Genomic DNA, 56313 nt, shown 5'->3' with positions numbered 1-56313 from the left:
TCGTGGTGCTGGAGGCGCTGCACAGCTTCGGCGGCACCTGGCTCACGCACAAATATCCCGGCATCCGGTCGGACAGTGACCTCTACACCTTCGGCTACCGCTTCAAGCCCTGGGTGGGGCCGCCCATCGCCGCCGCCTCCGAGATCCTGAACTACATGGGCGAGGTGATCGCGGAAAACGGCCTCGCGCCGCATATCCGCTACAACCACGCCATCCACAGCGCCGCCTGGGACAGCGACGCCAAGCTCTGGACGCTGGAGGCGACCGACACCGCCACCGGCCAGCGCCGGCGCTTCACCTGCAACTTCCTCTGGATGTGCCAGGGCTATTACCGCCACGCGGAGGGCTACACGCCGGAATGGCCCGGCATGGAGAAGTTCCAGGGTCAGGTGGTGCACCCGCAGACCTGGCCCAAGGGGCTGGACTATGCTGGCAAGCGCGTCATCGTCATCGGCTCCGGCGCCTCGGCCGCCACCATCGTGCCGGCCATGGCGGGGCGGGCGGGGCATGTGACGCTGCTCCAGCGCTCGCCCACCTGGTTCCGCATCGGGCGCAACGGGATTGATATCGCGGACCAGCTGCGTGAGTTGAACGTGGACGAGAGCTGGGTGCACGAGATCGTCCGCCGAAAAATCCTGTTCGAGCAGGCGAAGTTCACCGCCCGCAGCTTCAGCGAACCGGAGAAGGTGGCCGAGGAACTGCTCGCCAATGTCCGCGCCATCGTGGGCGAGGATTACGACATCGGCACCCATTTCACCCCGCGCTACCGCCCCTGGCACCAGCGCCTCGCTTATGTGCCCGATGGCGACCTGTTCCAGGCCGTGGCCGCCGGCACGGCCAGCGTGGTGACGGATGAGATCGAGTGCTTCACCCCCGCCGGCATCAAGCTGAAGTCAGGCCAGGAGCTGGAGGCGGACCTCATCGTCACCGCCACGGGCTTCGAGCTGAACGTGCTGGGTGACATCGCCTTCACCATTGATGGCCGGCCGCTCGCCTTCCACGAGACCGTGACCTATCGCGGCATGATGTTCACGGGCGTGCCCAACATGGCCTGGGTCTTCGGCTATTTCCGCGCCTCCTGGACGCTGCGGGCCGACCTGGTGGGGGATTTCGTCTGCCGCCTGCTGGCCGAGATGGAGCAACGGGGTGCGAGGCAGGTGGAGGTGGCGCTGCGGCCCGAGGACCACAACATGCCCCTCCTGCCCTGGATCGACCCCGAGAACTTCAACCCGGGCTACCTCATGCGCGGCATGCACCTGCTGCCCAAGCGCGGCGACAAGCCCGAATGGCAGCACAACCAGGACTATTGGCGCGAGAAGGACGAGTTCCCGGCCATTGACCTGAAGGACGCGGCCTTCGTGTATTCATGAATCTCCGCGTCGAGGAGCGGCCCTCGCCCAACCATGACGCCCGCCCCGAGGGGGCGGCGGTGGACATGCTGATCCTGCACTACACCGGCATGAAGACGGGCGCCGAGGCGCTGGCGCGGCTGCGCGACCCGGAGGCGGGCGTCTCCTCGCACTACCTGGTGGAGGAGGATGGGCGCATCTTCCGCCTGGTGGACGAGGCCCGCCGCGCGCGCCATGCGGGCGTGTCGCATTGGGGCGGGCGGAGCGCGCTGAACGCCGTCTCCATCGGCATCGAGATCGTGAACCCCGGCCATGAATGGGGCTACCGCCCCTTCCCCGCGCTGCAGATGGCCGCGGTGGCGGACCTCTGCCTCGACATATTGGCCCGCCACCCCATCCCCGCCCGCCATGTGCTGGCCCACAGCGACGTGGCGCCCGACCGCAAGGAGGACCCGGGCGAGCTGTTCGACTGGGAGGGGCTGGCGAAGTGCGGCGTCGGGCTTTGGCCGAAGGAGGACGCCGCGCCGGAGGCCGATGCGCTGACCCTGCTCGGCCGCATCGGCTACCGCACCGACCTTCCCCTGCCCGTGCTGGTCACGGCCTTCCAGCGCCATTGGCGGCCCGACCGGGTGGATGGCGTGGCGGATGCGGTGACGCTGGCGCGCATGGCCGGGCTGCTGCGCGCCATCGCATGACCGAAGCGGAGTTCGCCCACCGCGTCCTGGCCCATGGGCGGATGGCGGCGCTGCTGCGCGCCGCGGCCCGGCATGGGCCGCCCGGCGGCTGGCTCGGCGCCGGCTTCCTGCGGAACGCGGCCTGGGACTGGCTGCATGGCCGCGAGCCCGATCCGGACGCGGCCGACCTGGATCTCGTCTTCCACGCGCCGGGGCTGGACACCGCGCCCTTCGCCGCGGGCCTGGCCCAGGCCGAGCCAGGCCCGCGCTGGGAGGTGGTGAACCAGGCGGGGCTGATGCCGGCCGATGACCTGGCCGGCGCCATCGCCCTCTGGCCCGAGACCGCGACCGCCATCGCCGCCCGCTGGGAGGGCGGGCGGCTGGCGTTGCTGGCGCCGCATGGCTGGGCGGACCTCTTCGCGCTGCGCCTGCGCCCCACCCCGGCCTTCGCCCAGCGCCGCGCGGTGGTGGAGGCGCGCGCCGCCGCGCGTGGCTGGTTCGCGCGCTGGCCCGGGCTGGCCTGGGCCTGACCTGCCCACCCCAGGCTTGACCCCTCCCGCCCCCGGGCGCAACAGAAGCGCGGTGCCGGGGGGCCGGGCGACCGCTGGCGGGCGAGAGATCGCGCGCTGGAGGAAAGTCCGGGCTCCACGGAAGGACGGTGCCGGCTAACGGCCGGCGGGGGCGCAAGCCCTCAGGGAAAGTGCCACAGAGAACAGACCGCCACGCCCGAGAAATCCGGCGCGGCAAGGGTGAAACGGTGGGGCAAGAGCCCACCGCGCTTCCAGCAATGGCGGCGGCACGGCAAACCCCACCGGGAGCAAGGCCGAATAGGGAGGGCCGCGGTAACGCAGGGGTTTTCCGCCCCGCCCTCCGGGTTGGCCGCGCGAAGCGGGTGGTGACACCCGCTCCAGAGGAATGGTCGCCCAGGCGCGCAAGCGCCGGACAGAACCCGGCTTACAGGCCCCTCGGCACCACCATACCACAGCCAAAGCCAGTGTGGCCGTGCTGCCACACCCCCGCGCGAAACCCACACCGGGCTACAACCGGCTTGTCACGCTCAAGCTGAATGCATTGATTTTATTGTGTTTCTCAAAATGCCCTCTCAGCGCCGTCCCATAATATCCCTTGATTAGGGGCATCCACCCAGATACAACACACCCAGCCCAGACGGGGTGAGCAAGCTCGGGGGGGCGAGCCATCACCGGAAGGGTTTGGTCGGGCGAGCCGGCGGGGTCGGGGGGCCTCGTCGGCCGCTGTTCCACCCCGGAGCCGGGGCGGGGCGGCGACGCCGAACCCCCCAGGGCGCAACGGGGGGTCACCGACGGTCGCGATGGTCGAATTCGTCGGATCCCTCGATGGCACGCTGGACAAGAAGGGGCGTTGCTCCGTTCCCGCCGATTTCCGTCGCCAGCTCAACAGCCAACCCCTCTACCTTCGCCCTTCCGTGCGCGGCACCTTCCTCGAAGCCTGGCCCTCCATGGACTTCGCCGCCACCGATGCGCCGCGCCTCGGCCCGCTCGACATCCCGAGCGAGGAGGAGGATGACCGCCTCTACGCCCTCATCGCCGTGGTCGTGCCGGTCCAGCCGGACGCGGAAGGGCGCATCATCGTCCCGCCGCACCTGATCCGTCACGCGGAACTCGGCAACGAATTGTATTTCGTGGGCCGCCGCAGCTTCTTCGAGATCTGGTCGCGCCAGGCCTTCGACGCGCGCCTGGCGCGGGCCCTCGCCGCCACCCGCCCGATGCCGAGGGCGTCATGACCCATATCCCCGTCATGCTCACCGAGGTGCTGGACACGCTGGCCCCCCGCGCCGGCGAAGTGATCCTGGACGGCACCTTCGGCGGCGGCGGCTATGCGTCCGCCTTCCTCGATGCCGCCCCCTGCACCCTCTGGGCCATGGACCGCGACCCGGACGCCATCGCGCGCGGCGCCGCACTCGCCGCGCGCCATCCGGGAAGGCTGCACCTCATCGAGGGACGCTTCGGCGACATGGTGGCGCATCTCGCCGCGCGCGGCGTTTCGGCACTCGACGGCGTGGTGCTCGATCTCGGCGTCTCCTCCTTCCAGCTCGACACGCCGGACCGCGGATTCTCCTTCCGCGCGGACGGGCCGCTCGACATGCGGATGGGCCGCGACGGGCCTTCCGCCGCCGACCTCGTGAACACGCTGGACGAGCGCGAGCTGGCCGAGCTGATCTGGGAATTCGGCGAGGAACGCCATTCGCGCCGCGTGGCCCGCGCCATCATCCGCGCGCGCGCGGAGGCCCCCTTCACCACCACCGCGCAGCTCGCCGAAGTGATCCGCCGCGCCGTCCCGCGCGACCCCTCGGGCCTCGATGGCGCGACGCGCAGCTTCCAGGCGCTGCGCATTCGCGTGAATGACGAGCTGGGGGAGGTCACGCGCGGGCTGGAAGCTGCGATGAGTCTGCTTTCACCCGGTGGGCGAATCGTTGTGGTGTCTTTTCACTCGCTGGAAGATCGCATCGTGAAGCGCGCCTTCCAGAAGGCCTCCGGCCGCATGCCCGCCGCCTCCCGCCATGATCCGGGCGCGCTGATGGCCGCCCACGCCCCCACGCGCTTCGAGCTGCTGACGCCGCGCTCGCTCCGCCCTTCCGCCGCCGAGATCGCCGCCAACCCACGTTCCCGCAGCGCGCATCTGCGCGCGCTGCGCCGCAAGCCCGAGGCCGTGCCATGCTGATCCGACCCCTCGCCTTCCTGGGCTGCCTCGCCTTCCTGGGCACGGGCTTCCACGTCTACTCCATCAAGGCGGAGGTGGACGCGGTGGAGGCGGAGCTGCGCCGCACCCTGCAGGCGACCGAGGCCGAGCGCGTGCAGACGCGCACCCTCTCCGCCGAATGGGCGCGACTGACCGACCAGGACCGGCTGCAGGCCTTGGCCGCGGCGCACCTGCCGGACCTGGTGCCCACCACGCCGCAGCAATTCCTGCGCGTGGCCGATGCCGGGCGGCGGCTGCCCGCGCCCGCCGAATTCGCCGGCGGCCCCGGCGCCTTCCGCCCGCGCACCGATGTGGCGGCCGCGCCGGGCGAGGTGCTGGTCTTCTCCGCGCGCACGATGCTGGCTGAAGCGCGGCCCGCCGCGACATTGGCCGATGCGCGGCCTGCCGCGAGGTTCACCGACGCGCGGCCCGCTTCCGTGTCCGATGCGCCGGCGCCCGCGCCGCTGGTGGCCGCGCAGGTCGCGGCCGCGGTGGCGCCCGTGGTGACGCCGGCCCCCGCGCCGCAGGCCGTGGCGGTGGCGGTGGCGCCCACGCCCGTCGCCACGCCCGCCCCGCGCGCCACCCCCGTGGCCGCACGCGCGCCCGAACCCCGCCGCGCGCCCGAGCCCCGCCCCGCCCCGCGCCTCGCGGAGGCCCCGGCCCGCCCGGCCCCGGCCCCGCGTGAGGTCGTCGCCGCCCGCCCCGCCGCCGACCCCGCGCTGCGGACCGCGATGCATGTGCGCGCCGCCCCCATGGCGCCGCCCATGCCGCAGGCGGGTTCCATGCTCGGCGGCGGCGTCTCCCTGCCACCCCCCGTGCCCTTCGGCCGATGAACCTGCCCCCCGCCCCTCCGCCGCTCCCTCCAGAGGCCTCGCCCGTCCGGCCCGCGCCCCGCGCCGCGCTGCGCCGCCCCGCCCCGCGCCAGCCCGACCATCACCGCCAGATGCGCGCGCGGCTGGGCTTCGCCACCTTCGGCTTCGCCATGCTGTTCGGCGCCGTCGCGGTCACGCTGGCGGACCGCACGGTGATCAACCCGGCTTCCTCGGCCATCGCCCAGCCGCGCCCCCTCCCCCGCGCCGAGCCGCCCGTGACGCGCGCCGAGATCGTGGACCGCAACAACGAGGTGCTGGCGGTGACGGTGCGCGGCCGCGCCCTCTACGCGCGGCCCGCCCATATCCAGGACCCCGAGGCGGTGGCGGCGCTGCTGCACCCCATCCTGCCGCACCTGGACCGCGAGCGCCTGGTGGCGCGCCTCTCGCCGCCCTACGTCTTCGCCTACATTGATCGCTTCATCACGCCCCGCCAGGAAGAGGCGATCAACGCGCTCGGCATCGTCGGCCTGAACTTCGAGACGGCCGAGCGCCGCACCTACCCCCGAGGGCGCGACGCGGCGCATGTGCTGGGCCTGGTGGACGTGGACAACCAGGGCCTCTTCGGCGCCGAGCGCTGGTTCGATGAGCGCCTGCGGGTGGACCGCAACGCGCTGCGCCTCTCCCTCGACATCCGGGTGCAGCGCGAGCTGCGCGAGACGCTGGCCCACACCATCGAGCGCTTCAGCGGCATCGGCGGCGTCGCCATGGTGATGGACGTGAACACGGGCGAGATGCTGGGCATGGCCTCGCTGCCCGATTTCAGCGGCGCGGACCCGGCCGGCTCGCCGCCCGGCAACCGCTTCCACCGCGCGGTGGAGGGCGTCTATGAGCCCGGCTCCACCATGAAGCTGCTGACGGCGGCCATGGCGCTGGAACTGGGCACGGTGCAGATGCATTCGGGCTTCGACGCCTCCCGCCCCATCCGCTTCGGCCGGCACTCCATCAGCGATTTCCGCGGCAAGAACCGCTGGCTCGCGCTGCCCGAGATCATCGCGTACTCGTCCAACATCGCCTCCGCGCACATGGCGATGACGGTGGGCACGGCGCGGCACCGGGAGTTCCTCTCGCGCTTCGGCATCGCGCGGCACCAGCGCCTGTCCATCGAGCTGCCGGAATCGGCGGCCATCCTGCTGCCCGGCGAGCGCGACTGGCGCGACATCCACACCATGACCATCGGCTTCGGCCATGGCGTCTCCATCACGCCGCTGCACGTCATCAACGCCGCCGCCACGCTGGCCAATGGCGGGCTGTTCCGCACCCCCACCATCCTGGCCCAGCCCGACGGGGCGCAGCGCGAGGGCACGCGCGTCATCAGCGAGCGCACCTCGCACCAGATGCGCCGGCTGATGCGGATCGCGGTGACCGAAGGCTCGGCGCGCGGCGCCAATGCGCCCGGCTATTTCGTCGGCGGCAAGACGGGCACGGCGCTGAAGCCCAACGCCAATGGGCGCGGCTATTCGACCGACCGCCGCGTCTCGGCCTTCGTGGGCGTCTTCCCGATGCACGCGCCGCGCTATGCCGTCTATCTCATGGTGGATGAGCCGCGGCCGCGCGCCGACACGGGCCCGTTCGCGACCGCGGGCGTGGTCGCCGCGCCTGCGGCCGGCCGCGTGATCCAGCGCGTGGCCCCCATCCTGGGCCTGGTGCCCGAGACGGAGCGCCTGGCCGAGATCGAGCAATCCCTGCACGTGCCGCTGCAGCCGGCCCGGCCGCGCGCGCCCGCCACGGCGCCCATGGCGGCACCCCGCCAGCCCGCCGCGCGCCCCGCCCCCGCCATCGCGCCCACCCTGCCCGAGGTGGCGCCCATCCGGCGCACCGGCTTGCCCCAGGGCGCCATCCAGACGGCCGAGGGCCGCCATGCGGCTCCATGACCTACTGGCCCGCGCGGGTCTGACCGCCGAAGGTCCTGACGCCGAGATCACGGGGCTGACGGCCGACAGCCGGGCGGTGCGGCCGGGCTTCCTCTTTGCCGCCCTGCCCGGCGTGAAGGCCGATGGCGCGCGCTTCATCGCCGATGCCCGCGCGCGCGGCGCGGTGGCCGTGCTGGCGGGGGCCGGCGTGGCGGCGGAAGCGGGGCTGGCCTGGATCACGGCGGCCGACCCGCGCCTGGCATTGGCCCGCCTCGCCGCCGCCTTCCATGGCGCGCAGCCCGCGCATGTGGTCGCCGTCACGGGCACCAATGGCAAGACCAGCACCGTGGAGTTCACGCGGCAATTGCTGGCGGCGGAGGGGTGGGCGGCGGCCTCGCTCGGCACGCTCGGCCTGCGGGCGCCCGGACTGCCGGAGGAGGAGAGCCTCACCACCCCCGACCCCGTGGCGCTGCACGCGACATTGGCGAAGCTGCACGCGGCGGGAGTGACGCATCTCGCCATGGAGGCGAGTTCGCACGGGCTGGACCAGCGGCGGCTGGATGGCGTGGCACTGGCGGGTGCCGGCTTCACCAACCTGACGCGCGACCACCTGGATTACCACGGCGGCATGGCCGCATACCGCGCGGCCAAGCTGCGGCTGTTCGACACGCTGCTGCCCGCCGGCGCGCCCGCCGTGCTGCATGCGGGCATGGAGGCGGAGACGCTGGCGGCCCTGCGCGCGGTGGCCGCGGCGCGCGGGCTGCGGGCCATCGAGGTGGGCGACGGCGCGGGCGAGGTGGCGTTGCTCGACCACGCGCCGCTGCCGCGCGGGCAGCGCCTCGACCTCGACGTGGCGGGCGTGCGGGGCGAGGTGGAAATCCCCCTGCCCGGCCGCTTCCAGGCCGACAACCTGCTGGTGGGGCTGGGCCTCGGGCTGGGGCTGGGCGTGGCGCCCGCCGCCCTGCTGGCCGCGCTGCCGGGGCTGTCCGGCGTGCGCGGACGGATGGAGCTGGCCGCCACCCTGCCCAATGGCGCCGCCATCTATGTGGACTACGCCCACACGCCCGATGCGCTGGCGCGGCTGCTGGCCGCACTCCGGCCTCATGTCGCGCCGGGGGCGCGGCTGCATGTGCTGTTCGGCGCGGGCGGCGACCGGGACCCGGGCAAGCGGCCCCTGATGGGCGCCGCCGCCGCCCAGGGCGCCGACAGGGTCTGGGTGACGGATGACAACCCCCGCTCCGAAGACCCCGCCGCCATCCGCGCCGCCGTGCGCCTGGGCGCGCCGGGGGCGGTGGATGCGGGGGGGCGCGAGGACGCCATCGGCGCCGCGCTGGCCGCCCTCGGCCCCGGCGACGTGCTGGCCGTGGCCGGCAAGGGGCATGAGCGGGGGCAGAGCATCGCGGGCGTGACCCACCCCTTCGACGATGTGGAGGTGGTGCGCCGCCTGGCGGGACGGGTGGCGGCATGAGCGCGCTCTGGACCGCCGAGGAACTGCGCGCGGCGACCGGCGGCGCCTGCGGCGACGGCCTGGCCGTGACCGGCGTCACCATTGACACCCGCGCGACCGGCGCGGGCGACCTCTTCGTGGCGCTGCGCGCCGCGCGCGACGGGCATGACTTCGTGGCCGAAGCCTTCCTGCGCGGCGCCGCCGCCATGGTGGACCGCGACATGGCCGGCGGCCCCACCCTGCGCGTGGCCGACACGCTGGCCGGGCTGACGGCGCTGGGCGCGGCGGGCCGGGCGCGGAGTGCCGCGCGCGTGATCGCGGTCACGGGCTCGGTCGGCAAGACCACCACCAAGGACATGCTGGCGCGGGCCTGCGCGGGATTGGGCCCCACCCATGCCGCGGCGGCCAGCCACAACAACCATTGGGGCGTGCCGCTGACCCTGGCGCGCCTGCCGCGTGACGCCGAATGGGCCATCATCGAGATCGGCATGAACAACCCGGGCGAGATCGCCCCCCTGGCCCGCCTCGCCGCGCCGCATGTGGCCGTCATCACCACCATCGGCACGGCGCATATCGGCAACATGGGCAGCGTGGAGGCCATCGCGGATGAGAAGGCCGCCATCATGGCCGGCCTCGGCGCGGGGGGGATCGCGGTGCTGCCGCAGGACAGCCCGCATTTCGACCGTCTCGCGGGCCATGCCGCGGGCTTCGGCGCGCGGGTGATCGGCTTCGGCGAGGCGCCGGAATGCGCCGCCCGCCTGCTCGCCTTCCGGGGCGAGGCCATGGGCAGCGTCGCGGAATGCGACCTGCTGGGCCGGCATGTGGAGATCAGGCTGGCCCAGCCCGGGCGGCACATGGCGCTGAACGCGCTGGCGGCGCTGACGGCCATCCAGGCGGCCGGCGGCGATGCCGGGCTGGCGGCCGCCGCACTGGACGGCTTCGGCGCCGCGGCCGGCCGGGGCGCCATGCGCCGCATCGCCACGCCGGATGGCGGGACGGCCCTGCTGCTCGATGAAAGCTACAACGCCTCGGACAGCGCGGTGCGGGCGGCGCTCTCGGTGCTGGCCGGGCAGAAGGCCCGCCGGCGCATCGCCGTGCTGGGCGACATGCTGGAGATGGGCGAATTCGGCCCCGACCTGCATGCCGGTCTGGCCAGCGATGCGGCGGACGCGGCCGACCTCGTGTTTGCCTGCGGGCCCCTGATGGGGCATCTCTTCGCCGCCCTGCCCCCCGCCCGCCGGGGGGCGCACATGCCGGACGCGGCGAGCCTGGCCCCCGTGGTGGCGGCGGCGCTGCGCGAGGGCGATGCGGTGCTGGTGAAAGGTTCCCTCGGCATGCGGATGGCCGAGATCATCCGCGCCCTGACCGAGAGGACTGCCTGATGTTGCCCATCCTGCTCGCCCCGCTGGCGGACGAGTTCTTCCTGTTCAACCTGGCGCGCTACCTGACCTTCCGCGCGGGGGCCGCCTGCATGACGGCGCTGGTGCTGTGCCTGGTGTTCGGCAAGCCCATCATCGCCTGGCTGCGGAGCTTCCAGCCGGCGGGCCAGCCCATCCGCGAGGACGGGCCGCAAAGCCACCTGCTGACCAAGAAGGGCACGCCCACCATGGGCGGCGTGCTGATCCTCTTCTCGCTCACCATCGCGGTGCTGCTCTGGGCCGATCTTCGCAACGGCTTCGTCTGGCCGGTGCTGCTGGTGACGCTGGGCTATGGCGCGCTGGGCTTCGCCGATGACTGGCTGAAGGTGACCAAGCGCAACACCAAGGGCGTGTCGGGGCGGATGAAGCTGCTGGTGCAGGGGGGCATCGCGCTGGCGGCCGCCATCTGGATCAGCCTGCTGCTGCCGCCCGGCCTGTCCAGCACCATGGCGGTGCCCTTCTTCAAGGACATCCTGGTGCCGCTGGGCATCCTCTTCCCGGTGATGGGCGCCTTCGTGATGGTGGGCGCCTCCAACGCGGTGAACCTGACGGACGGGCTGGACGGGCTGGCCATCGTGCCGGTCATGATCGCGGCCGCGGTCTTCGCGCTGATCGCCTACCTGGTGGGCAACCGCATCTTCGCGGACTACCTGCAGCTGCATGGCGTGCCGGGGGCGGGGGAGCTGGCGGTGTTCTGCTCGGCGCTGATCGGCGCCTCGCTGGGCTTCCTGTGGTTCAACGCGCCGCCGGCGGCGGTGTTCATGGGCGACACGGGCTCGCTCGCGCTGGGCGGCGCGCTGGGCTCGATCGCGGTGGCCACCAAGCATGAGATCGTGCTGGCCATCGTGGGCGGGCTCTTCGTGGTGGAGACGCTCTCCGTCATCATCCAGGTGTTCTGGTTCAAGCGGACGGGGCGGCGGGTGTTCCTGATGGCGCCGCTGCACCACCATTTCGAGAAGAAGGGCTGGGCGGAGCCCACCATCGTGATCCGCTTCTGGATCATCGCCATGGTGCTGGGGCTGGTCGGGCTCTCCACGCTGAAGATCCGCTGATGGCCGGCTTCGCCCCCTTCGCCGGGATGCGCGTCGCGGTGGTGGGGCTCGGCCGCGCCGGGTTGCCGGCCGCGCGGCGACTGGCCGAATGGGGGGCGGAGGTGACGGCCTGGGATGACCGCGAGGGGGCGCGGGCGGAGGCGGCCGGGCTGCGGGTCGCGGACCCCGCCGCGGGCTTCGATTTCGACGCGCTGCTGCTCTCGCCCGGCATCCCGCACACCCTGCCCGCGCCGCACCCGGCGGCGGCGGCGGCGCGGGCGGCCGGCAAGCCCGTGCTGAGCGATGTGGAGTTCCTGTATCGCGCCGTGCGCGCGAGCGGGTCGCGCGCGCGCTTCGCGGGCATCACCGGCACCAATGGCAAGAGCACGACGACGGCCCTGCTGGGCCACCTGCTGGGGCGCGCCGGCGTGCCCTGCGCGGTGGGCGGAAATCTCGGCCCCGCGGCGCTGGACATGCCGCTGCTGGGCGATGACGGCGTGTATGTGCTGGAGATGTCCTCCTACATGCTGGAGCGAATCGATACGGTTCGATTCAACTGCGCCGCGATGCTGAACCTCAGCCCCGACCATCTGGACCGGCATGGCGACATGGCGGGCTATCTCGCCGCCAAGGCGCGCATCTTCGCGCGGCAGGAGGCGGGGGATGTGGCGGTGCTGGGCCAGGGCGATGCGCCCACGCGCGGGCTGGCTGCGGGCCTCGCCGCACGGGTGGTGCTGCTGGCCGAGGGCGGCGTCTGGTGGGAGGGCCACCTGCTGCGCGACGCGCTTGGGGAGATCGCGGACCTCGCCGCCTGCCCCACCCTGCCCGGCGCGCACAACGCGCAGAACGCGGCCGCCGCCTGCGCCATGGCGCTGGCGCTGGGCGTGGACCGCGCCACGCTGGCCGAGGGGCTTTCCACCTATCCCGGCCTGCCCCACCGGCAGGAGGTGGTGCGGCGCATCGGCCCCGTCGCCTTCGTGAACGACAGCAAGGCCACCAATGCCGACAGCACGGCCTGGGCGCTCTCCTCCTATCCGCGCGTGGTCTGGATCGCGGGCGGGATGGGCAAGGCGGGCGGCATCGCGCCGCTGGCCCCCTTCTTCGACCGCGTGGCCGAGGCCTTCCTGATCGGCCGCGACGCGGGGGAATTCGCCGCGACGCTCGCCGCGCATGGCGTGCCGCACCGGCTTTGCGGCACGCTGGAGGAAGCGGTGCCGCTGGCGGCGCGCGCCGCCCTGTCGGGTGCGGCGGAGGTGGTGCTGCTCTCGCCCGCCGCCGCCTCCTGGGACCAGTTCACGGGCTTCGACGCGCGGGGCGATGCCTTCCGCGCCATGGTCGCCGCCCTTCCACAAGGAATGCCCGCATGAGCCTCGTCCGCGTGGACCATTCGACGGTGGGGCGCTGGTGGGCCAGCCTGGACCGCTGGACGCTCGCCGCGCTGCTGGCGCTGGTGGGCATCGGCTATGTGATGATGCTCTCGGCCTCGCCGGCGGTGGCCGAGCGGATCGGCGCCTCGTCGCGCCACATGTTCCTCACGCGGCAGGTGGTCTATTCGCTGATCGCCGTCATCGTGATGGTGGGCGTCTCCATGCTCCCGGTGAAATGGGTGCTGCGCGCGGCCATGCTGGGCGCCATGGGGGCGCTGGTGCTGACGGCCGCCACGCTGGTCATCGGCACCGAGATCAAGGGCGCGCGGCGCTGGCTCTCCTTTCCCGGCGGTTCGTTGCAGCCCTCGGAATTCCTCAAGCCCTGCCTCGCGGTGGCCGTGGCCTGGCTGCTGGCGGAAGGCCGGCGCGAGGGGCGTTTCCCCGGCCTGCTCATCGCCATCGGCCTGATCGGCGGCGTGGCGTGGCTGATGAAGCAGCAGCCCGATATCGGCATGCTGGCCGTGATCGTGGCGGTGTTCCTGGCGCAGGTCTTCGTCTCGGGCATCAACCTGATGTGGGTGGTGGCCGGCGCGGGCGCGGTGGCGGGGATGGCGGTGCTGGCCTTCACCCTGCACGGCCATGTGCGCTCCCGCATCCAGCGCTTCCTCAACCCGGAATCGGGCGACAATTTCCAGATCCGCATGTCGCTGGAGGCCTTCGGCAATGGCGGCATGTTCGGCCGCGGCCCGGGCGAGGGCCGAGTGAAGGACGTGCTGCCCGACGCCCATGCGGATTTCGTCTTCCCCGTGGCGGCGGAGGAATTCGGCCTCATCACCTGCCTGCTCATCCTGGGCCTCTTCGCCTTCATCGTGCTGCGCGGGCTGTGGCGGCTGATGGACGAGCGTGACGTGTTCGTGAGCCTGGCGGCCACCGGCCTGCTGGTGCAGTTCGGCCTGCAGGCCTTCATCAACATGGGAAGCTCCCTGCACCTGATCCCGACCAAGGGGATGACGCTGCCCTTCGTGAGCTATGGCGGATCCTCCGTCGTGGCGCTGGCGCTGGGCATGGGCTTCCTGCTGGCGCTGACGCGGCGGCGCCCCGCGCGGGGCGAGGAAGCCAACCCCTTCACGGCGGGGCTTCGCGCCCCCTTCCCGACGTGACCATGCGCGGGCCCGCCATCCGCCCCATCGCCATCGCCGCCGGCGGCACGGGGGGGCATCTGTTTCCGGCCGAGGCGCTGGCCGCGGAACTGATGGCGCGCGGGCAGCGGGTGGTGCTGTTCACCGATGCGCGCTCCGCCGCCTTCGACAGCCCGGCCTTCGCGGCCGCCGAGCGCTTCGTGCTGAAGGGCGCGGGCATCGCGGGGCGCGGCCTCGTGAAGGGGTTGCGCGGGGCGGCCCAGTTGGCCGCCGGGACGCTGACGGCGCGGCGGCTGCTGAAGGAATTACACGCGGCGGCGGTGGTGGGCTTTGGCGGCTACCCGTCCATCCCGCCCGCGCTGGCCGCCCTCACGCTGGGTCGCCGCCGCCCCGCGCTGGTGCTGCACGAGCAGAATGCGGTGCTGGGCCGGGCCAACCGGGCATTGGCCAAGCGGGCGGACCTGCTGGCGCTGGCCTATGCGCGCACGGCGCGCGTGCCGGCGGGTGCCCGCACGCGGCATGTGGGCAACCCGGTGCGGCCTGCCCTGGCCGCCCTGGTGGGCCAGCCCTACCCGCCGACGACCGGCGCGCTGCGGCTGCTGGTGATCGGCGGTTCGCTGGGGGCGCGGGTGTTCTCGGACCTGATTCCCCCCGCCATCGCCGCCCTGCCGGATTCGCTGCGCGCACGGCTGCTGGTGGCCCAGCAGGTGCGGGTGGAGGACCAGCAGCGCGTGCGCGCGGCCTATGCCGATACGGGCATTCCGGTGGAGCTTTCGCCCTTCTTCCCCGACATCGCGGGGCGGCTTTCGGGCGCGCATCTGGTCATCGCGCGCGCCGGGGCCTCCACGGTGGCGGAACTGGCCTGCGCCGGACGGCCTTCGCTGTTGATTCCGCTGCCTTCCGCCATTGACGACCACCAGCGCGCCAATGCGGCCGCCTTGGCCGAGTGCGGGGCGGCGCAGGTGCTGCCCCAGGCCGGGCTGACACCGGAGGTTCTGGGGTCGGCGCTGGCGGCCTGGCTCGACGCGCCGGAAAGGCTTGCCGAAGCGGCCCGACATGCGGCAAGCCTCGCCCGACCCCAGGCGGCGCGGGAATTGGCCGACGCCGTGCTCGACTGCGCCGCGCGCACCACCTCTGTCCAGGAGCCCCGCTGATGCGCGCGCTGCCACTTTCCATCGGGACCATCCACTTTGTGGGTATCGGCGGCATCGGCATGTCCGGGATCGCGGAGGTGCTGCACAACCTCGGCTATTCCGTGCAGGGCAGCGACATCGCGGAGGGCTACAACGTGGCCCGCCTGCGCGAGGCCGGCATTCCCGTCACCGTGGGCCATGCGGCGGCGAACCTGGGGGCCGCGCAGGTGGTGGTCGTCTCCACCGCCGTGAAGCGCGACAACCCGGAGGTCCAGGCCGCGCGCGCGCGGCTGCTGCCGGTGGTGCGGCGCGCCGAGATGCTGGCGGAGCTGATGCGCCTCAAATGGGGCATCGCCATCGGCGGCACCCATGGCAAGACGACGACGACCAGCCTCGTCGCCGCCGTTCTGGAGGCCGCGCGCCTCGACCCCACCGTGATCAATGGCGGCATCATCAACGCCTATGGCACCAACACCCGCATGGGCACGGGCGAATGGATGGTGGTCGAGGCCGATGAGAGCGATGGCAGCTTCCTGCGCCTGCCCTCCACCGTCGCCATCGTCACCAACATGGATGCCGAGCACCTGGACCATTGGGGCACCGAGGAGGCGATGCGCGAGGGTTACGCGCAGTTCGTGGGCAACATCCCCTTCTACGGCTTCGCGGTGCTCTGCGTGGACCACCCGGCGGTGCAGGCGATGATCCCGCGCCTCGATCGTCGCCTCGTCACCTATGGCTTCTCGCCCCAGGCCGATGTGCGGGCCGAGAAGCTGCTGACCGACCGCATGGGCGCCACCTTCGAGGTGAGCGTGCAGGACCGCGTGAGCAAGCGCGTCCGCACCATGAAGCCCTTCCGCCTGCCCATGCTGGGGCAGCACAACGTCCAGAACGCGCTGGCCGCCATCGCGGTCGGCGTCGAGATGGACGTGCCGGAGAACGTGATCCGCGAGGCGCTGGCCGGCTTCAAGGGCGTGAAGCGCCGCTTCACCCGCGTGGGCGAGACGGGCGGCGTCACCATCATCGACGATTACGGCCACCACCCGGTCGAGATCGCGGCCGTGCTCAAGGCCGCCCGCCAGGCGGGCGCGCGCGATGTCATCGCCGTGGTGCAGCCGCACCGCTATTCGCGGCTGCAACAGCTCTTCACCGAATTCTGCACCTGCATGAACGACGCGGGCACCGTGATCGTGGCCGATGTCTATGCGGCCGGCGAAGCCCCCATCGAGGGCATGGACAAGGATTCGCTGGTGGAAGGCCTGCGCGCGCGCGGCCATCGCAGCGTGGTGCCGCTGCCCTCGCCCGACCACCTGCCGGAGATGATCCACGCCATCGCCCGCCCGGGCGATTATGTGGTGTGCCTGGGTGCGGGCAGCATCACCGGCTGGGCGCATGCGCTGCCGCAGCAGCTGGGCGAGCTGCAGGCCAAGGCGGGGGCGCGAATCGCGCCGCTGCGCCGTGCTTGACGCCATGCCCAAGCTGCGCGGTCGGCTCGACTTCGACGCGCCGCTGGCCCCCTTCACCTGGTTCCGCGTGGGCGGGCCGGCGGAGCGGCTGGCGCGCCCGGCCGATGCCGAGGACCTGCTGGCGCTGCTGGCCGAGGAAGCGGGGCCGGTGGCGGTGCTGGGGGCGGCGTCCAACCTCATCATCCGCGATGGCGGCATTCGTGGCCTGGTGCTGCGCTTGCCGGCGCGGGGTTTCGGCGCGGTGCAGGTCGAGGCCGATGGCGTGGTGGCCGGCGCGGCGGCGCTGGACGCGACCATCGCGGAGCATGCGGCGGCCGCGGGGCTTTCGGGGCTGGAATTCCTCTGCGGCATCCCGGGCAGCCTGGGCGGCGCGGTGGCGATGAATGCCGGCGCCTATGGGCGCGAGATGCGGGACGTTCTGGACTGGGCCGAGATCGCGACGCCGGCGGGCATGCTGCGGCTGGATGCGGCGGGGCTGCGCCTCGCCTACCGGCACGCGGAACTGCCGGCGCGCGGCGTGGTGGTGCGCGCGCGGTTGCGCGCCGAACCCGGCGATGCCGCGGCCATCGCGGCCCGCATGGCCGAAATCCGCGCGGCGCGCGAGGCGACGCAGCCCGTCCGCGCCCGCACCGGCGGCAGCACCTTCCGCAACCCGGAGGGGCACAAGGCCTGGGCCCTGATTGACGCGGCCGGTTGCCGGGGAATGCGGCTGGGTGCGGCGCAGGTCAGCGAGAAGCATTGCAACTTCCTGCTCAACACCGGCGGCGCGACGGCGGCGGACCTCGAGGCGCTGGGCGAAGAGGTGCGCGCGCGGGTGCTGGCGCATTCGGGGGTCAGCCTCGAATGGGAAATCAAGCGCATTGGAGAAGCGACATGAGCGCCACGGTGGCCGTTCTCCATGGCGGCGTCTCGGCCGAGCGCGAGGTCAGCCTCGCCACCGGCCGCCAGGTGATCCCCGCCCTTGAGGCGGCGGGCTTCAACGTGCTGCCCATCGAGGTGACAGAGGATCTCGGCGCGCTCATTGCGGCATTGCGCGCGACGCGGCCCGATGCGGTGTTCAACGCGCTGCATGGCCGCTTCGGCGAGGATGGCTGCATCCAGGGCGTGCTGGACTGGCTTGGTTTGCCCTACACGCATTCGGGCGTGCGCGCCTCTTCCGTCGCCATGGACAAGGGCGCGGCCAAGGCGGTGTTCCAGGCGCATGGGCTGCCCGTGGCGCAGCACCGCATCGTGACGCCGGACGAGTTGGAGCAGGAAGATCCCCTGCCCCGCCCCTATGTGGTGAAGCCGGTGGATGAGGGCAGTTCGGTCGGCGTCACCATCCTGCGCGAGGGCGACAACCGCCGCGCGGAAGTGGCGCGCAACTGGCGCTTCGGCGCGCGCATCATGGCCGAGAGTTACGTGCCCGGCCGCGAGATCACGGTGGCCATCATGGGCGACCGGCCGCTGGGCGTGACCGAGATCGCGACCGGCCACGCCTTCTACGATTATGAAGCGAAGTATGCGGAGGGCGGCAGCCGCCACCTCCTGCCCGCGCCCATTCATGCCGACATCGCCGCCGAGGCCATGCGCGTGGCGCTCGCCGCCCATCAGGCGCTGGGCTGCCGCGGCGTCTCCCGCGCGGATTTCCGCTATGACGATACGGCGGGCGAGCCCGGGCGCCTCGTGCTGCTGGAGGTGAACACCCAGCCCGGCATGACGCCCACCTCGCTGCTGCCCGAACAGGCGGCGCACCAGGGCATCCCCTTCCCCGAGCTCTGCGCCTGGATGGTGCGGGAGGCGCGGCATGGCGCGTGAGCCGCGCAAGAAGGTCGCCGTCCGGTCGCGCGCCGCCGCACCCCCGCCGCGCCGCCCTTCCGCCGCCGCGCTCTGGTTCCGCCGGCAGCGGCGCATCCTGCGCGGCATGGGAATGGGCCTGCTGGGGCTGGGCGCGCTGGCGGGCGTGGCCTGGGGGGTGGCGCGGCTGGACCCGGAGGCACGCGCGCGGGACGCGGCGCTGGCGCTGGTGAATTTGGGGCGCGACCATGGGCTGGTCGTGCAGGAAATCCGCGTCGAGGGGCGGGAATTCACCCCGCGCGAGGCGTTGCTGACCGCCATCGGCACCGTGCCGGGCGATGCCATCCTGGACTTCGACCCCGACGCCGCGCGCGCGCGCCTGCTGGAGATCGCCTGGGTGCGCGGGGCGCATGTGGAACGCCGCCTGCCCGGCACCATCCTGGTGCGGCTGGAGGAACGCCAGGCCTTCGCCATCTGGCAGCAGGACGGGCGCTATTCCGTCATTGACCGCAGCGGCAACGAGATGGCGAGCGAGCGTTTCGAGGCCTTCGGCCCCCTGCCCTTCGTGGTGGGCGTGGGCGCCAACACCGCCGCCGCCTCCATCGTGGACGTGCTGCGCCAGCACCCCGCCATCGCGGACCGGGTGGAGGCCGCGGTGCGCGTCTCCGAACGGCGCTGGAATCTGCGCCTGCACAATGGCGCCGACGTGCTGCTGCCCGAAGGCCATGAGGAAGCGGCGGTGGAGCGCCTCGCCCAACTGCACGCGCAGGACCGGCTGCTCGACCGTCCGCTCGCGGTGGTGGACATGCGCCTGCCCGACCGCCTGGTGGTGCGCCTGCCGCCCGAGGCCCCCGCCACACCCCCCGTCGCCCCCGCGCAAGCCCGGAGACAACGTGGATGAACGAGATCATTCGCCACGCCGCCGCCGACACCCCGCCCGCGCGCGGCCTGCGCCTGGGCCGGGCCCGCGCCGGCGCCTTCGGCGTACTGGACATCGGCACCACCAAGATCGTCTGCATCATCGCCCGCATCGAGAGCGACGGCACGCCGCGCGCGCTGGGCTTCGGCTGGCAGAAGGCGCGCGGCATCAAGGCCGGCTCGGTCGTGGACATGGAGGAGGCGGAGCGCAGCATCCGCGCCGCGGTCGCCGGCGCCGAGCAGATGGCCGACACGCGGCTGCAGGGCGTCATCGTCAACCTCTCCTGCGGGCAGCCGGGCGGGCGCATCCATCACATTGACTGGCCCATCGGCGGGCGGGCGGTGACCGAGGCCGATCTGCGCTCCATCCTGCAGGAGGGCGTGCGCCGCACCCATGCCGATGGGCGCGAGGTGGTGCACTGCTTCCCCGCCGGCTTCATGGTGGACGAGACGGGCGGCGTGGAAGACCCGCGCGCCATGGTGTGCGAGCGCCTCCAGGCGCGGCTGCATGTGGTGGACGCGGCGAGCCACGCGCTGTTCAACCTCGGCCAGACGCTGCACCGCTGCGAGCTGGAAGCGGAGGAGATGATCGCCTCGCCCTTCGCCGCCGGCCTCGCCACGCTCGTGGATGACGAGCGCGAGCTGGGTGCGATCTGCGTGGACATGGGCGGCGGCACCACCAGCCTCGCCTGCTTCGCGGAAGGCCGGTTGCTGCACACGGCGCAGCTTCCGGTGGGAGGCTGGCAGGTGACCAACGACCTGGCACGGGTTCTCTCCACGCCCATCAGCCACGCCGAGCGGCTGAAGACCATGCATGGCAGCGTCCTCGAATCCGACGAGGACCGGGGCGAGCTTCTGCCCGTGCCCATGGTGGGCGAGGAGGAGGACCAGATCGCGCGCATCCCGCGCGAGATGATCGTGAAGATCATGCGCCCGCGGCTGGAAGAGTCCTTCGAACTGCTGCGCGACCGGCTGGAAGCCTCGGGCCTGCCCATGGAATTGCGCCGGCGCGTGGTGCTGACGGGCGGTGCGTCGCAGGTCATTGGCGTGCGCGAACTGGCCGCCCGCGTGCTGGGCAAGCCGGTGACCGTGCGCCTCGGCCGGCCGCGAATCGTGCGCGGGCTGCCGGAGACGGCGGCGGGCCCGGCCTTTGCCAGCTGCATCGGGCTGCTGGCCTGGGCCGCGGGCGAGGGGCGCCCGCTGCTCGACATCACGCCCGGGCCGGCCGCGCCCAAGGGCGTGGTGGCGCGCGCTTTCGCCTGGTTGCGCGAAAGATTGTGAGAAACCGAATCCACGGCCTGTGGATTATGTGGAACACGGGGATGAGTGCGGCGGGAGGGGGAGACGCGACTCGCCGCACGCGTCTAGACTCGAGGGGAGGAGATCCGAGGCCATGACGTTGAACCTGACTCTGCCAGTGACGCAGCACACCGATTTCTCGCCCCGGATCGCCGTGATCGGCATCGGCGGCGGCGGCACCAATGCCGTGAACAACATGATCAACCTGGGCCTCGAGGGGGTTGATTTCATCGTCGCCAACACCGACGCGCAGTCGCTCGTGAACAGCCGCGCGGAGCGCCGCGTGCAGCTTGGCCCGCACCTCACGCAGGGGCTGGGCGCGGGGGCGAAGCCCGAGATCGGCCGCGCCGCCGCCGAGGAGGCGATGGACGAGCTGGCGCGCCACCTCGAGGGCTGCCACATGGTCTTCGTCACCGCCGGCATGGGCGGCGGCACGGGCACGGGTGCCGCGCCCGTCGTGGCGCGCATGGCGCGTGAGCGTGGCATCCTGACGGTAGGCGTTGTCACGCGCCCCTTCGACTTCGAAGGGCCGAAGCGCAAGCGCGCCGCCGACCAGGGCCTCGACGAGCTGCAGCAATTCGTGGACACGCTGATCGTGGTGCCCAACCAGAACCTGTTCAGGCTGGCCAATGAGCGCACGACGTTCCAGGACGCCTTCCGCATGGCGGACAACGTCCTCTACATGGGCGTGCGCGGCGTCACCGACCTGATGGTCGCCCCCGGCCTCGTGAACCTCGACTTCGCGGACATCCGCACCGTCATGGCCGAAATGGGCAAGGCGATGATGGGCACGGGCGAGGCCGAGGGCGAGGACCGCGCGGTGAAGGCCGCCGAGGCCGCCATCAGCAACCCGCTGCTGGAGGACACCTCCATGCGCGGCGCGCGCGGCGTGCTGATCAACATCACGGGCGGCCTCGACATGACGCTGTTCGAGGTGGACGAGGCCGCGACGCGCATCCGCCGCGAGGTGGACGAGGATGCGAACATCATCTTCGGCTCCTCGATTGACGAGACGATGAACGGGCGTGTGCGCGTCTCCGTCGTCGCCACGGGCATTGACGTGGCCAGTGCCGCTTCCACGGGCGCGCCGCGCCTCGCGGTCGTCACCCCTGCCCCCGCGCCGGTCGAGGCGCCGGCGCCGCGCGCGGCCCAGGGGCCGTTCGGCGCCCCCGTCCCGCCGCAGCCCGCCCGCCGGCCGGTGCAGGCCACGGGGGCCGGCCTGCTGCGCCAGGCCGCCGCGCCGGCCGTGGCCGTGACACCCGTTCCCGCGGCGCAGGAAGAGGACATGCCGGCCCCGCAGCCCGTGCCGACCCCTGCCCCGCAGGTGGCCCCGCCCGTGATGGCGGCGCCCGCGCAGATGGAAGGCCCGGCGCCGCAGCATGGCGGTGAATCCGGCTGGCGCAGCCTGTTCCGCAACGCGACGGGCGCGATTCGCCAGCCGCGCGCGCCCGAAGCCCCCGCGCCGCGCCGCGCCGAGCCGGGCCTGGGCCTGCCCCAGCCGGCGCCGCAGCGTGCCGCGCCCCAGGCGGCCTCGCCCACGGGCCCGGATGAGAAGAACCTCGACATCCCGACCTTCCTGCGCCGCATGAGCAACTGATCCGGCACGGCTTTGTGCCGATGGGCCCCGTGGCTGAAAGGCCGCGGGGTTTTTCATGTCGGGCCAGGAAGAGGGCCTGGGGCCGGCCTCGCGGCCGCGCCGCGGAGCGCGGGCAGGATGGCCTGACCCCCGCAAATGCGGCAATAAAATGGCGCGCTCTTTCAGGGTTTTAGCGGGAAACATCGGGAAACAACGCTTGACTGGCCTGCGCGGCCCAGCCCTGGCATGCAGGCTCTCGAAACCTTGCCGGCGGCCCGATTGTGGCCGCAAGGACTGGGCAAGGTCCGGTGCCTCCCCCTCCGGGCGGGGGCGCGGTTCAGGGGAGGACCGTCATCCGGAACGCCGCGCCATGCGCGGGCTTTTGTGTCACGGGCGGTTTGGCCCAACTTCGGGGATTTTGCTCAGCATGGATGGATTCGCGCAGCTTCCGGGTGGTCGGCGCCGTCGCCTCGCGCAGGGGATTTCCTGCCGCGGCGTGGGCCTCCACAGCGGGTTGACGCTGACGCTCTCCCTCCTGCCCGCCCCCAGCGGCGCCGGCATCAGCTTCCGCCGCACCGATCTCGGCCTCACCATCCCCGCCCGCGCCGACCATGTGGTGGACACGCGGCTCTGCACCGCCATCGGCCTGCCCGGCGAGCCCCAGGCGCGCGTGGGCACCATCGAGCATGTGATGGCCGCCCTCGCCGCCGCCGGCATCGATGACGCGCTGGTCGAGGTGGACGGGCCGGAGGTGCCCATCCTCGACGGTTCGGCCGAGCCCTTCATCTTCCTCATCAACTGCGCCGGCGCGGCGGAGCAATATGGCCAGCGCCAGTCGCTCCAGGTGCTCAAGACCGTGCGCGTCGAGGATGAGACGGGCGCCTGGGCGGAACTGTCGCCCCTCGATGACTTCGCCTTCGACGCCGAGCTGGAAATCGCCTTCCCCGGCACCGCCATCGGCACCCAGTCGCTCGGCCTGCGCGTCTCGACCGCGAGCTTCCGCGCGGAACTGGCCAATGCCCGCACCTTCACCCTGGCCGAGGATGTGGCGCGGCTGCGCGCGGCGGGCCTCGCGCGCGGCGGCAGCTTGGCCAATGCGGTGGTGGTGGACGGGCCGCTGGTGGTAAATCCGGGCGGGCTGCGCCGGCCGGATGAATTCGTGCGCCACAAGCTGCTGGACGTGGTGGGGGACCTGGCGCTGGCCGGGCACCCCATCGCGGGGCGCTTCCGCGGCGCGCGCTCGGGCCATGCGCTGAACAACCGCCTGGTGCGCGCCCTGCTGGCGGACCCGGCCGCCACGCGCCTCGTCACCGGCCATGCGCTGGAGGCGGTGGAGGCCCCCGCCCTGCTCGCCGCCACCGCGGCCTGACTTCCCGCTTCTGGCCCCCCTTGCCGGCGTTCGGCGGGCGCGTGGTATAAGCCCGCCATCCGGAGTAGAACGCCCCACATGCGACAGACCCTTCCCCGCCTCGCCCTCCTGTGCAGCCTCTTGCCCCTCGCGGCCTGCGGCAGCGTCACGGGCTGGGACGGGCGCATGGGCTCCCTGTTCGACAACAGCCCCACCGCCGCCCTGCAGGACCGCTCGCCCGAGGCGCTCTACGCCGCCGGCATCCAGGCCCTGCAGGAGCAGCGCTACGCCCAGGCCGGCCAGATCTTCGACACGCTGGAGCGGGAGCATCCCTTCTCCACCTGGGCCACCAACGCGAAGCTGATGTCGGCCTATGCCGACTACATGCGCAACCGCTACACCGAGGCCATCGGCACGCTGGACCGCTTCATCCAGCTGCACCCGGCGCACCGCGACATCGCCTACGCGCACTACCTGCGCGCGCTCTCGCTCTATGAGCAGATCAACGACGCGCAGCGCGACCAGCGCGCGACCGAACTCGCCATGGCGGCCCTGCAGGATGTGGTGAACCGCTTCCCCGACACCGCCTATGCGCGCGACGCCCGCCTCAAGATGGACCTGGCGCGCGACCACCTGGCGGGGCGCGAGATGAACATCGGCCGCTTCTACCAGCGCCAGCGCCTGCTCAACGCCGCCATCGGCCGCTACCGCCGCGTGGTGGAGCAATACCAGACCACCAACCACGTGCCCGAGGCGCTGCACCGGCTGACCGAGATCTACCTCTCGCTCGGCCTGCGCGAGGAGGCGGCACGCACCGCCTCCGTGCTGGGCTACAACTTCCCGGGCAGCCCCTGGTACCAGGACAGCTACGCGCTGCTGACGCCGGGGGCCGCGCCGTCGGACGCCGCGCGGCCGGGGCTGCTGCGGCGGGCCTGGGGCAACATCTTCTAGACTATCATGCTCGCCTCGCTCGCCATCCGCGACGTGGTGCTGATCGAGCGGCTGGACCTCTCCTTCGGCCCCGGCCTCTCGGTGCTGACCGGCGAGACGGGCGCGGGCAAGTCCATCCTGCTGGACAGCCTGGGCCTTGCCCTGGGCCAACGCGCCGAGGCGGGGCTGGTGCGCGCGGGGCAGGCCCAGGCCAGCGTCGCCGCCGTCTTCACGCCGCCCGCCGGCCACCCCGCCCATGCGCTGCTGGCCGAACTCGGCCTGGAGGCGGAGGACGCGCTGGTGCTGCGCCGCGTGGTGCAGGCCGATGGACGCTCCCGCGCCTTCGTGAACGACCATCCGGTGGGCGTCGCCGCGCTGAAGCGCCTCGCCGCCACGCTGGTGGAAGTGCAAGGCCAGCATGACCAGGTGGGGCTGGCCGACCCCGCCACCCATGGCGCGCTGCTCGATGCCTTTGGCGGCCTGGACGCGCCGCGCGGGGAGGCCGCCACCGCCTTCCGCGCCTGGCGTGCGGCGGAGGCCGCGCTGCGCGAGGCGGAGGAGGCCGTGGCCGCCGCCCTGCGCGACGAGGAATGGCTGCGCCACGCCGTCGAGGAATTGGCGAAGCTCGCCCCGGAAGAGGGCGAGGAGGAGACGCTCGCCCAGGAACGCCAGCACCTCCAGGCGGCCGAGCGCCGCACCGAGGCGCTGGCCGGCGCGCTGGCCGAACTCCAGCCGCGCGACCGGCGCGGGTCCAACCCGGCCGCCGCGCTCCGCAACGCCGCCCGTGCCCTGGAACGCCTGCCGCCCGGCGCGGTGGGCGAGGGGCAGGAGGCGGTGCTGGCCGCCCTCGGCCTGGCGCAGGACGCGGTGGCGGAGGCCGAGCAGCTGCTGGAACGCCTGGCCCAGGACGCCCTGCCCGACCCGCGAAGGCTGGAGGCGCTGGATGACCGGCTCTATGCGCTGCGCGCGGCCGCGCGGAAACATGGCGTGCCGGTGGTGGAATTGCCGGCGCTGCTGGAGACGCTGCGCGGGCGGCTCGCGGCGCTCGATGCCGGGACGGATCGTGTCAGCGCGCTGAACCTCGCCGCGCGGGCCGCGCGCGAGACCTATGTGGCGGCGGCCACCGCGCTCACCGCGCTGCGGCGCGAGGCGGCGGCGGCGCTGGAGGCGGCACTGGCGCAGGAATTGCCGCCCTTGAAGCTCGACCGCGCGCGGGTGGTGGTGGAAGTCGCCCCGCGCGAGGAAAGCGCCTGGGGCGCCGATGGCGCCGACCGGGTCACGCTGCTGGTCGCGACCAATCCGGGGCAGACGCCGGGGGCGCTGGTGAAGATCGCCTCGGGCGGGGAATTGTCGCGGCTGATGCTGGCGCTGAAGGTGGTGCTGGCGCGGGGTTCGCCCGTGCCGACGCTGGTCTTTGACGAGGTGGATGCGGGCATCGGCGGCGCCACGGCCGCGGCGGTGGGCGAACGGCTCCAACGTGTCGCGGAACGGCTGCAGGTGCTGGTGGTGACGCATTCGCCCCAGGTGGCGGCGCGCGGGACGCGCCATCTGCAGGTGGCGAAATCCGTCGCCGGCGGGCGGGCGGAGACGCGCGTCACCCCCCTCGCGCCCGAGGAACGCCGCGAGGAAATCGCCCGCATGCTGGCGGGCGAGACCGTTACGGAGGCCGCGCGCGCGGCGGCCGAGAGCCTGCTGCGGGGGGCGGCGTGAAGATCCGCACTGGCAGGCCGGAGGATGCCGCGGAGCTGGCCGAGCTCATCAACGCCATCAACAGCCTGGACGGCCCGCCTGCCCGCCTGATGACGCCCGAGGCGGCCCTGCGCGACCTGCTCGGCGAGGCGCCTCGCGCCTGGCTGCGGCTGGCGGAGGAGGCGGGCGTGGTGGTGGGCTTTGCCACCGCCACCCCCATCTATGACGCCGAACGCCAGGCCGATGCGCTGATGCTTCTCGACCTCTATGTCCGCCCCGAGGCACGGCGGCGCGGCGCGGCGCGGGCGCTGATGGCCACGCTGGCACGCGAGGCCAAGGCCACCGGCGCCGCCTGCCTCTGGTGGGGCGTGGATGAGGGCGATGACGAGGCGACGGCCTTCTACCGCGCCATCGGCGCCGTCAGTGAAGGCCGCTTCAGCGGCGAGATCATCGAGGGGGCGGCGCTGGCGCGCCTGGCCGCGACGTGACCCCCCGCCCCTTCACCGCCGGGGACGCCGATGCCGTGGCCGCGCTGGTCCGCGCGCTCAACGCCGAGGAAGGCTACGACCCCGCGCGCAGCCCCGACGCCGCGACGCTGCGCGATGCCTTCCTGGGCGCGCGCGCGGTCGGGCGGCTGCTGGTGCTGGGCGCGCCTCCCGTCGCCTACCTGACCTTGCACCCCTGCTTCGGGACCACCCATGGCGCGCGCGGGGCCTTCATGGGCGACCTCTACGTGGCCCCCGCCCACCGCCGCCGGGGGCTGGCCCGCGCGCTGGTCGCCGCCGCCGCGGCCGCGGTGCAGGCGGAGGGGGGCCGCTACCTCGAATGGACCGCGCTGCCCGGCAATGCGGGCGGGCGCGGCTTCTACGACGCGATCGGCGCGGAGGGGGAGACGCTGCAGGTCTACAGCCTCGATGGCGCCGCCTTCGCCGCGCTGGCGGATTCCGCATGACCGAGACGCCCGAAGCGCGCATCGCGGCACTGATCGAGCAGATCGCGGCCCACGACCGCGCCTATTACGAGCAGGACGCCCCCAGCGTCAGCGACGCCGAATACGACGCGCTGATGCGCGAGCTGCGCGCGCTGGAGGCCGCGCACCCCGAGCTGGTGCAGGCGGACAGCCCGACGCAGAAGGTCGGGGGCAAGGCGGCGGAGGGCTTCGCGAAGTCGCGGCACCTGGCGCCGATGCTCAGCCTGGACAATGCCTTCGACGCGAATGATTTCGCGGAGTTCGCCGCGCGCATCCGCCGCTTCCTGAGCCTGCCCGAAGATGCGCCGCTGGATTTCGTGGCGGAGCCCAAGATTGATGGGCTGTCGGTGAACCTGCTTTACGAGAACGGCGCTTTCGTGCGGGGTGCGACGCGCGGCGACGGCACCGAGGGCGAGGACATCACCGCCAACTTGCTGACGCTGCGCGACCTGCCGCGCGAACTGCCGGCCCCCTTCCCCGCCCGCATCGAAATCCGCGGCGAAGTCTTCATGGAGCGGCCCGACTTCCTCGCCTTCCGCGCCCAGCAGGAGGCCGCGCTGGCGGCGCGCGAGGCGCGCAAGGCGGCGGGCGAAAAGCTCGGCCCGGCCGTCACCATCCCGGTGAATGCGCGCAACGCGGCGGCGGGGTCGCTGCGGCAGCTGGATGCCTCCATCACCGCGCAGCGCCCACTGAAGCTCTTCGCCTACGCGATGGGCGAGGCGAGCGAGGCGCCGGCCGCCACCCATTGGGAATGGCTGGAGCGGCTGAAATCCTGGGGCTTCACGGTGAACCCGCTCTCCGCCCGCATCACCGAGGCGGCGGAGTTCCAGGCGCGGATGGAGGCCGAACGCCCCGGCCTCGCCTATGACATTGACGGCGTGGTCTACAAGCTGGACCGGCTGGACTGGCAGCAGCGCCTGGGCTTCGTGGGGCGGGCACCGCGCTGGGCCATCGCCTGGAAATTCGCGGCGGAGCAGGCCACCACGCGCCTCATCCGCATCGAGATCCAGGTGGGGCGCACGGGCGCGCTCACGCCGCGCGCGGTGATGGAGCCGGTCTTCGTGGGCGGCGTCACCGTCACCCACGCCACCCTGCACAATGAGGACGAGATCGCGCGCAAGGACATCCGCGAGGGCGACCTCGTCACCATCCAGCGCGCGGGCGACGTGATCCCGCAGGTGGTCGGCACCGCGAACCCTGAGGGCGCGGAACGTGGCCCGCCCTTCGCCTTCCCCACCACCTGCCCCGCCTGCGGCAGCCATGCGGTGCGCGAGGGCGATGACGTGGTGCGGCGCTGCACCGGCGGCCTGATCTGCCCCGCCCAGACGACCGAGCGCCTCAAGCATTTCGTCAGCCGCCGCGCCATGGACATCGAGGGCATGGGCGAGGAGGTGATTGACCTGCTCCACGCCGAGGGCCTGGTCAAAAGCCCCGCCGACATCTTCCGGCTGCACCAGGCGGCCGAGCGCATGCGCGGCTGGAAGGGCTGGGGCGCCAACGCCAAGCGGCCGGAGGAGGCGAAAAAGGTGCCGAACCTTCTCGCCGCCATCGAGGCCAGGCGGCGCGTGCCGCTGGAACGCTTCCTCTATGGCCTGGGCATCCGTCGTATCGGTGAGCAGAATGCGAAGCTGCTGGCGCGGCACTACCAGTCCATCACGGCGCTGCGGGCGCGGATGGTGGAGGCGCGCATCATCGGCAGCGAGGCGCGGGAGGAGCTGGGCTCCATCCAGGGCATCGGCCCCGCCATCGCGACGGAGCTGGTGGAGTTCTTCGCCGAACCGCACAACCAGGAGGCGCTGGACGATCTGCTAGGCGAGGTGACGCCCGAGGACGCGGCCGCCGTGGCGGCGGAGGACAGCCCCTTCGCCGGCAAGGCGCTGGTCTTCACCGGCACGCTGGAAACCCTCTCCCGCCAGGAGGCGGAGGCGCGGGCCGAGGCGCTGGGCGCGCGCGTGACGAAATCCGTGTCGAAGAAGACCGATTTCGTGGTGGTGGGGGCCGATGCCGGCTCCAAGGCCGCCAAGGCCGCGGAACTGGGGGTGACGGTGCTCAGCGAGGCGGAGTTCCGGGCACGGGCCGGGCTGGACGCCGGCTGAGGCCGGCCCGCGCGCGCTAGGCCCGGTGCCGGGCCCGAGGCGCGCGGGGAGCGGACGCGCCTGCCATCACGCACAGGTTGCGGATTTGGCCGCCTCCCCGCCGCGTGACAGGATGGCACCCTTCCAGAGGGAGAAACCGCCATGACCGACAGCATCAAGCCGCTCGCCATCGCGCGCGCCACCGCCCAGGGCGGCCGCAATGGCCGCACCGCCACCGAGGACGGGCTGGTGGCCGTGGACCTCTCCGTGCCCAAGGGCATGGGCGGCCCCGGCCGCGACGGCACGACGACGCCCGAGCACCTCTTCGCCGCCGGCTACGCCGCCTGCTTCGCCGGCGCGCTGGATTTCATCGGCCGCCAGCACAAGAAGGACGCCAGCAAGGCCGAGGTGACGGCCGAGGTCGCGGTGGGCCCGCGCGATGGCGGGGGCTTCGGCCTCGCCGTCGTGCTGCATGTGAAGGACCCGAGCCTGCCCCAGGCCGAACTGGCGGCGCTGGCGCAGGAGGCGCATGAGAAGATCTGCCCCTACAGCCACGCCACCCGCGGCAATGTGGACGTGCAGATCAAGGCCACGGGCGGCTGATCAGAGGGGGGCGCACTCCGCCTCCAGCCAGGCCCGGCTGGCCGGATCGAGGCCGGGCCCCACCTCGCGCCACACGCGGGCGTGGTAGGCGTCCACCCAGCCCCGCTCGAAGGGTGTCAGCGCGGCCGCGTCCAGCAGGGCGCGGCAATAGGGGGCCAGCGTCAGCGTCTCGAACTCCAGGAAGGCGCGGGCCTGGTCGGGCTGGGGCTCGGCGGGGCGGGCCAGCAGCAGGTTCTCGATGCGGATGCCGTAATGGCCGGGGAGGTAGTAGCCTGGCTCGTTGGACAGGATCATGCCCGGGCGGATGGGCACCACCTTGGCCGCGCGGCTGAAGGCGGCGGGGCCTTCGTGCACCGACAGGAAGCTGCCGACGCCATGCCCGGTGCCGTGGTCGTAGTCGAGCCCCATGTCCCAGAGCGGCCGGCGCGCGATGGCGTCCAGATGCGGCCCCGCCACCCCTTCCGGAAAGCGCAGCGTTCCCAGCGCGATATGCCCGCGCAGCACCGCGGTGTAGCGGGCGCGGAGTGAGGCGGGCGCGGGGTCGGGCCCGGTCCAGAGGGTGCGGGTGATGTCGGTGGTGCCGTCCGGGAACTGCCCGCCGCTGTCGATGAGGTAGCACTCGTTCGGGCGGATGGGCCGGTCGGTGGCCGGCGTGACGCGGTAATGGACGATGGCGCCATTCTCGCCGGCGCCGGAGATGGCGGGGAAGCTCTCGGCCACGAAGCCCGGCAACAGGCGGCGCTGGTCCAGCAGGTGCGCGGCGGCGGACATTTCGGTCAGGCCGCCGCGCGGCGCCTCGGCGGCGAACCAGGCGAGGAAGCGCGCCACGGCGCCGGCATCGCGCAGCTGCGCGGCGCGGGCGCCCTCCTGCTCCACCGGGTTCTTCATGGCGCGGGGCAGGCGGCAGGGGTCCTCGCCCGCGCTGACCTTGGCGCCGGCCTCGCGCAGGGTGGCGGCGAACCAGGCGGGGGTGGCCTCGGGGTCCAGGCGCACGGCGCGGCCTGACAGGGCGCTGAGCGCGCCCGGCAGCGCCGTGCGGGGCGAAATGCTGACGGCGTTGCCCAGATGGGCGCGCGTCGCTTCCGGCACGCGCTCGGGCGCGTGCAGGAACAGCGCCACCGAGGCATCCTCGTGCAGCACCGCGAAGGCCAGCGGCAGCGGCGTGTGCGCCAGGTCCGCGCCGCGGATGTTCAGCAGCCAGGCGACGGAATGGGCATCGGCCAGCACGCAGGCCTGCTCGCCCGCCGCGCGCAGGGCGGCGGCGGCGGCCTCGCGCTTGGCCGCGCCTGTGACACCGGCCTGGGCCAGGGCATGCGGCAGCACGGGGGTGGCGGGCGGCGCCGGACGGTCGGTCCAGAGCGCATCAATGGGGTTGGGCGAGAGGGGGACGAGCGTCACGCCCGCGAAACGCTGCAGCGCGGCCTCGCTGTGCAACCAGGGATCATAGCCGATGGCCAGGCCCTGGGCGTGCTCGCGCAGCCATTCGGCCGGCGGCTCCTCGGTGATGTGGCGGCGTTCCCACAGCGCGGCATCGGTCTCGGCGGCAAGCTGGGTGGTGTAGCGGCCATCGGTGAAGACGGCGGCGCGGCCCGGCAGCACCACGGCCATGCCCGCGCTGCCGGTGAAGCCGGTCAGCCAGGCCAGGCGTTCGCCGGCGCGCGGGACGTATTCGCCCAGATGCTCGTCGCCGCGCGGGACGAGGAAGCCCGCGACACCCCGGGCGGCCAAGGCCTCGCGCAGGGCGGCGAGGCGGTGCAACTTTTCGTTCATCTATGCCTCAGTTCCGTCATAATGGCATGTGTCCACAGAAAGACATGCGTCAAACGCATGTGTGCAGTCGCAGCATAGCGCAACCACAAGACGCAATTCCCCCCTACATCCTCCCTCACGAGAGCGGCGCCGCCGCCTTCAGAACCCGGGCGATGACCGCCCACAGATATTCGGATGGACCTCATGGACTCCCGCATCACCCCGGCCGAAGCCGCGATGCTGATGCCTTACCCGCATTTCGACCGCCTCGGCCCCGCCGAGCGCGCCGAGGTGCTGACCGCCCGCGCGCGTGCCCTCCGCGCCAGCGTCATCCTGGCAGCCATCACGGGCGCCTTCCAGGCCCTGGCCCGTGGCTTCGCCGCGATGCAGCGCCGCAACCGCACCGCCGAGGAGCTGAGCCAGCTCAGCGACCGCGCGCTCGCCGATATCGGCATCGCCCGCGGCAATATTCACGAGATCGCCGCCCGCCCCTTCCCTCAGGCGGCGAATGACGTGGCCGGGACCCGCCACGCGGCCTGAACGGGCCCACTGGTCGCTTCCGCCCCGCGCCGGGTGCATGACTGCCCCGGCGCGGTTCTTTCTTGTGCAAGGCTGACGCTTCGCCTCAGCTTTCGCTCATGCAAAACGCCCCCGCCCGATCGGCCAAGACCATCCTCTGGGTGGCCATCATCGGGGCGGCGGCCACCTCCTCCCTCGCCATGGGCATCCGGCAGACCTATGGTTTGCTGCTCCTGCCCATGTCCGCCGAGCATGCTGTGGCCCCCTGGGCCTTCGGCCTCGCGGTCGCGCTGCACAACCTGACCTGGGGCCTGGCCCAGCCCGTCTCGGGCAGCATGGCCGACAAATATGGCTCCGGCCGCGTCATGGCGGTGGGCGGCGTCTTCTACCTGATCGGCTGCGGGCTGCCCGCGCTCTTCCCCACCAATGCGATGGTGCTGCTGGGCATCGGCCTGTTCTCGGGCTTCGGCGTGGCCTGCGCGGGGACGGGGCTGGCCCTGGCCGCCATCGGGCGCCTCGCGCCGCCGGAGAAGCGGGGCGAGTATATCGGCATCGCCAGCGCCGGCGGGTCGCTCGGGCAGGCGGCCATGGTGCCCATCACCTTCGGCGCCATCGGCTGGCTGGGCTCGGCGGGCGCGCTGGCCATGCTGGCGGTGACGGCGCTGCTCATCATTCCCATCGCGCGCAACATCGAATGGCGGCCCGCCCCGCGTGTGGGCGCGCCGGCCGCGGGGCTGATGGGGCTGCCGGGCCTCGCCAAGCGGGCGCTGGCCGACCGCGACTTCGCCCTGCTGACGGGCGGCTTCTTCGCCTGCGGCTTCCAGCTCGCCTTCCTGACCACGCATTTGCCCTCGCACATCGCGCTGTGCGGCCTGGCGCCCAGCCTGGGCATGACGGCGCTGATGCTGATCGGGCTGTTCAACATCCCGGGCTCCTGGTTCTGCGGCTGGCTGTCCTCGCGCATCAAGCCGGAGACGGGGCTGGGCTGGATCTACCTGGTGCGGACGGTGGCCATCGCGCTCTTCGCCATCGCCACGCCCACCGAATGGGGCACCATGGTCTTCGCCGCCGTGATGGGCTTCGTCTGGCTGGGCACGGTGCCGCTGACCTCGGCCGCCATCGCGCGGCGCTTCGGCGTGGGGGATCTGGGGGCCCTCTATGGCGTGTGCTTCTTCAGCCACCAGATCGGCGGCTTCCTGGGCGCGGGCGCCGGCGCGCTGCTGCTCGGCGTCACCGGCAATTACGACGCCTTCTGGCCGGTGATGATCGTGGTGGGGCTGACGGCCAGCGTGCTGAACTGGATGACGAAGCCCCCTGGCGCGCGCCCCCTGCCCGCCTGACGGCACGCCCTGCCCATCGCCTGGGCAGAACGGGGCCGGGGCCGGGTCTTCTACGGGAGTTTACGGGGTGTGCGGGGGTCGCCGCCGGTGGTCCGCTTTGGCCAACCCGCCCGGAGGACCATCCCATGAACCGCCGCAGCCTGCTGCTCGCCACCCCCGCCCTCACGCTGCCCGCCATCGCCCGCGCCCAGGGCGCCTTCCCCGACCGCCCCATCCGCGTCGTCATCGGCTATCCCGCCGGCGGCGGAACCGACACGGTGGGGCGGCCCATCATGCAGCGGCTGTCCGAGCATCTGCGCGTGCCGGTCATCGTGGAGAACCGCGGCGGCGCCAATGGCAACATCGCCATGGAATACATGACCCGCGTGGAGCCCGACGGCTACACCATCTTCATGGGCGATGCGGGCAATCTCGGCATCACCCATGCGCTCTATCCGAACCTGCCCTTCGACACGCAGCGCGACTTCGTGGGCGTGGCGCAGCTCACGGCCGGGCCGGTGGTGCTGGTCATCGCGGGCAATGTGCCGGCCAGCACCCTGGCCGAATGGACCGCGCTGCTGAAGGCGCGGCCGGATGCCTTCAACTTCGGCTCGGCCGGCGTGGGGTCCGGGCCGCATCTCTTCTACGAAAGCTGGCGGCGGGCGGCCGGCGTCTCCATGACGCATGTCCCCTATCGCGGGACCGGGCCGGCATTGGCCGGGCTGCTGGCGGGCGATGTCCACATGATGATCGGCAATTACGGCGTCTTCCGCGGCGCGCATGAGGCGGGGCGGGTGAAGGTGCTGGCCATTTCCACCCCCGCGCGCCACCCGAACCTGCCCGACATCCCCACCGCGCGCGAGGCCGGCACCGACTGGGGCGTGATCGGCTTCAACGGCATCATCGCCCCACGCCGCATCCCCGCCGATCGCCGCCAGGCGCTGGAGGACGGGTTCCGCCACGTCATCGGCCTGCCCGAGATTCAGGCGCAGCTGCTCTCCTTCGGCTCGCTGGCGGATTTCGCGCCGGGCGCGGAACTCGACCGCCGCATGGCCGCCGAGCGCGAGAGCTGGACGCGCCTGGTGCGCGAGGCGAACATCCAGGCGGAATAGGGAACGGGTCCATGGCGCTGCTCATCACCAACGCGACCATCGTCACCGGCGATGACGCGAACACCATCTGGCATGGCGGCGCCATCGCCATCGAGGGAAGGCGCATCGCGGGGCTCGGCCCGGCCGCGGAGATGGCGGCGCGCTTCCCGGACGCCGAGGTGCTGGACGCGCGCGGCCGCGCCGTGTTCCCGGGCTTCGCCAACATCCACACCCATCTGGTGATGACGATGGCGCGCGGGGTCTTCGAGGACCTCTCGCCGCCGCACCAGCCGCCCTTCGATGGCGGGCTCTCGCCCATCCCGCTGCCGCCGATGACGGCGCATGAGCAGAAGGTGATGTGCCAGCTGGGTGCGTTGGAAGCCATCCGCTCCGGCACCACGGCGGTGCTGGAGGATGCGGCGGGCATCGAGGGCTATGCCCAGGCCATGCTCGACACGGGGCTGCGGATGCTGCTGGCCGAGCGCGCCTGGGACCGGGCGGGGGCCTCCATCGGCGACCCCTCCGAGTTCCGGCGCGACCCGACGCTGGGCGCGCGCGGGGTGCAGCGCATCCGCGACCTGCACGCGAAATGGCATGGCGCAGGCGAGGGGCGCATCACGGTGGGCGTCTCGGCCTGGGCGCCCGATGTGTGCTCGGCGGAATTGCTGCGCGAGCTGCGGGCGCTGCAGCAGGAGCTGGACACGGTCTGCACCATCCACCTCAACCAGATCTGGGGCGAGGTCGCGGCCATCAAGGCACACCACAACATGCTGCCCAGCGAGTTCCTGGACAGCATCGGCTTCATCCATGACCGGATGATCGGCGCGCATTGCCGCTGCATGGCGCCCTTCGAGGAGAAGGTGCTGGGGAAACACAAGGCACATGTGGCCTTCAACTCCGCCATCGCGGCGCGGCGGGGGCTTTCACCCCGCGTGTGCGAGATGGAAGAGGCCGGCTGCAACATCGCCATGGGCACGGACAACATGGCCGAGGACATGGTGGAGGTGATGCGCACGGGCCTCTTCATGGAGCGCGTGCGCCGCCAGGATGGCCGCAACCCCACGCCCGAGGAGGCGCTGCGCTGGGCCACGCGCAACGGCTACAAGGCCATGGGCATCGCGGGCGGCGGGTGGCTGGCGGAGGGGAACCTCGCGGACCTGATCATGATCCGGGTGGACCGCGCGCATCTGGCACCCTTCCTGCGGCCCGTGGCGGCCTTTGTTCACCAGGGGCAGGCGAGCGACGTCTCGGACGTGATGGTGGATGGCGAATGGGTGATGCGCGACGGCGTGGTGCTGACCATGGACGAGGCCGCGATCGTGGCCGAGGCGGAGGAGATCGCCTCGCGCGCCTGGGCGCGGCTCTTCGCGGAAAACCCGGGGATCGAAATCCCCGAGGGGTTCCGGCCGCTGCCGGCCCATGTGGCCGATGGCGCGACGCGCGTCGCCATGCAGCCGGTGTCGAATAGCGGCTAGCCCTTCAGTAGATCACCACCGACCTGATGCTCTCGCCCTTGTGCATCAGGTCGAAGCCCGTGTTGATCTCATCCAGCTTGAGGCGGTGGGTGATCAGCGGGTCAATGCGGATCTTCCCCTCCATGTACCAGTCCACGATGCGCGGCACGTCGGTGCGGCCGCGCGCGCCGCCGAAGGCCGTGCCGCGCCAGTTGCGGCCCGTGACCAGCTGGAAGGGGCGCGTGGAAATCTCCTGCCCCGCCGCCGCCACGCCGATGATGATGGAGGTGCCCCAGCCGCGATGCGTGCATTCCAGCGCCTGGCGCATCAGGTTCGTGTTGCCCACGCATTCGAAGCTGAAATCGGCGCCGCCATCGGTCAGGTCCTGGATGGCCTGGATCACCTGGTCGCGCCCCACCACATCCGGGTTCACGAAATGCGTCATGCCGAATTCGCGCGCCATGGCCTCGCGCGCGGGGTTGATGTCCACGCCGATGATCTTGTCGGCACCCACCAGCTTCGCGCCCTGGATCACGTTCAGCCCGATGCCGCCCAGGCCGAAGACCGCGACCGTCGCCCCCGGCCAGACCTTGGCCGTGTTCACCACCGCGCCGATGCCCGTGGTGACGCCGCAGCCGATGTAGCAGATCACGTCGAAGGGCGCGTCCGGGCGCACCTTGGCCAGCGCGATCTCGGGCAGCACGGTGAAGTTCGCGAAGGTGGAGCAGCCCATGTAGTGCATGATGGCGTTGTCCGCCCGGCCCGCCACGCGCGGCGTGTCGCAGCGGAAGCGCGACGTTCCATCCGGCATCACCCCCTTCCCCTGCGTCGCGCGGATGGCGGTGCAGAGGTTGGAGCGCTGGCTCAGGCAGGTTTTGCACTGCCGGCATTCGGGCGTGTAGAGCGGAATGACATGGTCGCCAGGCTTCAGCGAGGTGACGCCCGCGCCGACCTCGCGCACGATGCCGGCGCCCTCATGGCCCAGGATGGCAGGGAAGAGGCCCTCCGGGTCCGCGCCCGAAAGGGTGTAGGCGTCGGTGTGGCAGATGCCGGTCGCCATCACTTCCACCAGCACCTCGCCCGGCTTGGGGCCCTCGATGTCGATGGTCTCGATGGAGAGGGGCTTGCCGGCCTCCCAGGCCACGGCGGCGCGGGTCTTCATCGGGCGTTTCCTTCGCGAATCACCGGCGCAACTTAGCCAGCCGCACGCCCCCGGTCCAACAGCGCCATCACGAAGCCCAGCAGCGCCAGCAGCCCCACCACGGCCAGCATCCACAACGCGGGCGTGTAGCTGTCGCCCCATTGCCAGGCGAGAGCGACGATGAGCGGCGCGAAGGCGCGCATGGGGGCGCTGGCCATGGCAAGCGCGCCGGTGACGGCGCCATAGCCCTCGCGCCCCAGGAATTCGGCGGGCGCGCCCGCGCGCACGATGGACATGAGGCCATCCGCCACCGCCCAGCCCATGGTGAAGACCAGGATCCAGCCGAAGGTGGACGGCACCATCGCCAGCCACACCATCGCGGCGGGCATCAGCACCGTGCAGATCATCCCCACCACCGCCATGCGCGCGCGGGGACCGAGCGCGAAGAGGCAGCCCCGCGCCGCCACCTGGAAGGGCCCGTGCAGCGCGGCGAGCCACAGCACGCTCACTTCGTCCAGGCCCCTTTCGCGCAGCAGCGGCACCAGATGCGCGGCCAGCCCCACCCCCACGAAGGAATGCGCGGACAGCACAAGGGCCAGGCCCCAGAAGGCCGGGCGGCGCAGCGTGGCGCGCAGCGTGAAGGGCGCGGCCCCCGCGCGCGGCGGCGGCGGCCGCGCGCCCTGGAATTGCCACAACGCCAGCAGCCCCGCGCAGCACTGGATGGCCGCCAGCACCCAGAGCGCGCCACGCCAGCCCAGCGACTGGATCAGCGCCTCGGCCAGGGGGATGAAGATGGTGGCCGTGAAGCCGGTGATGAAGGTGATGCCGGTGATGACGCGCATGGGCTGTCGCGCCAGCGAGACCACCACGGCCATGGCCGGCGCCCAAAGTGCGGTCGCCTGCACCAGCCCCATGGCGAACCAGATGAGGTAGAAGGCCCAGAGGCTTTCCACCAGCGCCCAGGCCACCAGCACCAGCGCCCCCGCGATGCCCCCCAGGCCCAGCGGCAGGCGCCCGCCATTGCGGTCCACGAAGCGGCCCACATGCACCGCCGCCAAGCCCGAGAGCAGCAACCCCAGCGTCAGCGCGCCGCTGATGGAGGCGCGCGCCCAGCCGAGCTCGCGCTCCATGGGTTCGATGAAAAGCGTGAAGGGCACGAAGAGCGTGCCCCAGCCCAGCACCTGGTTGATCGCGATGCCGAAGATCAGCGCGCGGTCGCTGGTGCGCGAGATGGGCATGGGGCCTTTCTACGGCCCGATCAGGATGCCGCGTTCCGCATGGTAGCGTTGGAAATCCTCGGCGCGAAGCCGGGCGTCGCGGCGCGTCGCGTCGTCATGGCCGGAGGGGTTGTGGAAGCGCAGCCGCCCCTGCCCGTCCGCGCCAAAGACCAGCACGAGGTGGCCGCCGCGCCGGGGTGGGGTGACCTCGGGCGTGCGGATCGTGGCGTGGACGGAGGCGATGTAGAGCTGGCCCGGCGCCAGCACCGGCATGGGTTCATCCAGCACGATGCGCGCCTTCACGCCGCGCCCGTGCAGCCAGGCGACGGCGCCGGCATAGATCAGGCCGCGGATTTCCCCATCCGGTTCCTCGACATAGCCGCCGAGCGCCTGCACGGCGCGGCGCAGGTCATGGATGGAATGCGCCTCGCCCCGCGCGGCCATGGCCATGCGCAGGCAGGCCATGCCGCAGAGGTGGTGCGCCCAGCGGGCATACTCCGCCGGGCTTTCCGCGCCCGAATCGCGCCAGAGCGGGTCCGTCGCCGCATCCCGCCCCGCGAGGAATTCGGGAACCAGCGCGGCTGATTCCCATTGGGCGAAATAGGGCGGGATCACCCGTTCAGATGGCAGGCCGAGAGATGGCCGGGGGCGATCTCGCGCAGCTTCGGCACCTCCTGGCTGCAGCGCGGCATGGCGTGCGGGCAGCGGGGGTGGAAGTGGCAGCCCGTGGGCGGGTTCAGCGGCGAAGGGATTTCGCCCTTCACCGTGGTAAAGGCCCGCTTGCGCGCCTCGATCCGCGGCACCGAGGCCAGCAGCGAGACGGTGTAGGGGTGGTTGGCGCGGGCGAAGATTTCCTCGGCCGGCGCCTGCTCCACCACCCGGCCCAGATACATGATCACCACGCGGTCGCTGAGATGCTCCACCACGCTGAGGTCATGGCTGATGAAGAGGTAGGTGAGATCCAGCTCCTGCCGCAGCTTCATGAACAGGTTCAGGATCTGCGCCTGGATGGAGACGTCCAGCGCCGCCACCGCCTCGTCGCAGACGATGAACTCCGGCTTCACGGCGAGCGCGCGCGCGATGCCGATGCGCTGGCGCTGCCCGCCCGAGAACTGGTGCGGGTAGCGGCGCTTGAAGGCGGGGTCGAGCCCCGCGCGGCGTATCTGCTCCTCGACATAGGGGCCGAAGCCGGCGCGGGTGGTCATGCCGTGCACCAGCGGCGCCTCGCCCACGATGTCCTCCACCCGCATGCGCGGGTTCAGCGAGGCATAGGGGTCCTGGAAGATCATCTGCGCGCGCAGCCGGGCCTCACGCGAGGCGGGGCCGTCCAGCTTCGTCACGTCCTTGCCGCGCCAGAGCACCTGGCCATTCGAGGGCGGCATGATGCCGGCGGCGACGCGGCCCAGCGTGGACTTGCCGCAGCCGCTCTCGCCCACCAGCCCCACCACCTCGCCCTTGCGGATGCCGAGGGTCACGTCGTCCACGGCGTGCACCACCTCCTCGCGCAGGGGCGCGCCGAGGAAGCGGGCGATCTTGCCGGCGAAGTCGAGCTTCTTCTCGAAGCGGCGCGAGATGCCGCGCAGCTCCAGCAGCGGGGTTTCGGTCGTGGCGCTCATGCCCCCACCCCTTCCAGATGCGGGTGGAAACAGCGGGCGCGGCGGCCCGGGCGCAGTTCCAACAGGTCAGGCTCCACCAGGCAGGCCTCGTCCGCACGGGGACAGCGGCTGCGGAAGGCGCAGCCCGCGGGCAGCTTCAGCAGTGAGGGCGTCATGCCGGGAATCTGCCGCAATGGCTCACCCCGCCGGTTTCGGCTGGGGACGGAGCCGATGAGGCCCACCGTGTAGGGGTGCATGGGCGCGTCCAGCACCGCGCCCACCTCGCCACCTTCCACGATGCGGCCGGCATACATGACGGCGATTTCGTCCGCGAGGCCGGCGACCACCGAGAGATCATGCGTGATCCAGATGAGGCTCGTGCCGGTGGTGGCGGCGAGCTTCTGCACCTCGGCCAGGATCTGGCCCTGGATGGTGACGTCCAGCGCCGTGGTGGGTTCGTCCGCGATGATGAGTTCGGGCCGGTGCAGCAGCGCGATGGCGATGGCGACGCGCTGGCGCATGCCGCCCGAGAACTGGTGCGGATAGGATTTCAGGCGCTCGTCCGGCGAGGGGATGCCCACCATGCCCAGCGCGTCGCGCGAGCGCTGGCGGGCCTCCTCGCGGCTGACCTTCTCATGCGCCAGGACCGTCTCGATCATCTGCGTGTCCACCCGAAGCACCGGGTTCAGCGTCATCATCGGGTCCTGGAAGATCATCGCGATGCGGTTGCCGCGCAGGTGGCGCAGTTCTTCCTCATTGGCGGTGGCGAGGTTGCGACCGTGGAAGAGGATCTCGCCCTCCACCACGCGCCCCGGCGGGTCCACCAGGCCGATGATGGAGAAGCCCGTCACCGTCTTGCCCGAGCCGGACTCACCGACCAGCCCCAGCACCTGGCCACGGCCCACGGTGAAGCTGACGCCGTCCACGGCCTTCACCACGCCCGCGCGCGTGAAGAAATGCGTGCGGAGGTTCCGCACTTCGAGAGTGGTGCTCATGAGCCCTGCACTTGCATCGAGAATCCGGCCGCACCGCGGCCGGCGCCGCCCAACCGGGTTGCCAACTGGCACGCCCGTGGCGCGGCGAAGCCAAGCCGCCGGAGGCGGCGCGTCGTGCTGGAAGCACGCCTCCGGCTTGACGCGTTTGAGGGCGGAATGAATCCAAGGCTCATTTCTTGAGCCTTGGATTCAAGACATCCCGCAGGTGATCGCCCATCAGGTTGATCGAGACGATCGTGATCAGCAGCGCGATGCCCGGGTAGAAGCTGATCCAGTAATTGCCGCTCAACATGTATTCGAACCCATTGGCGATGAGCAGGCCGAGCGAGGGCTCGGTGATGGGCACGCCGAGGCCGAGGAAGGAGAGCGTCGCCTCCAGCGCGATGGCGCGCGCGATCTGGATGGTGCCGATGACGATCAGCGGCGGCAGGCAGTTCGGGAACAGATGCCGGAACAGGATGCGCCGCGTGGGCAGCACCAGGCATTGCGCGGCCTCGATGTACTCCCGCCGGCGCTCGACGAGGGCCGAGCCGCGCACCGTCCGCGCGTAATAGGCCCACTCCACGATGACCAGCGCGATGACGACGTTCAGCACGCCCTTGCCCAGGAAGGCCAGGATCATCAGCGCGGCCAGGATGGTGGGGAAGCTGAGCTGCAGGTCCACCAGACGCATGATGAAGCTGTCGGTCCGCCCGCCTGCATAGGCCGCCAGCAGCCCGAGCGAGGCGCCGACCAGGCAGGCGATGATGGCCGAGCCGATGCCCACGATCAGCGAGATGCGCAGCCCGTAGATGATGCCCGAGAGCATGTCGCGCCCCTGGTCATCGGTGCCGAGCCAGTGGGTGATGCCCGTGCCGCCGACCTCGCCGGGCGGCAGACGCCCGTCCATGATGTCGAGCTGCGCCAGGTCATAGGGGTTCTGCGGCGCGATCCAGGGCGCGAAGATGGCCAGCAGGGCGATGGTCACGAAGACCAGCAGCCCGCCGACGGCCACCTTGTTGGCCGCGAATTCGGAGACGAAGCGGCGGAAGGGGGTTTCCTCCTTCGCCTCCACCGGGGCGGGGGCCGTGGTGTCGCTCATGCCTTGGACTCCAGCCGCACCCGCGGGTCCAGCACCGAATAGAGGATGTCCACGATCAGGTTGATGGTGATGAACATGAGCACGATGACCATGAGGTAGGCGACGATCACCGGCCGATCGAGCACGTTGATGCTGTCAATGATGAGCTTGCCCATGCCCGGCCAGGCGAAGACCGTCTCCGTCACCACCGAGAAGGCGATGGTGGAGCCCAGCTCCAGCCCCACCACGGTGACGACCGGGATCAGGATGTTCTTGAACACATGCACGAAGGTGACGCGCGCGGGCGAGAGGCCCTTGGCGCGGGCGAACTTCACATAATCCATCAGCATCGCCTCCCGCACGCCCGAGCGCGTGAGGCGGATGACGAGGCTGATCTTGAACAAGGCGAGGTTGAAGGCCGGCATGGCCAGATGCGACCAGCCATTGGCCGTCAGGAAGGACCAGTGCAGGCCGAGGATTTGCACCGTCTCGCCCCGGCCCGAGCTGGGCAGCCAGCCCAGTTGCACGGCGAAGACCATGATGAGCATCAGCCCCACCCAGAAGGTGGGCAGCGAGAAGCCCAGGATGCTGCCCGCCATGATGACGCGCGAACCGATGCTCTCGGGCTTCAGGCCAGCGTAGAGACCCAGCGGCAGGCCGATCAGCACCGAGAGGAACATGGCGCCGAAGGCCAGCTCCAGCGTCGCCGGCATGCGGTTGAGGATGAGCTGCAAGGCAGGCTCGTTGAACACGAAGCTGCGCCCCAGATCCCCCCGCAGCGCGTTCTGCAGGAAGACCAGGTATTGCTGCCACAGCGGCAGGTCGAGCCCGAGGGCGGCGATGGCGCGCTCACGCTCCATCTGGTCGGCGTCCGGCGAGATCAGGATCTCGACCGGGTCGCCGATGGCATAGACGCCCACGAAGACGATGACGCTCATGGCCAGAAGGACCATGAGCGACTGGAGAATCCGCCGCAGCAGGTAGACGGTCATTAGCGGGGCCGGACGTCCTGGGCGCGCGTCAGCTCATCGGCGCGGGCCTCGTGCTGCAGCGTGTTCCGCATGGCCCAGATGTTGGTCTGGATGTGCAGCGGGATGATGCCCACGTCATCAAGCGCGATGCGCTGGGCTTCCTGCAGGATGGCCTCGCGGCGCGCGTCGTCGATCTCGACCAGCGCGGCCTCCAGGCGGCGGTCCACCTCGGGGTTGCTGTAGCGGCCGCGGTTGGAGGCGCCCCAGCCGCGGTCACGGTTGGCGGTGGCCAGGATGTTGCGGACGGGGTGCGAACCCTCGGGGTTGGAGCCCCAGCCGATCAGGAAGGCCGAGAATTCCTGGCGCCCGGCGCGGCCCACGAAGGTGGTCCAGGGCTGCGCCTCGACCGTGGTACGCACGCCGATGCGCGTCCACATCTGGCCCACCGCCTGCACGATGCGGCCGTCATTGGGGTAGCGGTTGTTCGGGCCGTGCAGGGTGATGCGGAAGCCCTCCGGGAAACCCGCCTCGGCCAGCAGGGCGCGGGCGCGCGCGGCATCCGGCGCCGGCGGGGCGTAGTTCGGGATGTGCGAGAAGACGCCCGGCGGCAGGAACTGCGCCGACGGCGTGGCGGAGCCTTCCATCACGCGGTTCGCGATGGCCGGGCGGTCAATGGCAATGGAGAGCGCCTGGCGCACCCGCAGGTCGCGCAGCGGGTTGCGCGCGATGGGCTGGCCGTTGTTGTCGGTGATGAAGGGCGAGGCGTCCTCGCGCAGGTGGTCGAGGCCGAGGAAGATCAGCCGCAGGCCCACCTTCTCGCTGACGGCGAGGCGACGGTCGGCGCGGACGCGCGCGAGGTCGGGCGTGGGCACCTGGTCAATGAAGTCCACATCGCCCGAGAGCAGCGCCGCCGTACGCGCGCCGCCATTCGTGATCATGCGGTAGTTCACCGTGGCCCAGGCCGGGCGGGTGCCGAAATAGCTGTCATTGCGGGCGAATTCGATGCGGTCGCCCATGGTGTGGCTGACCACGCGGAAGGGCCCGGTGCCGATCGCGGCCTGGCCGCTGTTGAACTGCTCCGTGGTCGCGTTCTCGTGCGTCTCGCGGTCCAGGATGAAGATGTTCGTCATGTCCTGCGGCAGCAGGGGCGAGGGGTTCTGCGTGGTGATGCGCAGCGTGTGGCTGTCCACGATCTCCACATTCGTGATCGGCCGCACGAAGGCCGCGAAGGAGGAGGGGCTGTTCGGCACGTTGGGCACGCGCTGGAAGGTGAAGGCCACGTCTTCCGCGGTGAAGGGGTTGCCGTTGTGGAAGGTGACGCCGCGGCGCAGGCGGAATTCCCACACATTGGGCTCGATCGCGCGCCAGCTTTCCGCGAGGCCGGGTTGCATCCGCGCGTCGCCATCGGTGTTGATCAACCGGTCGAAGATCATGCCGGCGGCGGCGTTGTTGGGGGAGAGCTGGTGGTAATGCGGGTCGAGCGAGGTGACCGGGGCCCCCACCGCCATGTTCAGGTTCTGCGCCTGCGCCCCATGGGCCGCCAGCGCCATCGCGGCGCCCATAACGGCGCCGGCGGCCAGCTTGCGGCCGCGCGTGTTGATTGCCATTTCCTCGTCCCCACTCAGGTCCAAGCCCGAGGGCTTAGCAGCATCGGCGCGGGGCTGGCCAGACTCGTTTCGCCATATTTCCGCCTCATGCCGCCCGGCGCTGCAACCGGGGCCTGTCCATGCTATATAGGGTGTCATGACCGATAACGTTACGCCCCCGCCCCGGCTCACGGTGGAGTCCAGGCCGGCCGCCGGCCGCGCGCGCGCGCCCAGGGCCGCGGCCAAGGCCACGCCCAAGGCCAAGCCGCGGCGCCGCTTCCAGCTGTTCGGCGGCGTGCTGCGGACGCTCTTCGTCGTGGCCGTCGCCGGGACGCTGGCGGGCGGGGTCGCGGCGTATGGGGTGTATCGCCAGATCGAGGCGGACCTGCCGGACTACCGCTGGCTGGCTGACTACTCCCCCCCGCAGATGAGCCGCATCTACGCCTCCGACAGCCGGCTGATGGCGGAGCTGGCGGCCGAGCGGCGGGTCTTCGTGCCCATCGAGGCGATTCCCCGCCAGCTCCAGCAGGCCTTCATCTCGGCCGAGGACCAGAATTTCGAGACGCATTTCGGCGTGGACCCCACGGCGGTGGCGCGCGCCGTCGTCACGAATGTGGAGAACTACCTGGGCGGGCGGCGCATGCTGGGCGCCTCCACCATCACGCAGCAGGTCGCGAAGAACATGCTGGTGGGGGCGGACCGCACCATCCTGCGCAAGGTGCGCGAGGCGCTGCTGGCCATCCGGCTGGAGAACGCGCTGCCCAAGGCGCGCATCCTGGAAATCTACCTCAACGAGATCTTCCTGGGGGCCCAGGCCTATGGCGTGGCCGCCGCCGCCCAGGCCTATTTCGACAAGGCGCTGGACGAGCTGACGCTGAGCGAGATGGCCTTCCTGGCCGCCCTGCCCAAGGCGCCCAACAACTACAACCCGCTGCGCTTCCCCGAGCAGGCGCGCATCCGCCGCGACTGGGTGCTGGGCCGCATGCTGGCCGATGGCGCCATCACGCAGGAACAGCACGACGCCGCCCGCGCCGAGCCCATCCAGGTCCGCCCCACGCGGCGGCCGGAGGTGGTGCCCGTGGGCCAGCACTTCACCGAGGAGGTGCGGCGCGAGCTGCTGAGCCGCTTCGGCGCCGACCGCACCCAGGGCGGCGGCCTCGTGGTGCGGACCAGCCTCGACCCCGAATTGCAGGCCGCGACGGAAACCGCGCTGCGGACGCACCTGCTGGATTATGACCGCCGTCGCGGCGGCTGGCGCGGGCCGGTGACCAACATCGCCCATGGCCCGACCGAATGGCTGCCGGCGCTGGAAGCGACCCCCCGCCCGCCCGGCATGGAGCGTTCCTGGCGCCACGCCGTGGTGCTGGAGGTGGCCGAGCGCGAGGCGCGGCTGGGCTGGTTCGAGCGCGCCCAGCCGCGCGCCCCGGCCGAACCCCGCACGGGCCGGCTGTTCCTCGATGAACTCTCCTGGGCGCGGCCGGTCATCGCGGCCACGGGCGGGCAGCCGCCGCGCCTCGGCCCCGCGCCGCGCCGCATGTCCGACGTGCTGAACCCCGGCGACGTGGTGATGGTGGAGCTGGAGGAGGCGCGCCCCGCCCAGGGCCGCACCCCCGCCCGCCCCGAGCGCCTTGGCCTGCGCCAGGCGCCGGAGGTGGAGGGCGCCGTCGTGGCGCTCGACCCCAACACCGGCCGCGTGCTGGCCATGGCGGGTGGATGGTCCTTCGAACGCTCCTGGTTCAACCGCGCCACCCAGGCGATGCGCCAGCCCGGCTCCTCCTTCAAGCCCTTCGTCTTCCTGCCGGCGCTGGAGGCGGGCATCCCGCCCAACCAGCGCTATCTCGACGCCGAGATCGAGGTGCCGACGGGTGCCGGCGTCTGGCGGCCCGGCAACGCCGATGGCCGCGTCATGGGCTACATGTCCATGCGCCGCGCGCTGGAGCTCAGCCGCAACCTCGCCACCGTGCGGGTGGCGCAGGAGGTGGGCATTGACCGCGTGGCGGAGGTGGCCAGCCGCTTCGGCGTGATCGAGAACATGCCGCACTTCCTGGCCATGAGCCTGGGCGCGGGCGAGACGACCGTGCTGCGCCAGGCCGCCGCCTATGCCAGCTTCGTCAATGGTGGCCGCCGCGTGGAGCCGAGCTTCATCGACAGCGTGCAGGATGCGCGCGGCCGCGTGCTGTGGCGCACCCAGGCGCGCGAATGCGTGGGCTGCGAGGCGGGGCCCGAATCCGGCCCGCCGCAGCTTTCCGACAACCGCCGCGCCATCGTGGACCCCATCGCGGCCTACCAGATCACCTCCATCCTGCAGGGTGCCGTGCAACGCGGCACGGGCGGCCGGGCGGCGACGGGGCTGAACCGGCCCATCGCCGGCAAGACCGGGACCACCAATGATTTCCAGGACGCCTGGTTCGTGGGCTACACGCCCGACATCGTGATCGCGGTCTGGGTGGGCCATGACGAGCCGCGCACGCTGCGGCGCGCGGGTGAGCCGGGCAATGACGTGGGCGGCGGGCGCCTCGCGGCCCCCATCTTCCGCGATGTGCTGGCCGCGGCCCTGGGCGACAGCCCGCCCGTGCCCTTCCGCGCGCCGCCGGGTGTGGCGCTGGTGCGGCTGCAGCACGACACGGGCCAGACCATCCTGGAGGCCTTCCGCCCCGGCACCGAGAATGCCGCGCGCGACCCCACCGAGGTCTCGGGCATCGGCGCGGGTGCGGCGGAGCGCGTGGACAGCGGGCTGGGCGGGCTGTATTGAACCGCCATGCGCGCTGATGCCACACAATTGCACGAGCAGATCACGGCCTCCGTGTCCCTGCTGAGGAGGCATCTTTGACTGGGATGCCGCAACCGCCCGCCTCGCCGAGCTGAACGCCCGGGCCGAGGACCCCGACCTCTGGAACAAGCCCGACGCCGCGCAGGCTGTGATGCGCGAGCGCGGGCGCCTGGCCGAGCAGGTGGAAGGCGTCCAGCGCCTCGAACAATCCGTCAGCGACGCGATGGAGCTGATCGAGATGGCCGAGGCGGAGAATGACACCGCCACCGCCGATGCGCTGGTCGAGGACCTCAAGGGCTTCGCCGCCGAGGCGAAGCGCCGCGAGATCGAGAGCCTGCTCTCGGGCGAGGCCGACCAGAACGACTGCTATGTCGAGGTGAATGCCGGCGCCGGCGGCACCGAGGCCCAGGACTGGGCCGAGATGCTGATGCGCATGTACATGCGCTGGGCCGAGGCGCGCGGCTACAAGGTGACCATCACCGAACAGTCCGAGGGCGAGCAGGCCGGCATCAAATCCGTCACGCTGCAGGTGACCGGCCCCAACGCCTATGGCTGGATGAAGACCGAGACGGGGGTGCACCGCCTGGTGCGCATCTCGCCCTTCGACGCGGCGGCGCGGCGGCAGACCAGCTTCGCCAGCGTCTATGTCTATCCGGTGGTGGACGACAAGATCGAGATCGAGATCAACCCGGCCGACATCAAGACCGACACCTTCCGCGCCTCCGGCGCCGGCGGGCAGCATGTGAACAAGACGGATAGCGGCGTGCGCTTCACCCATATCCCGACCGGGATCGTGGCGGCCTCGACGCAGGACCGCAGCCAGCACAAGAACCGCGTGATCGCGATGAACATGCTGAAGGCGCGGCTCTACGAGCTGGAGCTGAAGAAGCGCGAGGCCATCAGCGACGCGGCCGAGGCGAGCAAGACGGACATCGGCTGGGGCCACCAGATCCGCAGCTATGTGCTGCAGCCCTACCAGATGGTGAAGGACCTGCGCACCGGCGTGGAGAAGGGCAACCCCGACGCCGTGCTGGATGGCGAGCTGGACGAGTTCATGGCCGCCGCGCTCGCGCAGCGCGTGGGTGCGACGCGCAGCGAGGCGAGCGCCAACTCGCAATGAGGGCCGCCCTTTGAGCGGCGGTTCCATGAAATGGCTGCGCGCGCCGGCCCAGCTGGCGGACGGGCTGCGCGTCTATGCGATCGGTGACGTGCATGGCTGCGTGGACAAGCTGCGCGCCCTGCACGAGGCGATCCGCGCGGACCTGAAGGCCCACCCGACGCGCGGCGCCACCGTCATTCACCTGGGCGACTACATTGACCGCGGGCCGGACAGCGCGGGCGTGATCGAGGCGGCGATGGGCTTCGACGCCTGCCCGGTGGTGAACCTGATGGGCAACCATGAGGCGACGCTGCTGGCGGCCCTGGACGGCGACGCGCCCGCCGCGACGGACTGGATCTACTATGGCGGGCGGGAGGCGCTGACCTCCTGGGGCATGCCGCCCCACGCCCCGCGTGAGAGCTGGGCCACGGGCATTCCCGCCGCGCACATCGCCTTCCTGCGCGGCCTCGCCTTGCGGCACCGCATTGGCCCCTATTTCTTCGTCCATGCCGGCATCCGCCCCGGCGTGGCGCTGGAAGACCAGGCACCCGACGACCTGATCCGCATCCGCGGCGCCTTCCTCGACAGCGAGGCCGACCACGGCGTCATCGTGGTGCATGGCCACACGCCGGTGCGCGAACGGACGGCCGACCTGCGCGAGAACCGCATCAACCTCGACACCGGCGCCGTCTATGGCGGCCCGCTGACCTGCGGGGTGTTCGAGGAGGACCGGGTGGGGCTGCTCACCGCCTGAGTCTTTGCGCGGCCGATTCACCGCCTCGGCTGCGCCTCGCCGGATCGGACGCGGGTCCAGCGGCCGATTCACCGCCTCGGCTGCGCCTCGCCGGATCGGACGCTAGACGCCCTGCCGCAGCACGTGCTTCTGGATCTTGCCCGTGCTGGTCTTGGGCAGTTCCTGGAAGACCACGCGCTTGGGCACCTTGAAGCCGGGCAGGACGGTGCGGCAATGGGCCATGAGCTCCGCCTCGGTCGTCTCCATCCCCGGCTTGAGTTCGACGAAGGCGCAGGGCACCTCGCCCCATTTCTCATCGGGCTGCGCCACCACGGCCGCGACCGCCACGGCCGGGTGCTTGTAGAGCGCGTCCTCCACCTCGATGCTGCTGATGTTCTCGCCGCCCGAGATGATGATGTCCTTCGACCGGTCGCGCAGCTGGATGTAGCCGTCCGGGTATTTCACCGCGAGGTCGCCCGAGTGGAACCAGCCGCCGGCGAAGGCCTTGGCGGTGGCGTCGGGCTCCTTGAGGTAGCCCTTCATGACCACGTTGCCGCGGAACATCACCTCGCCCATCGTCGCGCCATCGGCGGGCACGGGGGTCATGGTGGCGGGGTCCATGACGTCGAGCCCCTCCAGCGGCACATAGCGCACGCCCTGGCGGGCCATGAGCTTCGCCTGCTCGGGCGGGGGCAGCGCATCCCATTCGGCGTGCCATTCATTCGTGACGGCGGGGCCATAGACCTCGGTCAGGCCATAGACGTGCAGCACGCCGAAGCCGGCCTGCTTCATGGCGGCCAGCACCGCCTCGGGCGGGGGCGCGCCGGCGACCACGAAGGTCACGGGCCCGGGCAGGTGCCTGCGTTCCTTCTCGGGCGTCTGCAGCAGGGTGCTCATCACAATGGGCGCGCCGCACATATGCGTGACGCCCTCGCCCGCGATCAGCGACCACATCATGGGCCCGCGCACGGCGCGCAGGCAGACATGGGTGCCGGCCATGGCGGTGATGGTCCAGGGGAAGCACCACCCGTTGCAGTGGAACATGGGCAGCGTCCAGAGATAGACCGGGTGCCGCGCCATCCCCGCCGCCAGCACATTGCCCACGGCCAGGAGATGCGCCCCGCGGTGGTGATAGACCACGCCCTTGGGCTTGCCCGTCGTGCCGCTGGTGTAGTTCAGCGCGATGGCGTCCCACTCACCCTGCGGCAAGGGCCAGGCGAAGCCGGGGTCGCCCTGGCGGAGAAAGGCCTCGTAGTCCTGCGCGCCGAGGGTTTCGTGGGACGGCGCCTCGCGGTCATCCACTTCGATGATCGTGGGCTTCACCGTACATTGCGCCAGCGCCGCCCGCACCACCGGCACCCATTCGCGGTCCAGGATCAGCGCGCGGGCTTCGCCATGGTCCAGGATGTAGGCGATGGTCGCGGCGTCGAGGCGCGTGTTGATGGTGTTCAGCACGCAGCCCGCCATGGAGACGCCGAAATGCGCCTCGACCATTTCCGGAATGTTGGGCAGCAGCACCGCCACTGTGTCGCCGCGGCCCAGCCCCAGCTTCGTCAGCGCGTGGGCGAGGCGCACGCAGCGGTCGCGCAGTTCGCGATAGGTGCGGCGCGTGCCGCCATAGGCCACGGCCACATGGTCCGGGAAGGTGGTGGCCGTGCGTTCCAGGAAGAGCAGCGGCGTCAGCGGCTGGTGGTTGGCGTCCTGGCGCGGAAGGGCGTCGTAGTCGGCGGCGGCCATGCTCAGCGATCCTGCCATGTGGGTTTGCGCTTTTCGAGGAAGGCGCCGATGCCCTCGGCGGCGTCCTCGGCCAGCATGTTCTCGACCATCACCTGGGAGGCGGTGGCGTAGGCCTCCTCCAGCGCGCGGCCTTCCTGCGCGAGGAAGCCGCGCTTGCCCATGCGGATGGTGAGCGCGGAGCGCGCGGCCACCTGCGAAGCCAGCTCCAGCGCGGCACCCCGTGCATCCTCCGCCACCTGGTTCACCAGGCCCAGGGCGCGCGCTTCCTCCGCCCCCACCATGCGTCCGGTCAACAGCATTTCCATCGCCGCCTTGCGCGGCACGGCGCGCGACAGCGCGACCGCGGGCGTGGAGCAGAACAGGCCGATATCCACCCCCGGCGTGCAGAAACGCGCGGTCGGCGTGGCCACGGCCATGTCGCAGCTCGCGACCAGTTGGCAGCCGGCGGCGGTGGCGATGCCCTCCACGGCCGCGATGACGGGAACGGGGTGCCGCACCACCTGGCGCATCACCTGGGAACAGAGCGCCATGGTGCGCGCGAAGAATTCATGCCCGCCATCGGCGGACCCCCGCGCGGCGGTCAGTTCGCGCAGATCATGCCCCGCGCAGAAGGCGGGGCCATTCGCGGCCAGCACCACGCAGCGTGCGCCCTCGGCCTCGCGCAGCGCGGCCTCCAGGGCCTCGAGCATGGCGAGCGAGAGGGCGTTGCGCGCCGCCGGCCGGTCGAGCACCAGCAGCGCCACGCCGTCATTGCGTCGTTCGGTGGTGATCATCGCGCCAGCACCTCCTGGATTTCCTGCAGGATCACGGGGTCGTCTATCGTGGGCGGCACGGTGAAGGGCTGCCCGTCGGCGATCTTGCGGATGGTGGCGCGCAAGATCTTGCCCGAGCGCGTCTTGGGCAGGCGCGGCACCACCCGGGCGTCGCGGAAGGCGGCGACGGGGCCGATGCGCTCGCGCACCAGGGAGACGAGTTCGCGCGCCACCTCGGCCTCCTCGCGCGCGGCGCCGGATTTCAGCACGACGAGGCCCACGGGCACCTGGCCCTTCAGCCCGTCGGCGGCGCCGACCACGGCGCATTCGGCGACATCGGGGTGGGACGCCAGCACCTCCTCCATCGCGCCGGTGGAGAGGCGGTGGCCGGCCACGTTGATGATGTCATCCGTGCGGCCCATGACCCAGACGAAGCCTTCCGCATCCACCATCCCGGCGTCGGAGGTGTCGTAGAAGCCGGGGAAGGTGGAGAGATAGGCCTCGCGGTAGCGCGCCTCGGCGTTCCAGAGGGTGGGGGCGCAGCCGGGCGGCAGGGGCAGCTTGATCACCAGCGCGCCCTCTGCCCCCGGCTTCACCTCGGCGCCGGACGCGTCCAGCGCGCGCACCTCGAAGCCCGGCGTGGGCTTGCCGCCCGAACCGGGGCGTGGATCGAACAACCCAAACTCGCGGAAGCCGGCGGTGATGGGCCAGCCCGTTTCGGTCTGCCACCAATGGTCCACCACGGGCTTGCCCAGCTTGGCCGCCGCCCATTCCGCCGTGGGCGGGTCGCAGCGTTCGCCGGCGAGATACAGCGCCTCCAGCCGCGACAGGTCGTGGCGGGCCAGGTGCGCGCCCTCCGGGTCCTCCTTCTTGATGGCGCGGATGGCGGTGGGCGCGGTGAAGAGCAGCTTCACCCCATGCTGCGCGCAGACGCGCCAGAAGGTGCCGGGGTCCGGCGTGCCCACGGGCTTTCCTTCGAACAGCACCGAAGTGCAGCCCGCCAGAAGCGGCGCATAGACGATGTAGGAATGCCCCACGACCCAGCCCACATCGGACGCCGCCCAGAACACATCGCCCGGCGCCATGCCATAGATCATGGACATGGAGCGGTGCAGCGCCACCGCGTGCCCGCCATGGTCGCGCACGATGCCCTTCGGCTTCCCCGTCGTGCCGCTGGTGTAGAGGATATAGAGCGGGTCCGTCGCCGCGACCTCCACGCAGGGGTGGGGTTGGCCCGCTTCCTCCTCCGCCGCGTAGTCGAAATCGCGGCCGGGGGTGAGGTCGGCGCGAAGCTGCTCGCGTTGCAGCACCAGGCAGAAATCGGGCTTGTGCGCGGCCATGCCGATGGCGGCGTCCAGCAGCGGCTTGTAGGGCACGACGCGCCCCGGTTCGAGCCCACAACTGGCCGAGATCACGGCACGCGGCGTGGCGTCGGTGATGCGGGTCGCGAGTTCCGCCGCCGCGAAGCCGCCGAACACCACGGAATGGATCGCGCCCAGCCGCGCGCAGGCCAGCATGGCGATGGCGGCCTCCGGCACCATGGGCATGTAGATCAGCACGCGGTCACCGTGCCGCACGCCGCGCGCGGCCAAGGCGCCCGCCAGCCGCGCCACGCGGGATTGCAGGGTGGCGTAGCTGATGTGCTCCACCCGCCCCGTCATCGGGCTGTCGTAGAGCAGCGCCGTCTGCGCCCCACGCCCCGCCGCCACATGGCGGTCCACCGCATTGTGGCAGGTGTTCAGCCGCCCCTTCGGGAACCAGCGGCCATAGAGCCCCTGCCCCGCGTCGAAGGCGCGCGCCGGCGGCACCGACCATTCGAGGCCGCGCGCCGCCTCCAGCCACCACGCCTCCGGGTCTGCCCGCCATGCGGCATAGGCCGCGTCATAGCCGGACATCTTCTTCCCTCCCGCCCTGTGCCGGGCGCGGGACAGGGTGGCGTTCCGGCCGTTGCTTCGCAAGCGCCGCGACAGCACCATGGCCCGATGCGCTTCGCCTCCCTGCCCGGCAATCTGCGCGGCGCCATCCTCATGTCGCTGGGGGCCGTGCTCTTCGCGGTGGAGGTGCTGTTCATCCGCTGGATGAATGACCGCGGCATCCCCACCACCACCCAGGTTTTCGCGCGGTCCATGGGGCAATTGCTCTGGGTGCTGCCGCTGATCCTGGGGGCGGGGCTGGCCGTGTTCCGCACGCGCAGGCTCGGGCTGCATCTGTTCCGGGGGCTCGCTTCGGCGCTGACCTGGGGGCTGTATTTCCTGAGCTTCGCCTTCCTCGACCTCGCCACCGCCTCGGTGCTCTCCTTCACCAATGTGATGTTCACGACGCTGCTCGCCGGGCCCGTATTGCGGGAGCGCGTGGACGCGGCGCGCTGGGCCGGCACGCTGCTGGGGCTGCTGGGCGTCGCCGTCATGCTGCGGCCGGGCACCGACATCCCGCTGCTGGGCGCGCTGACGGCGCTGGGGGCGGCCTTGGCCTGGTGCGGCATCACGCTGTCCTCGCGCGCGCTGTCGCGCACGGAATCCACGCAGACGGTGGTGGCCTGGGTGGGCATCGTGACCAGCCTCTGCACCCTGCCCTTCTTCCTCTGGGGCTGGGCGCCGATCGGGCTCGGCGATGGCGTGATCCTGCTGGTCTTCGCCCTGTTCACGCCCGGCATCATCTGGTTCGTGACCGAGGCGCTGCGCGCGGGCGAGGCCAGCGCGGTGGCGCCCTTCCAGTATCTGCGCCTGGTGGTGATCATGGCGTTCGGCTGGGTCCTCTTCGCGGAGGTGCCCGATGGCTGGACGCTGCTGGGGGCCGCCGTGATCCTCTCCGGCGCCATCCTCATCACGGTGCGGGAGGCACGGCGGGCATGATTCTTCTGCTCCAGGCCGCGCCGCTGGTGACGCTGCTCATCTTGCTGGCCAGTGGCCGCGCGGGGCCGCTGCCGGCCTGCGGGGTGGCGCTGGCGCTGGCCCTGCCCGCCATCGCCGTCAGCCTGCCGGAGGGGGTGGCGCTCACCACCTTCCTGCCGGCCGAAACGCTGCGGGCGTTGTGGCTGGCCCTCCAGGTGGTCGCCATCATCACGGGCGGGCTGCTGTTCCAGGCGGCGGTGGCGCGCGACGCCGACACGGCGCCGCGCACCCCCACCCCGGCGCGCATCTTCGCCGCCACCCTGCCGCTGGGCTGTTTCCTGGAAAGCGTCACGGGCTTCGCCATCGGCGGCGTCTTCGCGCTGGCCGCGCTGCGGGCCATGGGCATTGGTGGGGCCGTGGCGGTGGCGATGTCGGTGCAGGCGCTGGTGCTGGTGCCCTGGGGGGGCCTCGGTCCCGGCACGCTGCTGGGTGCGACCATGACGGGGCTGCCGCCGCATGAGGTGGCGCGCGTCTCCGCCATTCCGACCGCGCTGTGGATGCCCTGCCTCGCCCCGCTGCTCTGGGCCTTGCAGGCGCGGGCCGGCGTGGTGGTGCCCGCGCGCGAGAAGGCCATGCAGGCGCTGATGCTGGCGGTGCTGGGCGGGCTGATGCTGGGGCTGCACTGGGTGCTGCCCTTCGAGGTGATCGGCGTCGTCGCCACCGGCATCGTGCTGCTCTGGGCGCTGTGGCGGGCCGACCCGCCGCGCGAGCCGGTGGCGGCGCTGCGCGCGGCCGGCCCCTACCTGGTGCTGGCGGCCGCACTCCTGGCGTCCCGCGCCATTCCGGGCGCGCCCGCCTGGCAGCCCTTCGCCGAGCTGCCGGCCTTTCCGCTGACCCATGTGGGGCTGGTGCTCTGGGCGGTGGCGCTGCCGCTGCTGGCGCTGCGGCCGCGGCCGGTTTCGGCCTTCGCGGGGGCGCTGCGCCGCTCGGGCCGGCCCATCGCGGTGCTGCTGCTCTATGTGCTGCTGGGCCGCTGGCTGGCGGGCGGGGGCGTGGCCGCGGGGCTGGCCGAGGCCATGGCGGCGGCGGCGGGCGGGACCGCCATGTTCCTCGTGGCGCCGCTCGGCCTGCTGGCGGGCTTCGTCACGGGCAGCAATGTGGGCGGCAATGCCGCGCTGATGCCGGTGCAGCAGGCGCTAGGGGCCACGCTCGGCCTGCCGCCCCTGCTGGTGCCGGGCGTGCAGAACTTCGCCAGCGGCGCGGGGGCGGGAATGAGCATCGCGGTCGTCGCCATGCTCTGCGCCATCGCCGGCGGCGGCACGCGGCCCACGCAGGTGTGGCGCCTGGTGTGGCCCTCCATGCTGATGGTGCTGGCCCTTGGCACCGGAACCCTCTGGATGTTGAGCTAGGCCCATGCACGACTGGTCCATCGCCGAACGCAAGCTGCTGCGGGTGCCCGCCCTGCGCCCCCTGGTGAAGCGCATCGGCCCCTGCACGCTGACGCCGCTGACCCGCCCGCCCTACGAGGCGCTGGTGCGGGCCATCGCGCACCAGCAGGTGCATGGCCGCGCGGCCGAGGCCATGCTGAACCGCCTCATCGCCCTGCATCCCGGCGATGGGTTCCCGCCGCCCGAAGTCGTCCTGGCCCTGCCGCCCGAGGCGCTGCGCGGCTGCGGCTTCTCCGGCAGCAAATGCGCGGCCATCCAGGACATCGCGGCGAAGAGCGTCTCGGGCCAGGTGCCGGGGCTGGACGAGGCGCTCTCCCTGCCCGACGAGGCGCTGGTGGAACGCCTGCTGCCTTTGCGCGGCGTGGGGCGCTGGACGGTGGAGATGCTGTTGATCTTCACCCTCGGCCGGCCCGATGTCTGGCCGGTGGATGATTTCGGCGTGCGCGAGGGCTGGCGGCTGGTCACGGGAGCCGAGGCGCAGCTCAAGCCGCGCGCGCTGATGGAGCTGGGCGCGCCCTTCCGCCCCTGGCGCAGCGTGGCCGCCTGGTACCTCTGGCGCGCGGCCGATGAAGGGAAAAAGGTGAAGCCGCTGGCCGTCTAG

Annotated in this window: 48 protein-coding genes and 1 other RNA gene (1 of these 49 only partly in view); 37 read left to right on the top strand and 12 right to left on the bottom strand. The window is 72.0% G+C overall.

Annotation, left to right across the window (positions count from 1 at the left end; genetic code table 11):
- From JTN19_RS13545 to JTN19_RS13415, 27 genes are all read left to right on the top strand, one after another.
- Positions 1-1370 carry the 3' portion of a flavin-containing monooxygenase gene (locus JTN19_RS13545; RefSeq protein WP_206933691.1) on the top strand. It extends 136 nt beyond the left edge of the window, so the window shows 1370 of its 1506 coding nt (coding positions 137-1506); its start codon lies off the left edge, out of view; the stop codon is at positions 1368-1370.
- Positions 1367-2044: an N-acetylmuramoyl-L-alanine amidase gene (locus JTN19_RS13540; protein ID WP_206933690.1), complete on the top strand. Its 678-nt coding sequence runs from the start codon at positions 1367-1369 to the stop codon at positions 2042-2044. Before JTN19_RS13545 ends, JTN19_RS13540 begins: the two co-directional genes overlap by 4 nt.
- Positions 2041-2553, top strand: coding sequence for a nucleotidyltransferase family protein (locus JTN19_RS13535; protein WP_206933688.1), 513 nt, complete (start codon positions 2041-2043; stop codon positions 2551-2553). Before JTN19_RS13540 ends, JTN19_RS13535 begins: the two co-directional genes overlap by 4 nt.
- Before the next feature lie 55 nt (positions 2554-2608).
- An RNA gene (rnpB, locus tag JTN19_RS13530) (RNase P RNA component class A) lies at positions 2609-2996 on the top strand.
- Positions 2997-3353: 357 nt separating this feature from the next.
- A complete protein-coding gene (locus JTN19_RS13525) occupies positions 3354-3785 on the top strand; it encodes a division/cell wall cluster transcriptional repressor MraZ (RefSeq protein ID WP_206933686.1) in 432 nt (143 codons plus the stop codon).
- Positions 3782-4723: a 16S rRNA (cytosine(1402)-N(4))-methyltransferase RsmH gene (gene rsmH, locus JTN19_RS13520; protein WP_206933685.1), complete on the top strand. Its 942-nt coding sequence runs from the start codon at positions 3782-3784 to the stop codon at positions 4721-4723. The genes JTN19_RS13525 and rsmH overlap by 4 nt, the downstream gene beginning before the upstream one ends.
- On the top strand, positions 4717-5574 hold the full coding sequence (ftsL, locus tag JTN19_RS13515; RefSeq protein ID WP_206933683.1) for a cell division protein FtsL: 858 nt from the start codon (positions 4717-4719) through the stop codon (positions 5572-5574). Before rsmH ends, ftsL begins: the two co-directional genes overlap by 7 nt.
- Entirely contained in the window at positions 5571-7484 is a 1914-nt protein-coding gene (locus tag JTN19_RS13510) for a peptidoglycan D,D-transpeptidase FtsI family protein (RefSeq protein WP_206933681.1), read from the top strand. Before ftsL ends, JTN19_RS13510 begins: the two co-directional genes overlap by 4 nt.
- A complete protein-coding gene (locus JTN19_RS13505) occupies positions 7471-8931 on the top strand; it encodes a UDP-N-acetylmuramoyl-L-alanyl-D-glutamate--2,6-diaminopimelate ligase (RefSeq protein WP_206933680.1) in 1461 nt (486 codons plus the stop codon). The genes JTN19_RS13510 and JTN19_RS13505 overlap by 14 nt, the downstream gene beginning before the upstream one ends.
- Positions 8928-10292, top strand: a complete 1365-nt coding sequence (locus tag JTN19_RS13500; protein WP_206933679.1) for a UDP-N-acetylmuramoyl-tripeptide--D-alanyl-D-alanine ligase — start codon at positions 8928-8930, stop codon at positions 10290-10292. The genes JTN19_RS13505 and JTN19_RS13500 overlap by 4 nt, the downstream gene beginning before the upstream one ends.
- On the top strand, positions 10292-11380 hold the full coding sequence (gene mraY, locus JTN19_RS13495) for a phospho-N-acetylmuramoyl-pentapeptide-transferase (RefSeq protein WP_206933678.1): 1089 nt from the start codon (positions 10292-10294) through the stop codon (positions 11378-11380). Before JTN19_RS13500 ends, mraY begins: the two co-directional genes overlap by 1 nt.
- Positions 11380-12726 (top strand): UDP-N-acetylmuramoyl-L-alanine--D-glutamate ligase, encoded by a 1347-nt coding sequence (gene murD, locus JTN19_RS13490; RefSeq protein ID WP_206933676.1) that lies wholly within the window; start codon positions 11380-11382, stop codon positions 12724-12726. The genes mraY and murD overlap by 1 nt, the downstream gene beginning before the upstream one ends.
- A complete protein-coding gene (locus tag JTN19_RS13485; protein ID WP_206933675.1) occupies positions 12723-13886 on the top strand; it encodes an FtsW/RodA/SpoVE family cell cycle protein in 1164 nt (387 codons plus the stop codon). The genes murD and JTN19_RS13485 overlap by 4 nt, the downstream gene beginning before the upstream one ends.
- 2 nt (positions 13887-13888) lie before the next feature.
- The gene (murG, locus tag JTN19_RS13480; RefSeq protein ID WP_206933674.1) at positions 13889-15019 is read left to right on the top strand and encodes an undecaprenyldiphospho-muramoylpentapeptide beta-N-acetylglucosaminyltransferase; all 1131 of its coding nucleotides are present in this window, start codon (positions 13889-13891) and stop codon (positions 15017-15019) included.
- Complete coding sequence (gene murC, locus JTN19_RS13475; RefSeq protein WP_206933673.1) at positions 15019-16461, top strand: UDP-N-acetylmuramate--L-alanine ligase; 1443 nt, start codon at positions 15019-15021, stop codon at positions 16459-16461. Before murG ends, murC begins: the two co-directional genes overlap by 1 nt.
- A 4-nt stretch (positions 16462-16465) precedes the next feature.
- Complete coding sequence (gene murB / locus JTN19_RS13470) at positions 16466-17338, top strand: UDP-N-acetylmuramate dehydrogenase (protein WP_242531138.1); 873 nt, start codon at positions 16466-16468, stop codon at positions 17336-17338.
- A complete protein-coding gene (locus JTN19_RS13465) occupies positions 17335-18258 on the top strand; it encodes a D-alanine--D-alanine ligase (RefSeq protein ID WP_206933669.1) in 924 nt (307 codons plus the stop codon). The genes murB and JTN19_RS13465 overlap by 4 nt, the downstream gene beginning before the upstream one ends.
- On the top strand, positions 18248-19138 hold the full coding sequence (locus JTN19_RS13460) for a cell division protein FtsQ/DivIB (protein WP_206933667.1): 891 nt from the start codon (positions 18248-18250) through the stop codon (positions 19136-19138). The genes JTN19_RS13465 and JTN19_RS13460 overlap by 11 nt, the downstream gene beginning before the upstream one ends.
- Positions 19135-20436, top strand: a complete 1302-nt coding sequence (gene ftsA, locus JTN19_RS13455; RefSeq protein ID WP_206933657.1) for a cell division protein FtsA — start codon at positions 19135-19137, stop codon at positions 20434-20436. Before JTN19_RS13460 ends, ftsA begins: the two co-directional genes overlap by 4 nt.
- A gap of 112 nt (positions 20437-20548) precedes the next feature.
- The gene (ftsZ, locus tag JTN19_RS13450) at positions 20549-22051 is read left to right on the top strand and encodes a cell division protein FtsZ (RefSeq protein WP_206933655.1); all 1503 of its coding nucleotides are present in this window, start codon (positions 20549-20551) and stop codon (positions 22049-22051) included.
- Positions 22052-22457: 406 nt separating this feature from the next.
- Positions 22458-23399: a UDP-3-O-acyl-N-acetylglucosamine deacetylase gene (gene lpxC / locus JTN19_RS13445; RefSeq protein WP_206933653.1), complete on the top strand. Its 942-nt coding sequence runs from the start codon at positions 22458-22460 to the stop codon at positions 23397-23399.
- A gap of 78 nt (positions 23400-23477) precedes the next feature.
- A complete protein-coding gene (locus tag JTN19_RS13440; RefSeq protein WP_206933651.1) occupies positions 23478-24329 on the top strand; it encodes an outer membrane protein assembly factor BamD in 852 nt (283 codons plus the stop codon).
- A 6-nt stretch (positions 24330-24335) separates the two neighbouring features.
- On the top strand, positions 24336-26018 hold the full coding sequence (gene recN / locus JTN19_RS13435) for a DNA repair protein RecN (RefSeq protein ID WP_206933649.1): 1683 nt from the start codon (positions 24336-24338) through the stop codon (positions 26016-26018).
- The gene (locus JTN19_RS13430) at positions 26015-26485 is read left to right on the top strand and encodes a GNAT family N-acetyltransferase (RefSeq protein ID WP_206933646.1); all 471 of its coding nucleotides are present in this window, start codon (positions 26015-26017) and stop codon (positions 26483-26485) included. Before recN ends, JTN19_RS13430 begins: the two co-directional genes overlap by 4 nt.
- Entirely contained in the window at positions 26482-26949 is a 468-nt protein-coding gene (locus tag JTN19_RS20545) for a GNAT family N-acetyltransferase (protein ID WP_206933644.1), read from the top strand. Before JTN19_RS13430 ends, JTN19_RS20545 begins: the two co-directional genes overlap by 4 nt.
- Entirely contained in the window at positions 26946-29063 is a 2118-nt protein-coding gene (gene ligA, locus JTN19_RS13420; RefSeq protein WP_206933636.1) for an NAD-dependent DNA ligase LigA, read from the top strand. The genes JTN19_RS20545 and ligA overlap by 4 nt, the downstream gene beginning before the upstream one ends.
- 141 nt (positions 29064-29204) lie before the next feature.
- Positions 29205-29645, top strand: a complete 441-nt coding sequence (locus tag JTN19_RS13415) for an Ohr family peroxiredoxin (protein ID WP_206933634.1) — start codon at positions 29205-29207, stop codon at positions 29643-29645.
- On the opposite strand, the gene JTN19_RS13410 is transcribed toward JTN19_RS13415, so the two are convergent.
- The gene (locus JTN19_RS13410; protein ID WP_206933622.1) at positions 29646-31415 is read right to left on the bottom strand and encodes an aminopeptidase P family protein; all 1770 of its coding nucleotides are present in this window, start codon (positions 31413-31415) and stop codon (positions 29646-29648) included.
- Positions 31416-31589: 174 nt separating this feature from the next.
- On the opposite strand from JTN19_RS13410, the gene JTN19_RS13405 reads away from it, so the two are divergent.
- From JTN19_RS13405 to JTN19_RS13390, 4 genes are all read left to right on the top strand, one after another.
- Complete coding sequence (locus tag JTN19_RS13405; protein ID WP_206933620.1) at positions 31590-31934, top strand: DUF1127 domain-containing protein; 345 nt, start codon at positions 31590-31592, stop codon at positions 31932-31934.
- 98 nt (positions 31935-32032) lie between these two features.
- On the top strand, positions 32033-33253 hold the full coding sequence (locus tag JTN19_RS13400) for an MFS transporter (protein ID WP_206933617.1): 1221 nt from the start codon (positions 32033-32035) through the stop codon (positions 33251-33253).
- Positions 33254-33378: 125 nt separating this feature from the next.
- On the top strand, positions 33379-34344 hold the full coding sequence (locus JTN19_RS13395; RefSeq protein ID WP_206933615.1) for a Bug family tripartite tricarboxylate transporter substrate binding protein: 966 nt from the start codon (positions 33379-33381) through the stop codon (positions 34342-34344).
- Between the two features lie 11 nt (positions 34345-34355).
- Positions 34356-35798, top strand: a complete 1443-nt coding sequence (locus JTN19_RS13390; protein WP_206933613.1) for an amidohydrolase family protein — start codon at positions 34356-34358, stop codon at positions 35796-35798.
- 4 nt (positions 35799-35802) lie between these two features.
- Here JTN19_RS13390 and JTN19_RS13385 read toward each other — a convergent pair whose 3' ends face one another.
- The 8 genes from JTN19_RS13385 to JTN19_RS13350 form a co-directional block, all read right to left on the bottom strand.
- A complete protein-coding gene (locus JTN19_RS13385; RefSeq protein ID WP_206933606.1) occupies positions 35803-36939 on the bottom strand; it encodes an S-(hydroxymethyl)glutathione dehydrogenase/class III alcohol dehydrogenase in 1137 nt (378 codons plus the stop codon).
- Between the two features lie 32 nt (positions 36940-36971).
- Complete coding sequence (locus tag JTN19_RS13380) at positions 36972-38156, bottom strand: MFS transporter (protein WP_206933605.1); 1185 nt, start codon at positions 38154-38156, stop codon at positions 36972-36974.
- Positions 38157-38165: 9 nt separating this feature from the next.
- Entirely contained in the window at positions 38166-38750 is a 585-nt protein-coding gene (locus JTN19_RS13375) for a hypothetical protein (protein WP_340643327.1), read from the bottom strand.
- Entirely contained in the window at positions 38747-39751 is a 1005-nt protein-coding gene (locus JTN19_RS13370; RefSeq protein ID WP_206933604.1) for an ABC transporter ATP-binding protein, read from the bottom strand. Before JTN19_RS13370 ends, JTN19_RS13375 begins: the two co-directional genes overlap by 4 nt.
- On the bottom strand, positions 39748-40725 hold the full coding sequence (locus JTN19_RS13365) for an ABC transporter ATP-binding protein (RefSeq protein WP_206933603.1): 978 nt from the start codon (positions 40723-40725) through the stop codon (positions 39748-39750). Before JTN19_RS13365 ends, JTN19_RS13370 begins: the two co-directional genes overlap by 4 nt.
- 169 nt (positions 40726-40894) lie before the next feature.
- Positions 40895-41806 (bottom strand): ABC transporter permease, encoded by a 912-nt coding sequence (locus tag JTN19_RS13360; RefSeq protein ID WP_206933602.1) that lies wholly within the window; start codon positions 41804-41806, stop codon positions 40895-40897.
- Positions 41803-42777, bottom strand: coding sequence for an ABC transporter permease (locus JTN19_RS13355; protein WP_206933601.1), 975 nt, complete (start codon positions 42775-42777; stop codon positions 41803-41805). Before JTN19_RS13355 ends, JTN19_RS13360 begins: the two co-directional genes overlap by 4 nt.
- The gene (locus JTN19_RS13350; protein WP_206933600.1) at positions 42777-44363 is read right to left on the bottom strand and encodes an ABC transporter substrate-binding protein; all 1587 of its coding nucleotides are present in this window, start codon (positions 44361-44363) and stop codon (positions 42777-42779) included. The genes JTN19_RS13355 and JTN19_RS13350 overlap by 1 nt, the downstream gene beginning before the upstream one ends.
- Before the next feature lie 136 nt (positions 44364-44499).
- Between JTN19_RS13350 and JTN19_RS13345 the strand changes: the two genes are divergently transcribed.
- The 3 genes from JTN19_RS13345 to JTN19_RS13335 all read left to right on the top strand — a co-directional run bounded on the left by JTN19_RS13345 (position 44500) and on the right by JTN19_RS13335 (position 48965).
- The gene (locus JTN19_RS13345) at positions 44500-47094 is read left to right on the top strand and encodes a penicillin-binding protein 1A (protein ID WP_206933598.1); all 2595 of its coding nucleotides are present in this window, start codon (positions 44500-44502) and stop codon (positions 47092-47094) included.
- 6 nt (positions 47095-47100) lie between these two features.
- A protein-coding gene (gene prfB / locus JTN19_RS13340) for a peptide chain release factor 2 (protein WP_191085403.1) occupies positions 47101-48232 on the top strand; the annotation gives its coding sequence in 2 pieces (ribosomal slippage) (positions 47101-47169 and positions 47171-48232; 1131 coding nt in all).
- A gap of 25 nt (positions 48233-48257) precedes the next feature.
- On the top strand, positions 48258-48965 hold the full coding sequence (locus JTN19_RS13335; protein ID WP_206933596.1) for a metallophosphoesterase family protein: 708 nt from the start codon (positions 48258-48260) through the stop codon (positions 48963-48965).
- A gap of 102 nt (positions 48966-49067) precedes the next feature.
- On the opposite strand, the gene JTN19_RS13330 is transcribed toward JTN19_RS13335, so the two are convergent.
- The 3 genes from JTN19_RS13330 to JTN19_RS13320 are packed head-to-tail and all read right to left on the bottom strand — an operon-like array spanning position 49068 to position 53328.
- Positions 49068-50681, bottom strand: a complete 1614-nt coding sequence (locus tag JTN19_RS13330; RefSeq protein ID WP_242531137.1) for an acyl-CoA synthetase — start codon at positions 50679-50681, stop codon at positions 49068-49070.
- Positions 50682-50683: 2 nt separating this feature from the next.
- Positions 50684-51454: an enoyl-CoA hydratase gene (locus JTN19_RS13325; protein ID WP_206933593.1), complete on the bottom strand. Its 771-nt coding sequence runs from the start codon at positions 51452-51454 to the stop codon at positions 50684-50686.
- Entirely contained in the window at positions 51451-53328 is a 1878-nt protein-coding gene (locus JTN19_RS13320) for an AMP-binding protein (protein WP_206933591.1), read from the bottom strand. The genes JTN19_RS13325 and JTN19_RS13320 overlap by 4 nt, the downstream gene beginning before the upstream one ends.
- An 87-nt stretch (positions 53329-53415) precedes the next feature.
- On the opposite strand from JTN19_RS13320, the gene JTN19_RS13315 reads away from it, so the two are divergent.
- The 3 genes from JTN19_RS13315 to JTN19_RS13305 are packed head-to-tail and all read left to right on the top strand — an operon-like array spanning position 53416 to position 56313.
- Positions 53416-54285 carry a DMT family transporter gene (locus JTN19_RS13315; protein ID WP_242531136.1) on the top strand — a complete coding sequence of 290 codons (870 nt, stop codon included), beginning with the start codon at positions 53416-53418 and terminating at the stop codon, positions 54283-54285.
- Complete coding sequence (locus JTN19_RS13310; protein ID WP_206933589.1) at positions 54282-55673, top strand: L-lactate permease; 1392 nt, start codon at positions 54282-54284, stop codon at positions 55671-55673. The genes JTN19_RS13315 and JTN19_RS13310 overlap by 4 nt, the downstream gene beginning before the upstream one ends.
- Positions 55674-55677: 4 nt before the next feature.
- Positions 55678-56313 carry a DNA-3-methyladenine glycosylase family protein gene (locus tag JTN19_RS13305; RefSeq protein WP_206933587.1) on the top strand — a complete coding sequence of 212 codons (636 nt, stop codon included), beginning with the start codon at positions 55678-55680 and terminating at the stop codon, positions 56311-56313.

Origin of the sequence: Roseococcus thiosulfatophilus (assembly GCF_017311575.1) — a bacterium.
GTDB lineage: Bacteria > Pseudomonadota > Alphaproteobacteria > Acetobacterales > Acetobacteraceae > Roseococcus > Roseococcus thiosulfatophilus.
The sequence above is the reverse complement of the archived record's forward strand: the minus strand, read 5'-3'. Positions and strand labels throughout refer to the sequence as shown.

What these genes read in the sequence shown, in the direction of transcription:
- recN (WP_206933649.1), top strand. Translation starts at nt 24,336, where the DNA reads ATGCTCGCCTCGCTCGCCATCCGCGACGTGGTGCTGATCGAGCGGCTG.
- JTN19_RS13525 (WP_206933686.1), top strand. Translation starts at nt 3,354, where the DNA reads ATGGTCGAATTCGTCGGATCCCTCGATGGCACGCTGGACAAGAAGGGG.
- JTN19_RS13405 (WP_206933620.1), top strand. Translation starts at nt 31,590, where the DNA reads ATGGACCTCATGGACTCCCGCATCACCCCGGCCGAAGCCGCGATGCTG.
- JTN19_RS13440 (WP_206933651.1), top strand. Translation starts at nt 23,478, where the DNA reads ATGCGACAGACCCTTCCCCGCCTCGCCCTCCTGTGCAGCCTCTTGCCC.
- JTN19_RS13325 (WP_206933593.1), bottom strand. Translation starts at nt 51,454, where the DNA reads ATGATCACCACCGAACGACGCAATGACGGCGTGGCGCTGCTGGTGCTC.
- JTN19_RS13320 (WP_206933591.1), bottom strand. Translation starts at nt 53,328, where the DNA reads ATGTCCGGCTATGACGCGGCCTATGCCGCATGGCGGGCAGACCCGGAG.
- ftsL (WP_206933683.1), top strand. Translation starts at nt 4,717, where the DNA reads ATGCTGATCCGACCCCTCGCCTTCCTGGGCTGCCTCGCCTTCCTGGGC.
- JTN19_RS13485 (WP_206933675.1), top strand. Translation starts at nt 12,723, where the DNA reads ATGAGCCTCGTCCGCGTGGACCATTCGACGGTGGGGCGCTGGTGGGCC.
- lpxC (WP_206933653.1), top strand. Translation starts at nt 22,458, where the DNA reads ATGGATGGATTCGCGCAGCTTCCGGGTGGTCGGCGCCGTCGCCTCGCG.
- JTN19_RS13400 (WP_206933617.1), top strand. Translation starts at nt 32,033, where the DNA reads ATGCAAAACGCCCCCGCCCGATCGGCCAAGACCATCCTCTGGGTGGCC.
- murC (WP_206933673.1), top strand. Translation starts at nt 15,019, where the DNA reads ATGCGCGCGCTGCCACTTTCCATCGGGACCATCCACTTTGTGGGTATC.
- JTN19_RS13460 (WP_206933667.1), top strand. Translation starts at nt 18,248, where the DNA reads ATGGCGCGTGAGCCGCGCAAGAAGGTCGCCGTCCGGTCGCGCGCCGCC.
- JTN19_RS13410 (WP_206933622.1), bottom strand. Translation starts at nt 31,415, where the DNA reads ATGAACGAAAAGTTGCACCGCCTCGCCGCCCTGCGCGAGGCCTTGGCC.
- JTN19_RS13415 (WP_206933634.1), top strand. Translation starts at nt 29,205, where the DNA reads ATGACCGACAGCATCAAGCCGCTCGCCATCGCGCGCGCCACCGCCCAG.
- JTN19_RS13380 (WP_206933605.1), bottom strand. Translation starts at nt 38,156, where the DNA reads ATGCCCATCTCGCGCACCAGCGACCGCGCGCTGATCTTCGGCATCGCG.
- JTN19_RS13510 (WP_206933681.1), top strand. Translation starts at nt 5,571, where the DNA reads ATGAACCTGCCCCCCGCCCCTCCGCCGCTCCCTCCAGAGGCCTCGCCC.
- JTN19_RS13360 (WP_206933602.1), bottom strand. Translation starts at nt 41,806, where the DNA reads ATGAGCGACACCACGGCCCCCGCCCCGGTGGAGGCGAAGGAGGAAACC.
- JTN19_RS13305 (WP_206933587.1), top strand. Translation starts at nt 55,678, where the DNA reads ATGCACGACTGGTCCATCGCCGAACGCAAGCTGCTGCGGGTGCCCGCC.
- murB (WP_242531138.1), top strand. Translation starts at nt 16,466, where the DNA reads ATGCCCAAGCTGCGCGGTCGGCTCGACTTCGACGCGCCGCTGGCCCCC.
- JTN19_RS13335 (WP_206933596.1), top strand. Translation starts at nt 48,258, where the DNA reads ATGAAATGGCTGCGCGCGCCGGCCCAGCTGGCGGACGGGCTGCGCGTC.
- rsmH (WP_206933685.1), top strand. Translation starts at nt 3,782, where the DNA reads ATGACCCATATCCCCGTCATGCTCACCGAGGTGCTGGACACGCTGGCC.
- JTN19_RS13535 (WP_206933688.1), top strand. Translation starts at nt 2,041, where the DNA reads ATGACCGAAGCGGAGTTCGCCCACCGCGTCCTGGCCCATGGGCGGATG.
- JTN19_RS13370 (WP_206933604.1), bottom strand. Translation starts at nt 39,751, where the DNA reads ATGAGCGCCACGACCGAAACCCCGCTGCTGGAGCTGCGCGGCATCTCG.
- JTN19_RS13505 (WP_206933680.1), top strand. Translation starts at nt 7,471, where the DNA reads ATGCGGCTCCATGACCTACTGGCCCGCGCGGGTCTGACCGCCGAAGGT.
- JTN19_RS13395 (WP_206933615.1), top strand. Translation starts at nt 33,379, where the DNA reads ATGAACCGCCGCAGCCTGCTGCTCGCCACCCCCGCCCTCACGCTGCCC.
- ligA (WP_206933636.1), top strand. Translation starts at nt 26,946, where the DNA reads ATGACCGAGACGCCCGAAGCGCGCATCGCGGCACTGATCGAGCAGATC.
- ftsZ (WP_206933655.1), top strand. Translation starts at nt 20,549, where the DNA reads ATGACGTTGAACCTGACTCTGCCAGTGACGCAGCACACCGATTTCTCG.
- JTN19_RS13345 (WP_206933598.1), top strand. Translation starts at nt 44,500, where the DNA reads ATGACCGATAACGTTACGCCCCCGCCCCGGCTCACGGTGGAGTCCAGG.
- JTN19_RS13365 (WP_206933603.1), bottom strand. Translation starts at nt 40,725, where the DNA reads ATGAGCACCACTCTCGAAGTGCGGAACCTCCGCACGCATTTCTTCACG.
- JTN19_RS13330 (WP_242531137.1), bottom strand. Translation starts at nt 50,681, where the DNA reads ATGGCCGCCGCCGACTACGACGCCCTTCCGCGCCAGGACGCCAACCAC.
- ftsA (WP_206933657.1), top strand. Translation starts at nt 19,135, where the DNA reads ATGAACGAGATCATTCGCCACGCCGCCGCCGACACCCCGCCCGCGCGC.
- JTN19_RS13465 (WP_206933669.1), top strand. Translation starts at nt 17,335, where the DNA reads ATGAGCGCCACGGTGGCCGTTCTCCATGGCGGCGTCTCGGCCGAGCGC.
- JTN19_RS13355 (WP_206933601.1), bottom strand. Translation starts at nt 42,777, where the DNA reads ATGACCGTCTACCTGCTGCGGCGGATTCTCCAGTCGCTCATGGTCCTT.
- JTN19_RS13315 (WP_242531136.1), top strand. Translation starts at nt 53,416, where the DNA reads ATGCGCTTCGCCTCCCTGCCCGGCAATCTGCGCGGCGCCATCCTCATG.
- JTN19_RS13540 (WP_206933690.1), top strand. Translation starts at nt 1,367, where the DNA reads ATGAATCTCCGCGTCGAGGAGCGGCCCTCGCCCAACCATGACGCCCGC.
- JTN19_RS13310 (WP_206933589.1), top strand. Translation starts at nt 54,282, where the DNA reads ATGATTCTTCTGCTCCAGGCCGCGCCGCTGGTGACGCTGCTCATCTTG.
- JTN19_RS13350 (WP_206933600.1), bottom strand. Translation starts at nt 44,363, where the DNA reads ATGGCAATCAACACGCGCGGCCGCAAGCTGGCCGCCGGCGCCGTTATG.
- JTN19_RS13390 (WP_206933613.1), top strand. Translation starts at nt 34,356, where the DNA reads ATGGCGCTGCTCATCACCAACGCGACCATCGTCACCGGCGATGACGCG.
- JTN19_RS13500 (WP_206933679.1), top strand. Translation starts at nt 8,928, where the DNA reads ATGAGCGCGCTCTGGACCGCCGAGGAACTGCGCGCGGCGACCGGCGGC.
- murD (WP_206933676.1), top strand. Translation starts at nt 11,380, where the DNA reads ATGGCCGGCTTCGCCCCCTTCGCCGGGATGCGCGTCGCGGTGGTGGGG.
- JTN19_RS13385 (WP_206933606.1), bottom strand. Translation starts at nt 36,939, where the DNA reads ATGAAGACCCGCGCCGCCGTGGCCTGGGAGGCCGGCAAGCCCCTCTCC.
- mraY (WP_206933678.1), top strand. Translation starts at nt 10,292, where the DNA reads ATGTTGCCCATCCTGCTCGCCCCGCTGGCGGACGAGTTCTTCCTGTTC.
- murG (WP_206933674.1), top strand. Translation starts at nt 13,889, where the DNA reads ATGCGCGGGCCCGCCATCCGCCCCATCGCCATCGCCGCCGGCGGCACG.